The 55,941-nt window shown below is 50.2% G+C and carries 58 protein-coding genes, 1 tRNA gene, 2 pseudogenes and 1 riboswitch; of the genes and pseudogenes, 37 read left to right on the forward strand and 24 right to left on the reverse strand.

Translation table 11 applies throughout. The features are described from left to right. The first annotated feature begins 71 nt into the window (after positions 1 to 71). Positions 72 to 1,192, forward strand: a protein-coding gene (locus OGY71_RS10730) for an IS3-like element ISSen4 family transposase (protein WP_136754148.1) whose coding sequence is annotated in 2 segments (ribosomal slippage) — positions 72 to 330 and positions 330 to 1,192 — 1,122 coding nt in all. Because the reading frame shifts where the segments join, the coding sequence is not laid out codon by codon here. A 177-nt stretch (positions 1,193 to 1,369) separates the two neighbouring features. Beyond that, positions 1,370 to 2,122: a hypothetical protein gene (locus OGY71_RS10735; protein ID WP_286613301.1), complete on the forward strand. Its 753-nt coding sequence runs from the start codon at positions 1,370 to 1,372 to the stop codon at positions 2,120 to 2,122. A gap of 16 nt (positions 2,123 to 2,138) precedes the next feature. Here the strand turns inward: OGY71_RS10735 and OGY71_RS10740 are convergent, their stop codons facing one another. From OGY71_RS10740 to OGY71_RS10780, 9 genes are all read right to left on the reverse strand, one after another. After that, positions 2,139 to 3,335: a tyrosine-type recombinase/integrase gene (locus OGY71_RS10740; protein ID WP_286613303.1), complete on the reverse strand. Its 1,197-nt coding sequence runs from the start codon at positions 3,333 to 3,335 to the stop codon at positions 2,139 to 2,141. A gap of 325 nt (positions 3,336 to 3,660) precedes the next feature. Beyond that, complete coding sequence (locus tag OGY71_RS10745) at positions 3,661 to 4,464, reverse strand: cytochrome c1 (protein WP_003832014.1); 804 nt, start codon at positions 4,462 to 4,464, stop codon at positions 3,661 to 3,663. 2 nt (positions 4,465 to 4,466) lie between these two features. Then, on the reverse strand, positions 4,467 to 5,627 hold the full coding sequence (locus OGY71_RS10750; RefSeq protein ID WP_003832016.1) for a cytochrome b: 1,161 nt from the start codon (positions 5,625 to 5,627) through the stop codon (positions 4,467 to 4,469). A 1-nt stretch (position 5,628) separates the two neighbouring features. Next, positions 5,629 to 6,180, reverse strand: a complete 552-nt coding sequence (gene petA / locus OGY71_RS10755; protein ID WP_003832018.1) for a ubiquinol-cytochrome c reductase iron-sulfur subunit — start codon at positions 6,178 to 6,180, stop codon at positions 5,629 to 5,631. 27 nt (positions 6,181 to 6,207) lie between these two features. Further along, positions 6,208 to 6,648, reverse strand: coding sequence for a pseudoazurin (locus OGY71_RS10760; protein WP_063941857.1), 441 nt, complete (start codon positions 6,646 to 6,648; stop codon positions 6,208 to 6,210). A gap of 10 nt (positions 6,649 to 6,658) precedes the next feature. Further along, positions 6,659 to 7,474 carry an ABC transporter ATP-binding protein gene (locus OGY71_RS10765; RefSeq protein ID WP_003832021.1) on the reverse strand — a complete coding sequence of 272 codons (816 nt, stop codon included), beginning with the start codon at positions 7,472 to 7,474 and terminating at the stop codon, positions 6,659 to 6,661. Further along, a complete protein-coding gene (locus tag OGY71_RS10770; RefSeq protein WP_003832023.1) occupies positions 7,471 to 8,538 on the reverse strand; it encodes a FecCD family ABC transporter permease in 1,068 nt (355 codons plus the stop codon). Before OGY71_RS10770 ends, OGY71_RS10765 begins: the two co-directional genes overlap by 4 nt. A gap of 66 nt (positions 8,539 to 8,604) precedes the next feature. Beyond that, positions 8,605 to 9,660, reverse strand: coding sequence for an ABC transporter substrate-binding protein (locus tag OGY71_RS10775; RefSeq protein WP_003832024.1), 1,056 nt, complete (start codon positions 9,658 to 9,660; stop codon positions 8,605 to 8,607). A 221-nt stretch (positions 9,661 to 9,881) separates the two neighbouring features. After that, positions 9,882 to 10,104, reverse strand: a riboswitch (cobalamin riboswitch). 247 nt (positions 10,105 to 10,351) lie between these two features. Then, positions 10,352 to 10,855, reverse strand: a complete 504-nt coding sequence (locus OGY71_RS10780; RefSeq protein WP_003832026.1) for a GNAT family N-acetyltransferase — start codon at positions 10,853 to 10,855, stop codon at positions 10,352 to 10,354. Positions 10,856 to 11,003: 148 nt separating this feature from the next. Between OGY71_RS10780 and OGY71_RS23310 the strand changes: the two are divergent. The 5 genes and pseudogenes from OGY71_RS23310 to OGY71_RS10800 form a co-directional block, all read left to right on the forward strand. After that, positions 11,004 to 11,065, forward strand: a pseudogene (locus OGY71_RS23310) (hypothetical protein); the annotation flags it as partial. Positions 11,066 to 11,079: 14 nt separating this feature from the next. After that, positions 11,080 to 11,235, forward strand: coding sequence for a hypothetical protein (locus tag OGY71_RS10785; protein ID WP_154816728.1), 156 nt, complete (start codon positions 11,080 to 11,082; stop codon positions 11,233 to 11,235). Positions 11,236 to 11,347: 112 nt separating this feature from the next. Further along, positions 11,348 to 12,055 carry a purine-nucleoside phosphorylase gene (gene deoD / locus OGY71_RS10790; protein WP_032942921.1) on the forward strand — a complete coding sequence of 236 codons (708 nt, stop codon included), beginning with the start codon at positions 11,348 to 11,350 and terminating at the stop codon, positions 12,053 to 12,055. Positions 12,056 to 12,093: 38 nt separating this feature from the next. Further along, the gene (tsgA, locus tag OGY71_RS10795; protein ID WP_063941861.1) at positions 12,094 to 13,248 is read left to right on the forward strand and encodes an MFS transporter TsgA; all 1,155 of its coding nucleotides are present in this window, start codon (positions 12,094 to 12,096) and stop codon (positions 13,246 to 13,248) included. A 95-nt stretch (positions 13,249 to 13,343) separates the two neighbouring features. Continuing rightward, positions 13,344 to 14,180 (forward strand): nucleoside-specific channel-forming Tsx family protein, encoded by an 837-nt coding sequence (locus OGY71_RS10800; protein WP_003832029.1) that lies wholly within the window; start codon positions 13,344 to 13,346, stop codon positions 14,178 to 14,180. 47 nt (positions 14,181 to 14,227) lie between these two features. Here the strand turns inward: OGY71_RS10800 and OGY71_RS10805 are convergent, their stop codons facing one another. From OGY71_RS10805 to dsbA, 4 genes are all read right to left on the reverse strand, one after another. Next, positions 14,228 to 14,914, reverse strand: a complete 687-nt coding sequence (locus OGY71_RS10805; RefSeq protein ID WP_003832031.1) for a Crp/Fnr family transcriptional regulator — start codon at positions 14,912 to 14,914, stop codon at positions 14,228 to 14,230. Between the two features lie 121 nt (positions 14,915 to 15,035). Next, positions 15,036 to 15,329 (reverse strand): chaperone modulator CbpM, encoded by a 294-nt coding sequence (cbpM, locus tag OGY71_RS10810; RefSeq protein ID WP_003832033.1) that lies wholly within the window; start codon positions 15,327 to 15,329, stop codon positions 15,036 to 15,038. Beyond that, positions 15,329 to 16,249: a curved DNA-binding protein gene (cbpA, locus tag OGY71_RS10815; protein ID WP_286587117.1), complete on the reverse strand. Its 921-nt coding sequence runs from the start codon at positions 16,247 to 16,249 to the stop codon at positions 15,329 to 15,331. Before cbpA ends, cbpM begins: the two co-directional genes overlap by 1 nt. Positions 16,250 to 16,454: 205 nt before the next feature. Further along, complete coding sequence (gene dsbA / locus OGY71_RS10820) at positions 16,455 to 17,078, reverse strand: thiol:disulfide interchange protein DsbA (RefSeq protein WP_126318536.1); 624 nt, start codon at positions 17,076 to 17,078, stop codon at positions 16,455 to 16,457. 394 nt (positions 17,079 to 17,472) lie between these two features. Between dsbA and OGY71_RS10825 the strand changes: the two genes are divergently transcribed. From OGY71_RS10825 to agp, 8 genes are all read left to right on the forward strand, one after another. Beyond that, positions 17,473 to 17,877, forward strand: coding sequence for a VOC family protein (locus OGY71_RS10825; protein ID WP_003832040.1), 405 nt, complete (start codon positions 17,473 to 17,475; stop codon positions 17,875 to 17,877). Between the two features lie 70 nt (positions 17,878 to 17,947). Continuing rightward, positions 17,948 to 18,310, forward strand: a complete 363-nt coding sequence (locus tag OGY71_RS10830) for a hypothetical protein (protein WP_003832041.1) — start codon at positions 17,948 to 17,950, stop codon at positions 18,308 to 18,310. A gap of 48 nt (positions 18,311 to 18,358) precedes the next feature. Continuing rightward, the gene (locus OGY71_RS10835; protein ID WP_191221620.1) at positions 18,359 to 20,239 is read left to right on the forward strand and encodes a cytochrome c biogenesis protein CcdA; all 1,881 of its coding nucleotides are present in this window, start codon (positions 18,359 to 18,361) and stop codon (positions 20,237 to 20,239) included. Further along, on the forward strand, positions 20,236 to 20,859 hold the full coding sequence (locus tag OGY71_RS10840; RefSeq protein WP_063941864.1) for a DsbA family protein: 624 nt from the start codon (positions 20,236 to 20,238) through the stop codon (positions 20,857 to 20,859). Before OGY71_RS10835 ends, OGY71_RS10840 begins: the two co-directional genes overlap by 4 nt. Continuing rightward, the gene (locus OGY71_RS10845) at positions 20,849 to 21,355 is read left to right on the forward strand and encodes a protein disulfide oxidoreductase (RefSeq protein ID WP_048214488.1); all 507 of its coding nucleotides are present in this window, start codon (positions 20,849 to 20,851) and stop codon (positions 21,353 to 21,355) included. The genes OGY71_RS10840 and OGY71_RS10845 overlap by 11 nt, the downstream gene beginning before the upstream one ends. A gap of 134 nt (positions 21,356 to 21,489) precedes the next feature. Next, the gene (locus OGY71_RS10850) at positions 21,490 to 22,245 is read left to right on the forward strand and encodes a sulfite exporter TauE/SafE family protein (protein WP_149335614.1); all 756 of its coding nucleotides are present in this window, start codon (positions 21,490 to 21,492) and stop codon (positions 22,243 to 22,245) included. Between the two features lie 69 nt (positions 22,246 to 22,314). Further along, positions 22,315 to 23,022, forward strand: coding sequence for an ArsR/SmtB family transcription factor (locus OGY71_RS10855; RefSeq protein WP_286587116.1), 708 nt, complete (start codon positions 22,315 to 22,317; stop codon positions 23,020 to 23,022). 87 nt (positions 23,023 to 23,109) lie between these two features. Beyond that, positions 23,110 to 24,351: a bifunctional glucose-1-phosphatase/inositol phosphatase gene (gene agp, locus OGY71_RS10860; RefSeq protein ID WP_206159968.1), complete on the forward strand. Its 1,242-nt coding sequence runs from the start codon at positions 23,110 to 23,112 to the stop codon at positions 24,349 to 24,351. 37 nt (positions 24,352 to 24,388) lie between these two features. On the opposite strand, the gene OGY71_RS10865 is transcribed toward agp, so the two are convergent. Continuing rightward, positions 24,389 to 24,616: a YccJ family protein gene (locus OGY71_RS10865; protein ID WP_003036015.1), complete on the reverse strand. Its 228-nt coding sequence runs from the start codon at positions 24,614 to 24,616 to the stop codon at positions 24,389 to 24,391. A gap of 20 nt (positions 24,617 to 24,636) precedes the next feature. Then, on the reverse strand, positions 24,637 to 25,233 hold the full coding sequence (wrbA, locus tag OGY71_RS10870) for an NAD(P)H:quinone oxidoreductase (RefSeq protein WP_003832057.1): 597 nt from the start codon (positions 25,231 to 25,233) through the stop codon (positions 24,637 to 24,639). A gap of 386 nt (positions 25,234 to 25,619) precedes the next feature. On the opposite strand from wrbA, the pseudogene OGY71_RS10875 reads away from it, so the two are divergent. The 3 genes and pseudogenes from OGY71_RS10875 (at position 25,620) to rutR (ending at position 27,567) form a co-directional block, all read left to right on the forward strand. Next, positions 25,620 to 25,794 (forward strand): annotated as a pseudogene (locus OGY71_RS10875) (con-10 family general stress protein). A gap of 161 nt (positions 25,795 to 25,955) precedes the next feature. Beyond that, positions 25,956 to 26,870 carry a DMT family transporter gene (locus tag OGY71_RS10880; protein WP_003832060.1) on the forward strand — a complete coding sequence of 305 codons (915 nt, stop codon included), beginning with the start codon at positions 25,956 to 25,958 and terminating at the stop codon, positions 26,868 to 26,870. Positions 26,871 to 26,928: 58 nt separating this feature from the next. Further along, a complete protein-coding gene (gene rutR, locus OGY71_RS10885; RefSeq protein ID WP_003036026.1) occupies positions 26,929 to 27,567 on the forward strand; it encodes an HTH-type transcriptional regulator RutR in 639 nt (212 codons plus the stop codon). On the opposite strand, the gene OGY71_RS10890 is transcribed toward rutR, so the two are convergent. Together OGY71_RS10890 and putA are read right to left on the reverse strand one after the other, a co-directional pair. Continuing rightward, positions 27,564 to 27,959, reverse strand: a complete 396-nt coding sequence (locus tag OGY71_RS10890; RefSeq protein ID WP_063941867.1) for a lysozyme inhibitor LprI family protein — start codon at positions 27,957 to 27,959, stop codon at positions 27,564 to 27,566. The genes rutR and OGY71_RS10890 overlap by 4 nt on opposite strands. Before the next feature lie 59 nt (positions 27,960 to 28,018). After that, positions 28,019 to 31,981 carry a trifunctional transcriptional regulator/proline dehydrogenase/L-glutamate gamma-semialdehyde dehydrogenase gene (putA, locus tag OGY71_RS10895; protein ID WP_286613306.1) on the reverse strand — a complete coding sequence of 1,321 codons (3,963 nt, stop codon included), beginning with the start codon at positions 31,979 to 31,981 and terminating at the stop codon, positions 28,019 to 28,021. Positions 31,982 to 32,403: 422 nt separating this feature from the next. Between putA and putP the strand changes: the two genes are divergently transcribed. The 6 genes from putP (at position 32,404) to phoH (ending at position 38,745) form a co-directional block, all read left to right on the forward strand. Next, positions 32,404 to 33,912 carry a sodium/proline symporter PutP gene (gene putP, locus OGY71_RS10900; protein ID WP_032936247.1) on the forward strand — a complete coding sequence of 503 codons (1,509 nt, stop codon included), beginning with the start codon at positions 32,404 to 32,406 and terminating at the stop codon, positions 33,910 to 33,912. A 213-nt stretch (positions 33,913 to 34,125) separates the two neighbouring features. Then, complete coding sequence (gene efeU, locus OGY71_RS10905; RefSeq protein WP_003036041.1) at positions 34,126 to 34,959, forward strand: iron uptake transporter permease EfeU; 834 nt, start codon at positions 34,126 to 34,128, stop codon at positions 34,957 to 34,959. Between the two features lie 58 nt (positions 34,960 to 35,017). Further along, positions 35,018 to 36,145, forward strand: coding sequence for an iron uptake system protein EfeO (gene efeO / locus OGY71_RS10910; protein ID WP_003832073.1), 1,128 nt, complete (start codon positions 35,018 to 35,020; stop codon positions 36,143 to 36,145). A gap of 5 nt (positions 36,146 to 36,150) precedes the next feature. Further along, entirely contained in the window at positions 36,151 to 37,434 is a 1,284-nt protein-coding gene (gene efeB, locus OGY71_RS10915; RefSeq protein WP_003832075.1) for an iron uptake transporter deferrochelatase/peroxidase subunit, read from the forward strand. Positions 37,435 to 37,681: 247 nt separating this feature from the next. Next, positions 37,682 to 37,978 (forward strand): hypothetical protein, encoded by a 297-nt coding sequence (locus OGY71_RS10920; RefSeq protein WP_003832077.1) that lies wholly within the window; start codon positions 37,682 to 37,684, stop codon positions 37,976 to 37,978. Further along, complete coding sequence (phoH, locus tag OGY71_RS10925; protein ID WP_003832078.1) at positions 37,957 to 38,745, forward strand: phosphate starvation-inducible protein PhoH; 789 nt, start codon at positions 37,957 to 37,959, stop codon at positions 38,743 to 38,745. Before OGY71_RS10920 ends, phoH begins: the two co-directional genes overlap by 22 nt. 144 nt (positions 38,746 to 38,889) lie before the next feature. Here phoH and OGY71_RS10930 read toward each other — a convergent pair. After that, positions 38,890 to 38,977, reverse strand: a tRNA-Ser gene (locus tag OGY71_RS10930). A 236-nt stretch (positions 38,978 to 39,213) separates the two neighbouring features. On the opposite strand from OGY71_RS10930, the gene ghrA reads away from it, so the two are divergent. From ghrA to OGY71_RS10950, 4 genes are all read left to right on the forward strand, one after another. Beyond that, a complete protein-coding gene (gene ghrA, locus OGY71_RS10935; protein WP_003832080.1) occupies positions 39,214 to 40,152 on the forward strand; it encodes a glyoxylate/hydroxypyruvate reductase GhrA in 939 nt (312 codons plus the stop codon). 162 nt (positions 40,153 to 40,314) lie between these two features. Next, positions 40,315 to 41,052, forward strand: coding sequence for a phosphatase (locus OGY71_RS10940; RefSeq protein WP_003832082.1), 738 nt, complete (start codon positions 40,315 to 40,317; stop codon positions 41,050 to 41,052). A gap of 23 nt (positions 41,053 to 41,075) precedes the next feature. Further along, the gene (locus OGY71_RS10945) at positions 41,076 to 41,630 is read left to right on the forward strand and encodes a TorD/DmsD family molecular chaperone (protein WP_003832084.1); all 555 of its coding nucleotides are present in this window, start codon (positions 41,076 to 41,078) and stop codon (positions 41,628 to 41,630) included. A 101-nt stretch (positions 41,631 to 41,731) separates the two neighbouring features. Continuing rightward, a complete protein-coding gene (locus OGY71_RS10950; RefSeq protein WP_032934412.1) occupies positions 41,732 to 42,214 on the forward strand; it encodes a DUF1097 domain-containing protein in 483 nt (160 codons plus the stop codon). Between the two features lie 46 nt (positions 42,215 to 42,260). Here the strand turns inward: OGY71_RS10950 and csgG are convergent, their stop codons facing one another. From csgG to csgD, 4 genes are read right to left on the reverse strand one after another with little or no spacing between them, the layout of a single operon-like run. Further along, positions 42,261 to 43,094, reverse strand: a complete 834-nt coding sequence (gene csgG / locus OGY71_RS10955; RefSeq protein WP_003036082.1) for a curli production assembly/transport protein CsgG — start codon at positions 43,092 to 43,094, stop codon at positions 42,261 to 42,263. A gap of 25 nt (positions 43,095 to 43,119) precedes the next feature. Continuing rightward, a complete protein-coding gene (gene csgF / locus OGY71_RS10960) occupies positions 43,120 to 43,533 on the reverse strand; it encodes a curli production assembly/transport protein CsgF (protein WP_003832089.1) in 414 nt (137 codons plus the stop codon). A gap of 25 nt (positions 43,534 to 43,558) precedes the next feature. Then, entirely contained in the window at positions 43,559 to 43,957 is a 399-nt protein-coding gene (gene csgE, locus OGY71_RS10965) for a curli production assembly/transport protein CsgE (RefSeq protein WP_003832091.1), read from the reverse strand. Positions 43,958 to 43,961: 4 nt separating this feature from the next. After that, positions 43,962 to 44,612, reverse strand: coding sequence for a biofilm master transcriptional regulator CsgD (csgD, locus tag OGY71_RS10970; protein ID WP_003832092.1), 651 nt, complete (start codon positions 44,610 to 44,612; stop codon positions 43,962 to 43,964). Between the two features lie 760 nt (positions 44,613 to 45,372). On the opposite strand from csgD, the gene csgB reads away from it, so the two are divergent. The 6 genes from csgB to OGY71_RS11000 all read left to right on the forward strand — a co-directional run bounded on the left by csgB (position 45,373) and on the right by OGY71_RS11000 (position 49,248). Next, a complete protein-coding gene (gene csgB, locus OGY71_RS10975) occupies positions 45,373 to 45,828 on the forward strand; it encodes a curli minor subunit CsgB (protein WP_003832095.1) in 456 nt (151 codons plus the stop codon). Positions 45,829 to 45,868: 40 nt separating this feature from the next. Then, entirely contained in the window at positions 45,869 to 46,318 is a 450-nt protein-coding gene (csgA, locus tag OGY71_RS10980) for a curli major subunit CsgA (protein WP_003832097.1), read from the forward strand. Between the two features lie 60 nt (positions 46,319 to 46,378). Then, entirely contained in the window at positions 46,379 to 46,711 is a 333-nt protein-coding gene (csgC, locus tag OGY71_RS10985) for a curli assembly chaperone CsgC (protein ID WP_020996502.1), read from the forward strand. A gap of 150 nt (positions 46,712 to 46,861) precedes the next feature. Then, entirely contained in the window at positions 46,862 to 47,182 is a 321-nt protein-coding gene (locus tag OGY71_RS10990) for a YmdA family protein (protein ID WP_003832101.1), read from the forward strand. A 100-nt stretch (positions 47,183 to 47,282) separates the two neighbouring features. Further along, on the forward strand, positions 47,283 to 47,825 hold the full coding sequence (gene ymdB, locus OGY71_RS10995) for an O-acetyl-ADP-ribose deacetylase (RefSeq protein WP_164562948.1): 543 nt from the start codon (positions 47,283 to 47,285) through the stop codon (positions 47,823 to 47,825). After that, entirely contained in the window at positions 47,758 to 49,248 is a 1,491-nt protein-coding gene (locus tag OGY71_RS11000; protein ID WP_370613217.1) for a phospholipase D family protein, read from the forward strand. Before ymdB ends, OGY71_RS11000 begins: the two co-directional genes overlap by 68 nt. A 19-nt stretch (positions 49,249 to 49,267) precedes the next feature. Here the strand turns inward: OGY71_RS11000 and mdoC are convergent, their stop codons facing one another. Then, positions 49,268 to 50,428, reverse strand: coding sequence for a glucans biosynthesis protein MdoC (gene mdoC, locus OGY71_RS11005; RefSeq protein ID WP_193135214.1), 1,161 nt, complete (start codon positions 50,426 to 50,428; stop codon positions 49,268 to 49,270). A gap of 271 nt (positions 50,429 to 50,699) precedes the next feature. Between mdoC and mdoG the strand changes: the two genes are divergently transcribed. The 3 genes from mdoG to OGY71_RS11020 all read left to right on the forward strand — a co-directional run bounded on the left by mdoG (position 50,700) and on the right by OGY71_RS11020 (position 55,060). Then, positions 50,700 to 52,235, forward strand: a complete 1,536-nt coding sequence (gene mdoG, locus OGY71_RS11010; protein WP_103014639.1) for a glucans biosynthesis protein MdoG — start codon at positions 50,700 to 50,702, stop codon at positions 52,233 to 52,235. Next, the gene (gene mdoH, locus OGY71_RS11015) at positions 52,228 to 54,756 is read left to right on the forward strand and encodes a glucans biosynthesis glucosyltransferase MdoH (protein ID WP_032934414.1); all 2,529 of its coding nucleotides are present in this window, start codon (positions 52,228 to 52,230) and stop codon (positions 54,754 to 54,756) included. Before mdoG ends, mdoH begins: the two co-directional genes overlap by 8 nt. 76 nt (positions 54,757 to 54,832) lie before the next feature. Next, entirely contained in the window at positions 54,833 to 55,060 is a 228-nt protein-coding gene (locus OGY71_RS11020) for a YceK/YidQ family lipoprotein (protein WP_003832117.1), read from the forward strand. On the opposite strand, the gene OGY71_RS11025 is transcribed toward OGY71_RS11020, so the two are convergent. Beyond that, positions 55,061 to 55,438 carry a MysB family protein gene (locus OGY71_RS11025; RefSeq protein ID WP_008784346.1) on the reverse strand — a complete coding sequence of 126 codons (378 nt, stop codon included), beginning with the start codon at positions 55,436 to 55,438 and terminating at the stop codon, positions 55,061 to 55,063. It abuts the gene before it with no gap. Between the last annotated feature and the right edge of the window lie 503 nt (positions 55,439 to 55,941).

Here is a 55,941-nt window from a genome sequence, read left to right on the forward strand (position 1 = left end):
TGACCTGCTCCCCGTTGATTAGTACACCCCGATGTTAGTAATGTCTTCATAAGCCACATGAGGACATCCCCATGAAGAAGCGTTTTTCCGACGAACAGATCATCAGTATTCTCCGCGAAGCCGAAGCTGGGGTACCCGCCCGTGAACTCTGCCGCAAGCATGCCATTTCCGATGCCACGTTTTACACCTGGCGTAAGAAGTATGGCGGTATGGAGGTGCCTGAAGTTAAGCGCCTGAAGTCGCTTGAGGAAGAGAACACCAGACTCAAGAAGCTGCTTGCCGAAGCCATGCTGGATAAAGAGGCGCTTCAGGTGGCTCTTGGGCGAAAGTACTGACGACAGACCAGAAGCGGGAAACCGTGATGTTGATGTGTGATGCGACCGGTCTGTCGCAACGTCGTGCCTGCAGGCTTACAGGTTTATCCCTGTCGACCTGCCGCTATGAGGCTCACCGTCCGGCTGCTGATGCGCATTTATCAGGGCGCATCATTGAGCTGGCACTGGAGCGCAGGCGTTTTGGCTACCGTCGTATTTGGCAGTTGCTGCGCCGTGAAGGGCTTCATGTTAATCATAAGCGCGTGTACCGGCTTTATCACCTCAGTGGCCTGGGCGTAAAACGCAGAAGACGTCGTAAAGGGCTGGCAACAGAACGTCTGCCGCTGCTCCGTCCGGCGGCGCCCAATCTGACCTGGTCGATGGATTTCGTCATGGACGCACTTTCCACCGGTCGCAGGATCAAGTGTCTTACCTGCGTCGATGATTTCACAAAGGAATGCCTGACGGTCACTGTTGCCTTTGGGATTTCAGGCGTTCAGGTCACGCGTATTCTGGACAGCATTGCACTGTTTCGAGGCTATCCGGCGACGATAAGAACTGACCAGGGGCCGGAGTTCACTTGCCGTGCACTGGATCAATGGGCCTTTGAGCATGGTGTTGAGTTGCGCTTAATCCAGCCGGGCAAGCCAACGCAGAACGGATTTATTGAGAGCTTTAACGGACGATTTCGCGATGAATGTTTGAATGAGCACTGGTTCAGCGATATCGTTCATGCCAGGAAAATTATTAATGACTGGCGGCAGGATTATAACGAATGCCGCCCGCACTCCACGCTGAATTATCAGACACCGTCTGAATTTGCAGCGGGCTGGAGAAAGGGTCATTCTGAGAATGAAGATTCCGACGTTACTAACTGAGTGTTGTATCTAATCGTGGGGGCAGGTCACCCGAATGCGAAGGATTTTTACGGTGCTTAAAGACATAAACTGTATTCCTCTTCTTTGCTTTGGTTCGGAAGAGGTTATTCAGAATCGTCAGCCTTAAAAATACGGCTGCAGTGTGTAAAAAATGATTTAAGGTAATCGGTTGATATTATGGGTTATTTTTCTAAAGGTTTTTTGTTTTCTGAGTTGGGACTGGAGTATGACAGGGCTGTTCGGGGGATAAAGCTGTTTCTTCCAGAGAATACGTGGTCAGAACTGCTCTCTTTGCTTGATGAGAACAATATGGATACTACTAATTATTTGAATAGTTTAATCGGAAGAGCTTCTCCTGGAAGAGATGCTTTGGAGGAATGTTTACAGGCATTGTCTAATAAAACATTTCTATATGACCTTGATGATGGTTTAACTGCAGGTGTTGATGAAAGTATTTCAGTTACAATAGAAAAAGCTGCTTTATGGTGGAGGTTAGGGATTTTTTTCTGGAAAGATAATAGAAGCAAAGGATTGTTTTTACTGTTAAAAGCAATAAGTTTGCTAAATTACTGTCATGGCTTCTGCTCTCGTGAATCGCGTCTGCAGGATGAAGCTGAAAGTAAAGCCCAAAAGGTTGCTGGAGGTAATGCTAAGGCTGCACGTTATGCAGGTTTTAAGGCTGAGGTTATCAGATTGCTGTATGAGAAAGTACCTGAAGGAGGGTGGAAAAGTAAAATTGCGGCTCTTAAGGATATTGATGCTGATTTATGTAATTTTGTAGTGACACATGGTCTCCCCTTGGCTCAGGCTAATCAGAATCAGGAGGAACAGATAGCGGGATTGCCTCGGTTGATTCTGGATTGGTCCCGGGATGATGTAATAATTAAGGCCGTATTTCATGCCGTAGTGAAAAAAAGAAAAGCGCCATGAAAGACGCTCTATAGATTTATTTTATTGCTGAATATACATAATCAGCCCAAGCCTGCATCATAGACCTGCGTTGTTCCAGCAGGTCAGTTCTGTGATAGGCTGCTTCGACTTTATTCTGGACGGTATGCGCCAAAGCTCGTTCAGCAAGGTCTCGGGGATATCGGTGTTCACTACACCAGTCACGAAAACTTGAACGAAAACCATGTGCCGTTGCTACACGGTCTGGCACATCGCTTACAGCGTTTATTCTGCGAAGAAAAGCCGTCAATGCCATGTCTGATAAAACAATTTGCTTGCGAGGTGAGGGGAACACCAGCTCCCTATGTAGGCCTTTCATATGTTTGATGACCTCTATTGCTTGTTTTGACAGTGGAACTCGATGCCTCTGTCCGGCTTTCATTTTTTCTGCTGGGATAGTCCAAACTGAATTCTTAAAATCTATTTCACTCCATTTCATGGCTCTGGCTTCCCCTGAACGACAAGCCGTGAGGATGACCAAACACATCAAGGCCTGGCTGACATTGCAGGTCTCATTACTCCATATGTGGGTTGCCAGAAAAAGGGGAATGTTTTTCCATGGCATTGCTGGCTGGTGGGTCCTACGCAGTGTGCCACTTACTTGCTGAGGCAATAAATGCCCAACAACATCCACTGGGTTACCTGAGCAGTATTCATGTGCCCACCCCCAGGCCATGACGGTATGGATACGTTGTTTCGTTCTTCTGGCTGTTTCTGAATGTGATAGCCAGATAGGACGAAGCACTGTTGCAATATTCGCTACTGTTAAATTGTTGAGGTGTATTGAACCAATATGCGGGAATGCATGTTTCTCAAGAGTGGTTAACCACTGCTTGCCATGCTTCGCGTTTTTCCATCCAGATTTTAGCTCTGCATGAACCGTGCGTGCCGCTTCTTCAAAAGTAGGGATCACTACCTTCTCGATTTTTTGGGATTCAAGGGGGTCAATACCGGCAGCAAGTTGTTCTCGCATGGCTGAGGCTAGCTTACCGGCTTCAGCGATACTGATTTCGGGATAAATACCTAAGCCCGAATTACGACGTTTTCGTGTTACGGGGCTCAGGTAGCGAAGTACCCATTTTCCTCTTCCTCGTTTCGAGGATGGATGTAGTGCTAATCCCGTGATGCTTCCATGGGGGATCGGTTTATCATCAGGTTTGATATTGCGGGCTTTGGTATCAGTGATTACAGCCATCGTTTTTCCTTGGGATCCAGTATGCCATTCGGTATGCCATTTGTTGTGGCTTTCAGTGGATTTGATTGAATAGCTTTAAATGAGGGAAGTAAATATCTTATTGATATTTAATGATTAATTGGATTGTGTTGGACTGAATTAGTTTTGAGATAGGCAGCCTACGCTTCCGCCAAACATAAACCCCAAGCTATAAAATAGCTTGGGGTTTTTTCATTTTGCTCGGTTTATATTTTGCCTTCCTTTACTCGTCTTACTCGCGCAAGGGCAACTGCGCCCCTGACCGGTTGAATGCTGGTGAACTGAGTAATCCCCGGCCTCGCAAGACCTACATGAGCGAACGTCTCTTCATTCGTCGTGCTATCCATAGCAAGCCCAGCATAATAGCCAGATAGCCCATAACGTAATTTCCCTGTTGCTTTCGTTCAGAGAGCGCCGGGTCGGCAGCCCATGCCAGAAAGGCGGTAACATCCCTGGCGTATTGCTCTTCAGTTTCAGCTTTTTTCGACGCCGGGCTCCATTGGATCTCCCCACTCGTCAGCGGTTTTGGCATGTTAATCACACCGCCAGGAAAATAGCGATTAGCCTTCAGTTCGGGATCGGCAGGCAGATAGCCGGTTAGCAGCGCGTAAACGTAATCTGCCCCCTGGTCCGTGTAGGGCAGAAAAGCATCTAACAAAAATTGTGGGAATCCGCGATCGTATGAACGGGCACGGACGATATAGCTCAGGTCAACGGGTTCAGCGCCATTGTTAAGGTATCTTGCTTCCCGGTCATTTAGATATGGTGATATAAAGCTGTCATTTAGCGTACCGTCGCGCTCACCTATCTGGCCGTCATCCTGAATCGCAGGAAACTGATAGCCGCTGGCGATACTTCTTGCTTCTTCAACCGTGAGTTCCAGACCACCGGGCCTGGTCAACGTCCGAAAGGTAAGGTGTTTCATGCCGTGACAAGCGCGACACTTCTCTTCATAAACCTGCAGACCACGTCTAAGCTGTTCCTTATCATATTGACCGGTAATACCACTGAAGCTCCATTCCTGGCGTTCAGGCGTGGCTTCCTGCGCATATGAGGAACCCAGCCCCAACAGAGAAAAGAACAGGACGCTGAATTTCAATAGTTGTTTCATCCTCAATCCTGTTTTTCCAAAAAACGACGGCAAGGTAAGACGATTAAAAACCAGCCAAACCAAATCAGTGTCGAAAGCTGGGATGCGGCACGGATCCAGCCCTCTTCATTACGAAAGCCATCAAAAAGATCCGGGCCTACCAGCGCTTTCGACCCTAACCAGCCTAAAAAGCAGGCATTAATAACCCATAGCCAGAATCCGCACTTAACCAGTTTGCTGTAATGGCGAAAACGAGCCCGGGAAGTATCAAGCCAGGGTAGAAAATAGAAAATCAGTATTGAGCCGCACATCGCGACTAGCCCCACGAATTCATTCGGGAAGCAGCGCAAGATAGAGAAGAAGGGAAGGAAATACCATTCTGGCGCAACAATCGCGGGTGTAATCGTTGGGTCCGCAGTAATAAAGTTGTCGGCGCTGCTCAGATAGTGCGGCGCGAAGAATAAAAACCAGGCGAAAACCATCAAAAAAAGAGTAATTTTGATAGCATCGAGATCGGTAATTTTGTAATCGAACAACAGGCTCCTGGACTCTTTCTCGCTAAACTTCTTTTTCATCGCCTGGGCAAACGCCGACTGTACGGTACGTATATGAATAACCGTGGCGACGACAATCACAAAGGGAAGAATAAAGTGGATAACAAAAAAGCGGCCAAGCATCGGCGTACCCGGCGTATGGCTGCCGACTAAATATGCGTAAAGCGTATCCCCTACCCACGGAATAGCCTGGGCAAAGCGGGTAATGACCGTTGCCGCCCAGTAGCTTTTTTGCCCCCAGATAAGGCTATAACCAAGAAACGCGGTCATCATCAGCAGGATATACAGCGTGACGCTAACCATCCACATTGTCGTCCAGGGCTTGCGGTAAACGTTGTAGTACATACCACGAAAAATATGCAGATAGCAGGCAAAGAAAAAGAGCGATGCGCCAATAGCATGCATGTTGCGTAACAGCTCTCCATGGCGAACCGCGCGCATAATATGAATAATGGAGTCAAATGCCAGCTCAGCTGTCGGCACGTAAAACATCGCCAGCACGATACCCGTAAGGATCTGCACCCCGAGCATAATTAGCAGGATAGCGCCGATTGCAAACACCCAGAGTCCAGCAACTGAGCGAGGGAAGGGGATACGTCCGCGGAGCGAACAGACAAGTTCATTCCTCATTTCAGGCTTCCTTCGTGCCGATACGCACGACCTGCCCATCGGAATGAATAACGTAGTCTGGGATTGCCAGGTTGGCAGTTGCGGGCCCGCGCGTCACGCGCCCGGAGGTATCAAACTCTGAACCGTGGCACGGACAGATCCAACCCATCCCCCCCGGTCGGGCGTTGGGTACACACCCGGCATGTGGGCAATAACCTTGAACCACCAGCCATTGAGGATGGGCTGCAGAGACCCTGGCGCTGTCTGGCTGTGGGTCGATAAGCGTATCCAGGTCGGCACTTCTGGCAGTAATAATTTCATCCGGGGTGCGATGGTGTATAAGAATCAACCTTCCTTGCCATACACGTCTGACTGTTTGTCCAGCAGCAACACCTGCAAGAGAGACATCAATCGGTTCATTTTCCCCAAGCGTTTTTTCATCCGGGCCCAAGGCCGAAACCAGCGGCCAGACGGCAGCCGCGACGCCTGCGGCACCGACAAATTTAGTCAGTTTACACAGGCATTCCCTACGCTGTTCCTGGATTTCGCCATCTGGAAGTTTATTATCTGCCACCTCGTATACCTCCCTGAGTATCGCGGATTAACGTTTATCGATACGCGCGTAAATTTCCTGAAAGCGCTTGTCAGCAATACCCGGCGCTTTGAACGCGCGGTAGCTTTCTGGTAACGAGGCATCTCCAACCTTAATCAGCATCACCATGCCCTGAGCGTAATGCGGTGTACATTTGATGCCGTAAAACCCGGCATTGTCATAAGTAACTTCGATCTCTTCATCTATTTTTCCCATAAATCCAGGATAGCCAGCCGGTGACAATTCAGCGATTGAAGCCGCGTTGTGGCTCTTATGTTTACGGATAAACTTCACCGTATCCCCTGGCTGGATCTCCAGATAATCTGGCTCATAGACCATTGGTCCCCCAGCCCCACGATTTTTCATCAACACTTCGTGAGTTTGTGCGAAGGCAGAAGAGGCGAAGGCGAGAAAACACAAAATTTGCAGACTCTGTTTGAGGTATTTCATTGATTCTTCCTTAAAATTCATCAGGCCGTTGATAACGAATAAAACAATTTTCACCACCCGCATCCTTTTCAATGATGGCGTCGATTCCAAACCAGGAGTGGAGGTTTTCGCGGGTAAAAACGGCGCAAGGTTTCCCCTGCATCGCCATATGTCCGGACGTCATGACGATGACGCGATCGCAGAACATCGCGGCATGATTAAGATCGTGCAGAGCGGCAATCACCGTGAGCTTTTCACGTTTAACCAGACTCAACAGGCCAATCTGATGTTGAATGTCGAGGTGGTTGGTGGGTTCATCCATCAGCAACAACTGTGGTTGTTGCGCCAGCGCCCGGGCGATATGCAGGCGCTGTTTTTCTCCCCCTGAAAAGGTATGCCAGCAGCGATGCTGTAATTCACTGAGATCGACCTTTTCCAGCATAGTTTGCACAATATCGTCATCTTTGGCGGACCAGGGGGAGAGCATGCTAAGCCAGGGGGTTCGCCCCAGAGAAACGGCTTGTAAAGCGGTAAGACGCTCGCTGGTTTCAGCCTGTTGTTCGACCAGCGCCACCTGTTGCGCAAGATGACGCCGCGAATAATGCTGGAGCGCCTTTTGCTGCAGAGTGATATGCCCGGAAGTCGGCTTCAATAAACCGGCCAGCAGTGAAATCAGTGACGTTTTGCCCGAGCCGTTGGGACCTATGATGCCGACAAACTCACCAGGCGTTACGCTGAGTGAAATATCATCAACAATCGTCTTGCCTTTTACCTTCCATCGCAGATTACAGGCTTCAATAACGGCTTGTGCAGAGTTCACAAGGGGGGATACGAGATTCACCGTCATTTGTTCTGGTTTCCTCTAATCAGAATGATTGAAAACGCAGGGGCGCCAACCAGAGCGGTGATCACGCCTATTGGTAGAACCTGACCGGGGAGTAACGTGCGGGAAATAACATCTGCGATAATGAGGAAAATCGCGCCGGTAAGCGCACTGACTGGCAGCAGTCGATGATGCTGGTTGCCGACCAGCAGACGAGCGGCATGCGGGATAACCAGACCGACAAAGCCGATCGCACCAACGATGGAGACCATAATTGCCGTCATGCCGGTGACGGCGGCAATCAGTACTGCACGGGTACGTTTTACTGGAATGCCCAACGATGCTGCAGACTCAGCGCCAAAGGAGAAGGCGTCGAGATGGCGGGCATAACAAAAGCACAGCGCAATACCGACCAGAGCGGTAGGAATGGCTAAGACAACATCGGGCCAGCGTACACCGCTCAAATTACCTAACAACCAGAACATAATTCCGCGCGCTTGCTCGGCATTTGCTGAGCGGGTGATGATTAGCGACGTAATTGCATTGAAAAGCTGCGAGCTGGCGATGCCGGCAAGAATGATTTGGGTTGTCACACCGCCGCCTTGTCTACCGCCAGCAGCCATTGCCAATAGTGCAACGAACATAAATGCCGTTAGCGCGCCAATGAAAGCCCCCAATGACATGCTGATAATGCCGGCCCCAAGCCCGGTGAGAGCAATCAGCACCGCTCCGGTGGATGCTCCGGCAGAAATCCCCAGTAGATAAGGTTCGGCGAGTGCATTGCGTAGCAACGACTGTAACACTACGCCGGAAACAGCCAGGCAGGCACCGCAACTGGCAGAGACCAGCGCTCGGGTCAGGCGATAGTTCCAGACGATCCCAGCATCCAGCGCATCGACAGGATAGTGGGTATCAAAAAGATGATTTGCCAGCGTACTGAGCACATGCCGCCAGGGGATCAGCGTTTCGCCGATGGAAATCCCCGCCAGCAGCACGCAGCACATCAGCGCACTGACCCAGACGGCATGCCCACCGACTCTCACCGCAAGCAGACCAACGGCACGACGCATCCTGCGTGGATCACTCATGATTATCTGCGTTCCTGAGTAACAGAGATGCGCTATACCGTGCGAGGATATAGCGCAAAACGTAGATTAATGAGCAGCCTGCGGATGCGCTAAGCCATATTCAACAAGGGCATCAGCCAGTTTTTCCAGCCCATCAATAGTTCTGATCCCAGCATTCATTGTCTGTACGTCAATGACCGGCAGATGGTTTTCCTTAACGGCAGGAACCAGCCTGGTGACAGGATCGGACTTGAGGTATTCCATCTTGACCTTCCAGTCATCTGCCGGGAAGCGGCGACGGCTCATCTCGCCGAGCACAATGACAGAAGGATTAGCTTTAGCGATAGTTTCCCAGCCCACTGTTGGCCATTCTTCGGCAGAATCAATCACATTCTTCACACCCAGTGTTTGGGCTATCCATGCTGCTGGGCCAAACTTCCCGGCAACGTAAGGATCGAGCTGTAAATCGGCGCTTGAAAACCAGAACACGGCAGAAACATTCTTATCAATACCGGTAATTTTATTTTTCGCTGCGGCTTCACGTGCTTTAAGGCTGGCAATCAGCGCTTCGCCTTTATCCTGAACATCGAAGATTTTTGCCAGATCGGCGACTTCCTGATACACCATGGTGATATCAAACATCCCTTTACGGACACCATCACCACCATCTTCGTTATCTTTCGCACAGTCAGCTGGCGCGGTGTAAACAGGAACTTTCAGTTCACTAAACTGTTCATAAGAGGCAACTGTGCCAGCTGGGCCGATTTGCCACTCAAACTGGCTGGCGATCAGATCTGGTTTTTTAGCCAAAATCCCTTCAAAGCTCGGAATATTTTGCGCAATAACGGCAACTTTTTCATTTTCTGTTTTATAGGCGTCCAGTACCGGGCCAAACCACAATGAAGTACCGACGACGCGATCGGCAAGGCCTAATGAATAGAGGATCTCGGTACTGTTCTGACCCACCGTTGCCACGCGCGTTGGTGCCTGATTAAAGGTAATATCGCGGCCACAGTTTTTAATCGTCAGAGGATATTCAGTTTTTGCCGCGTCAGAAAAACCGGAAGCGAGCAGCAGAGCAGTGGTACCAAAAATTGCCAGAAGCGTTTTTTTAGAGGAGTAAAAGGTAGAATTAGCGTGCATTGTCATCGTCCCGTTGATGCCAGAATCTTAAGGTCTGGTCATGGCTCATTTCATTCCATATATCGGGAGGAGACATGAAGATAGATGACATTGAATCGTGAAATTTAAGAATAAAGATATGCGAAAAATGCAAGTAATACTGACTTAGCCAAAATCTTATTCATAAATACACTACTGCTGGTGTCAAATAATTCATCCCATGGACCATCCCGTCCACTCAATGGTATACATCATTGACAGCAGGTCTCCTGACTCACGGTAATCAGAATATCAGCCTTCCCATAAAGATAAACTTTACAGTGACCTGTGGCTTATTAGCCACACAAGGATATTCTGCATCCGCCTACAGTTGCGGGGGCAGTTATGGAATTGAATTAAATAATTCTCACCATATTCCTATTCATACACAAAATGTAATGAAATGCTGTCGAAAGTGACTCTAACGGCAATTGTTAACAAGGTCAACCACGGAATGTAAGAGGTATAAAGATAATGCCGTTCTGAAAATAATCAGTAAAAACAATATGATGTAGATGCATTGCTCTGTGTGTTGCTATAAATGAAAATAACAACAGAAAGCTAAATGAGAATTGATTGATGTTGATCAAATTACGAGCATGATTCAATCTCTGCGTATAAAACATATTGATCACCATCAAAAATGCTGCGGATTGGTGTTTGAATCCTTTTTTTACGAACTCTCCATATGTACCAATTGCCATTCATCCTGCATATCCATAATCACCTTAAAATTATTACGCAACCAGAAGTGATATCCTCCTGGTAAAAAATGGTGGGTGTGAAGATACAACGTTTTATATTGATGTTGCTGGCAGAATACATCTGCTAAAGCAAACAATTGGCTGCCAATCCCCTGTCTACGATAGCGCTCATCCACGTAGCAACGACAAATTTCTGCCGTTTCACGCAAGTTGTAGCGCCCACGCAGTTCAGTAATACGATCATTATATTGACATACCGCCAGTGTGGCGATTAATTCTTGGTTTTCATTCCATGCGCAAAGCAATAAATTTCTTTCCTGTAACAGATACTGTTGTTCGAGATCAAAGAGATCTTCTTCGGCAGAAGGCATGGATCTGCCGGCATTGAAGAATAAATTAAGATGCTCAATAAGGAACGACTGAACAGCAGGAATATCGGCGTGAGTCATCTCACTAAATCTAAATGGGATCATGGCATGCATAACTCAATCTTAGAATGGAAAACGATAATAACAATAAGCCTCCTTTAAAAACAATATTGAGCGGCAAGAGACAGAAATGCAATTATCTATGGTGCTATTCTGCATACGGATTATAAATGGGAATCGTAAGCCCCTGCTGCTGGCGACGGTAGTAGCCACGCCGCTGGTGGGGGGGATCTGGGGGGGACCACAATCGGATGGTGAGGCGCTTTCTTGTGCCTGGTTCTCGTCGCGGTCCTCGCCTTTATCTGGCAGTGCACGTTTGCCATGAGCAACGTACTGCTTCTTTGCGCTGGGGTGCTGACGTTATTCACCGCAAGCCAGAAGACCAACACGCTGTGTTCCGTTTTACCACTTACCTGCACCACTAACTCTCAAAAATGAGAGGCCGATCCTCTGAGCAGGACTTTTGTCCTCAATCACCTCACAAACGTCTGGTTACAATCCCTGCATATCTTCAATACCCATAATTCAGGAATTGTTATGACTGCACATATTAATGCCAAGCCAGGGGATTTCGCGCCAACCGTTATTATGCCGGGCGATCCGCTCCGTGCTAAATTTATTGCCGAAAATTATTTAATGGATTACCGCGAAGTCACCAATGTACGTAATATGCTGGGTTATACCGGTTTATATTTTGGGCAACCTGTTTCGGTGATGGGACATGGAATGGGCATCCCTTCAATGACGCTTTATGCCCATGAACTGGTACATGATTTTGGTGTGCAAAGAATTATTCGCGTCGGCAGTTTAGGAGCAACACAACATCATGTCAAAATGCGCGATATTATCCTGGCCGTCGCCGCCGGAACGGATTCAGTCACAAATTTAAAACGTAGCGCGGGCTATGCGATGGCAACATCTGCCTATTTCCCATTATTACAGCAGGCGTGGACGCTGGCACAGAAGGCGGGTATCGATATTAAAGTCGGCAATGTTTTCAGCGGCGATCTTTATTACGATCCTGACGAAAATTTAATACCGGCACTGGAAAAATTCGGTGTACTGGGTGTAGATATGGAAGTAGCAGGCTTATACGCTTTAGCGCATCAGTTTAATATTGAAGCGCTGGCTATTTTAACTGTCTCCGATCATTGCCTGACAGGTGAAGAAACAACGGCAGAAGAACGACAATTGACCTTTAACAACATGATTGAGCTGGCGCTAAATACTGCTGTTACCGCTTAGTTCCGGCTTTTAATTGAACCAATCAGAGATGGCATTATATGAAGAATAAAATAGCACTTACGCTGATTAGTTTTCTGGCAAATTTTATTATGGCAGGGTTTGCCAGTCAGTTCGGTATGCTAATCGAACCGATTGCAGTACGCTACGGTGCCGATGTGAATACCGTTGCTTCGATATTTTCGTTGCTCAATGGTGGAGCATTAGCCGGCACCATCGCCGCCTTTTTCCTGATTGAGAAAATCGGTGTGAAGCGTATGACGCTCATTATCTATTCGATAGTGTTCCTTTGCGCTCTGGTAATGCACTTAAGCCCTGGCTTATGGCCGGTGATGGTCGCCATGACCCTGGTGGGTTTTTGCGGTGGGATCGGTCTGTGCGTGGCAGGAACGATTGTGGTATCGGTCTGGCAGGATCGTATTCAAAGTACGATGCTGGTGGTGCAGGACGCCACTTTTAACGTCGCGGGTGTAGTTTTCCCGCTGATCACCACCTTCGCCCTGACGCACAATATGTCGTGGAGTTACAGCTATCTGAGCGTGGGTATGGTGGCCTTACTCACGCTGGGCGTTGTGGCGCTCACCCGCTTTACTGCCTGCGAGACGTCGCCCACGGCAGATCGGACAGACAAGGTAAAATCGGAGTGGAATCCAGGGATTATCAGCGGAGGCATTGGCCTGTTCTTAGGTATGCTGGCGCTGTACACCTTCCTGACCTGGGCACCATTATTTGTGAAGAACAAATTTGGCATTCCCTTTGAAGAAGCAGGAAATATTATTACGCAATACTGGGGCGCTGCGCTGGTCGGGGCATTAGTATCAACCGTCATTGTTTCTCGGGTGAAGATACATTATTTCCTGCTAAGTATTATTTTGCTGGCTAGCATTATTACCACAATTATCGTCACGAAGGATAATATCTCCGGGCTTGATTATCTGGCATACAGTTACGGCTTTGTCTGTGCTGCGCTGTATAACTCATTTATTGCCTATGGTGTTTCTTTCGTGAAGCGTGCGAGCAGTCAGAACGTTTCTTATATTTTAATTAGCGGCAGTGCCGGGGCCATGTTTAGTCCGGCGATCAGCGCGCTCATGGAAAAAACAATGGGATTACAGAAAATTATGTACGCAATACCGGTGTTGTATTTAATTATCTTTGTTATGTTAATGGCGACATTAAAACTCAAACGTAATTAAAAGCACTAATAATACTTACCTCTTTAATTAAATAGCCAGTCGCCACACCATTTATATGGTGAGGCGATACTCAACCTTACTCAAAGGAATTGAAAATGCTGAAAAAGAATAAATTAATGATTAAAAAAACAATCCTGGGTGCAGTAGTGGCAATGAGCTGTATGCAAGCATTCGCGGCTGACTATACTGATGGCAACATCCGTAAAAATGATTTTAACTGGATGCAGATGAACTTAATGCAAAGTGTGGACGCGAAAGTGCCATATGGTATTCGCAATGACACCTATCTGGAACTGGAGTTTGGTGCACGCTCTGGCATTATCGATCTGTACGGTTATGTGGATTTCTTTGATATTTTGGATCGCGAGCAGGACGATCGTCACGGTGGTGATAACTTCTTTGCCAAGATATCTCCACGTTTTTCCCTGGACGCCATTTTTAATAAAGATTTATCCGTTGGGCCGTTTAACGAATTCTATATTGCAACGGTAAATAACATTGGCGACCGGGAATTATTTGAACATTACGTTGGTCTGGGTACAGATGTGAAGGTCCCGTGGTTTGGTCTGGTGGGAATGAACATCTATGCGCATTATGTTCGTGAAAACTACGGTGCGGATAACGAAGGAAAGTGGGATGGTTACATGTTCTCGACTAACTGGTCGACGCCATTCTATACCTTTGCCAACGGCAGTTATCTGAACTATCAGGGGTACTTTGACTACCAGTTCGCCGCGAATAAGATTGCTAATCAACCGTTATACAGCAATAACGCGATTGAATGGTATAACGGTATCTACTGGCATTCAGAGCATTATGCAGTCGGTTATGGCCTGAAGTATTTCCGTAACATGGCATTGATGGAAAACCACGGCGGAGCAGGGCGAACCACCGGGCTCGGTCACTATTTCAATCTCACCTATAAGTTCTGATTGCGCCGAAATGACACACCAATGCTCTGTTTACGAGAGTTGGTGTGTCAGTCAATGATGTCATTGCCGAGAAATTTACGCAGCCCATCCAGATCCTTAATTTCCAGTCCTTGCTTCGTTCGCGTTACCAGCCCGGCATCCGTCAGCGCTTTAACCGCCCGCCGATAGACCCGGTCGGTTGTGCCGAATCGCTCAGCTTCCTGGTATTTTTTATGGAAACCATCCATCGGCTGCTTGTTCTGATGCTGGCGATACAGGTCATACGCCACGTTATGTACGATAGGGTAGAGCATCCGGTGCAGGAAGATTTCCAGCATATCCTGATAATCAATCGCCATTGCACTGGCAAAAAATATCGCCAGTCTGGGATGCTGATTCAGCGCTTCTTCCAGACGGTCACAGCTGCACACTGCTACGGTCAGTGGTTCTTCCGCGACGATATCAAGCTGGCAGCGATACCCGGTAAAAAACTCCATTTCACCAAACAGCTGCTCGTCGCATTCCATGGCGCCCAACTGGAATCGGCGACCATTCTCCGCGCTGTAACGCAGCGAAATTCTTCCGGATTGCACCATGATCAGTCGATCGACAACCTGTCCCTGGCGGTATAGATACTCATCTTCCTGGATAATCTGCGTTTCAGAGAGCAGTTCCTGAAATATCTTCTCAATCAAGGCATCATCCTGCTGCCAGATGTTGTGAAAACGACCTTTCGTGAGGGGTTTAAGCTGCATGACTCAACGTCTTATTGTTTAAGATAATTCTTATCTGAGACTGTATGCCATCTGCTGGGCAATGTCATTAAGAGCGCGGGGCGGATAATAAAAGGACCAGCACCATGCTGGTCCTGACACACTAAGGATGGCTGATAAAGCGAGACAGGCGCTGGCGCAGCAGGCGGTTTTCCTGGCGTAACTGAGCGTTCTCCTCCAGCAACGTCAGCGCAACGGCAATCCCTGGCCAGTCAAGTTCCAGCTCCTGACGAAGGCGCACCGCGCGACGCATTACTGTCAGCGCATGATCGTCAAACGTCTCGTCTTCATGGGGTTCTATCACCCCTAAGCCGACAATCTCATGCAGCTCTTCTTCTGACACACCGGTGTACAGACAAAATTCGGTAATGGTAAAAGTGACGGTAACGTTAGCCATTATGCTTTCCCCCACTCTTTGCGCGGATCAAAGGTCTTTTGTGCATCCGCCAGTAGTTGCCACAGGGCGGCACTGGCGTCGTCAGGTTTCGGTGGCATGACTATTTTGATCACCGCATACAAATCGCCGGTATGTTTTTTACTTACCAGACCCTTGCCTTTAATGCGTAGCCGCTGACCGGCCTGGCTGCCTGCAGGAATGGTCAGCAGGATGCTCTCTTTCAGCGTCGGAACGGTTACTTTCGCACCCAGCGCAGCTTCCCACGGCGCGAGGGGAACGACAACTTCCAGATCCTGATTAACGATATCGAACAGCGGATGCGGCGCAATATGAATCACCAGCCACAAATCACCGTTCGGCCCACCGTTTTCGCCGGGGGTGCCCTGGCCTTTCAGACGGATGCGCTGGCCGTTACCGACGCCAGCCGGAATTTTCACATTCAGCGTTTTAGGAATTTCTCGTTCTACCATGCCAAACGCATTGTAGACTGGCAGGTTGTAACTGATAGTGCGGCTATGCTCAGTAAGCGTTTCTTCGAGGAATACGGCAACTTCGATTTCGATGTCGTGCCCGCGGCTGGCAGGGCGCTGGCGCGACTGGTGCGCACGCTGACCAAAAATGGAGGAGAAGATATCGTCGAAATCTTCGGCGCTGTAGCTTTGATTCTCTCCTTGCTGGAATTGACGGCTGAACTGTGGGTCGTTGCGGTGCTGCCACAGCTGGTCGTACTCGGCGCGTCGCTGCTCATCACTCAATACTTCCCAGGCTTCTGCAACCTCTTTAAACCGGGCCTCCGCGTCAGTCTCTTTGCTGACATCAGGATGATATTTACGGGCGAGTCGACGATAGGCGGTCTTGATTGTCTTGAGATCGTCTGTCGGTTTCACGCCCATAATGGCGTAATAATCCTTTAATTCCATAGCGTTCTCTCGTGTAAATCAACACTTGCAGAAGGTGAACCCTGACAACAGGTATCACCGCTAAGTTTAGGGTAATCCTGATAACGGCGAATGCCAACCGGGAAGGGAGGATATTGCGATAAACGATGCAGGCATTGCACCACCAACAGCGCAGTTGAGGTTACGGCATCTGTTGTGTGGTGCGAAAAATGAGATTAGCTAAACATCAGGATTTGCTTATCAGGAAGCGGACCGTATCAGCATAGTTTTGCACGAATGCATTAAGGTCATCAGACTTCAGTCCTTTTGGATTGATCATATATTTTCCGTTGATAAAAATGGCGGGCACACCGGTTAAATCAACTGCCTTCGCCATTTCTTGCTGCTTAGCGGTCAGTGATTTCACGGCAAAGCTATTCCATGCCGCATCATAATCACTGGCGCTGACGCCCGCGCTGATAAATACGTTACGAATATCGTCCGCTGTTTTAACGGTTTGTTTTTTCTGAACGGCATCAAAAAGCAACGGCTTAACTTTATCTTGTACGTTTAACAGCATGGCGACGGACCAGGCGTGGGTCATGTCTTGCCCCAGCGGTCCTAAAAAGTCGACGTGGTATTCGGTGAGTTTGACATCTGCAGGCAATACTTTTTTCACGTTATCAGTGATTTCAAAAACTTCATCGTACTGATAACAGGAAGGGCAGTAGAATGAGAAAAACTTCAGCGCCGGCGGTGCGGAAGCGACAGGTTTTTCCAGGGTGATATACTCTTTGCCGTCGGTAAATGATGCTGCCTGAGCGCTAACTGTAAAAAGTAACCCAATCAGGGGTAATAAATATTTTTTCATTTCCATATACTCTAAATAACATTTAATAAACAAATCATTCTGCTAATGAATACGTTATTCATTGCGCCTGGATATAATAATGGAATCTTCTGAAAATACGCTGACCCTTACTTTCATTTACGCATCAGTACGTAGCGGACATTATTTGTGTGCTGTCATTGAATTATCTACATGCATTCTTCGTAAATAGTGAATGATAACTTGCGTGATATTTTCAGGGGTATTTTAGCAATGTCTAGTGTAATAAACGAAGACGAAAATATGATTAATTATCATTTCGATTTTAAAGCGTGAATAGCAAGGTATTGCGCTAAGTTCTGCAAATACCCCGTAGATTTTCTTTTTCTTGTCGTGCGTGAATGAATAGGTTAAGTGTCAGAGATGAGCAACCCAAATGGATATCGCTATGATTGACCACCTGGATCACCTGGTACTAACCACCAATCATGAAGAGGCTTGCGTTCGTTTCTATGTCGAGCTTTTAGGCATGAGGCTGGAAACCTTCGCGCAAGGTCGGAAAGCCTTTGTCTTTGGCAATCAGAAAATCAATCTCCACATTCGGGGAAAAGAGTTTGAACCCAAAGCCTACGCGCCAACGCCGGGGGCGCTGGATTTGTGTTTTATCACCACGCGTACGCTGGAAGAGGTGATGGAGACGTTTCAAACCCACGGAGTTGAGATTATTGAAGGGCCCGTTGCACGTACCGGTGCGACAGGACCTATTCGCTCGGTGTATGTCAGGGATCCCGATCTCAATCTGATTGAAATCGCGGTATATCCAGCAGATAGCAGGACATAACTTTACAGCGTAAAGGTTGCCAAAACCTGGCGAGTGGTTAAGATAACTCGCATCAATGAGTGAGGGTATAATGGCGAAACGTCAACGGATGGGATGGTGGTTCCTCTGTCTGGCATGTGTTGTGGTGATGGTTTGCACCGCACAACGCATGGCGGGCCTGCACGCGTTGCAGATGGATACCGCCGTTACAAGCGTTGCCGCCAGCGCGCAAGTGCAGACCGACGAGGCCTCACCCGTTACCCCTTGTGAACTGAGCGCGAAGTCATTACTGGCTGCGCCACCCGTACTGTTTGAAGGTGCTATTCTGGTGCTGTGCCTGCTGTTGTCGTTGCTGGCGCCAGTGCGGGCGTTTCGCCTACCTTTTTTCCCACCGCGAGCCATTTCGCCGCCCACTCTCCGGGTGCATCTCCGATTTTGCGTCTTCCGTGAATGACAGAACAGCCGTTGCTGACTGTTAGATAATTATTCACGGAGAAAAACTATGATGACTGTTTTCAGACAGGCGTTGCTCTGTCTGTTATTGCTATGGCTGCCCGTATCCTGGGCGGCTGAACCCGGCTGGCTGCGTTCACCCGATAACGATCACGCCAGCGTGCGGTTACGCGCTGATACGTCCGCAGGCGGAGAAACCCGTCTGCTGCTGGATGTCAAACTGGAGGACGGCTGGAAAACCTACTGGCGTTCTCCGGGCGAGGGGGGCGTTGCGCCTGCTATCGCCTGGAAAGGGGAAATGCCTGCGGTCGACTGGTCCTGGCCAACCCCTGCTCGTTTTGAGGTCGCCAATATCACTACCCAGGGGTATCACGATAAGGTGACGTTTCCGATGGTGGTGCGCGGTAGAGCGCCCGCCACGCTCAGCGGCGTTTTGACGCTATCTACCTGTAGCAACGTTTGCCTGTTGACGGATTTTCCTTTTTCCGTGACGCCCACAGCCCAGGACCCGACTTTTGCACATGATTATGCTCAGGCGATGGGACAGATCCCACTTGCCAGCGGCCTGACCGATACTCTGAGCGCTGGCGCACGGGCGGGAGAGTTAGTCGTCGAGGCTCACCGTGCGGGAGGCTGGACTGCACCGGGGCTGTATCTGGATGCTGTTGATGATACGGATTTTGGCATGCCGCAAATCCATGTTGAGGGGGAGATGTTACGCGCCACGGTACCTGTACATGACGGTTGGGGAGAAGGCGCGCCGGATCTGCGTGGTAAGTCAGTCACGCTGGTGCTGGCAGATAACGGTGTTGCCCAGGAGAGTCGTCTGGCGATTGGCGAAGCCCCGGTTGTTGAGAACGCCTCACTCCCACTGTGGCAAGTGGTGCTCATGGCACTGCTGGGTGGTTTGATCCTCAATCTGATGCCTTGTGTGTTACCGGTTCTCGGCATGAAGCTGGGCTCTATTTTGCTGGTCGAGGAAAAAAGTCGTCGCCAGATCCGTCGTCAGTTCCTCGCATCGGTAGCCGGAATACTGGTCTCGTTTATGGCACTGGCGCTATTGATGACGGTGCTGCGTTTAACCAATCAGGCCCTTGGCTGGGGGATCCAGTTTCAGAATCCATGGTTCATTGGCGTCATGGTACTGGTGATGCTGACGTTCAGCGCCAGCCTGTTCGGGTGGTTTGAATTCCGCCTGCCTTCTGCAATGACCACCACGCTGGCGACTCACGGCGGCAACGGACTGTCGGGACATTTCTGGCAAGGTGCATTTGCGACACTGCTTGCCACGCCGTGCAGTGCCCCGTTTCTGGGAACGGCGGTGGCGGTAGCATTGACCGCTTCGCTGCCGACGTTGTGGGGATTGTTTATCGCACTAGGGCTGGGGATGAGCTTACCGTGGCTGCTGGTGGCCCTGCGTCCCGGTCTGGCGCTGCGTTTGCCGCGACCAGGGCGGTGGATGAATATTTTGCGGCGTCTGCTTGGCGTGATGATGCTGGGTTCGGCTATCTGGCTTGCGACGTTGCTGCTCCCACACTTAGGGTTTAGCGGACAAAGTAGCGCTAAAGAAAGCGTGAACTGGCAACCGCTAAGCGAGCAAGCGATTGAGGATGCGCTGGCACAACATAAGCGCGTGTTCATTGACGTCACAGCCGACTGGTGCATCACCTGTAAGGTAAACAAATACAACGTGTTGCATAAAGAAGACGTACAGGCCGCATTGCAACAGCCGGATGTGGTGGCGCTGCGCGGCGACTGGACACTCCCTTCTGAAGCTATTACCGCATTTCTAAAAAAACGCGGCCAGGTTGCTGTGCCGTATAACCAAATTTATGGCCCCGGTCTGCCAGATGGCCAGGCGTTACCCACGTTGTTAACCCGCGATGCGGTACTGCAAACGTTGAATGATGCCAAAGGAGTAACCCCATGAAAATGATGATTGTTCTGCTGTTAACCTTGTTTTCTGCCGTCAGTATCGCGAAAGAGCCTGCGCCGTTTACCCCGGAACAGGAAAAGCAAATTGAAGCATTAATTCAGGAAGCCTTGTTTAACGATCCCAACAGCCCGCGGCTTGGCGCGAAGCAGGCGAAACTGACCCTGATAAACTTCACCGATTACAACTGCCCATACTGCAAGCAGTTGGATCCAATGCTGGAAAAAATTGTGCAGAAATATCCTGACGTAGCGGTGGTGATTAAACCGCTGCCGTTTAAAGGTGAAAGCTCGGAACTGGCGGCGCGGACCGTGTTGACCACCTGGCATGAGCATCCGCAACAGTCCCTGGCATTACATGAAAAATTGATGCAGAAGAAGGGCTATCATACCGACGTCAGTATCAAGCAGGCGCAGGAAAAAGCGGGGGCCAGTCCGGTGACGCTGGATGCCCAAAGTGCTGAAACGCTGAGTACTAACCTGCAACTGGCGAGACTGGTGGGGGTGCAGGGAACCCCCGCAACGATTATTGGTGATGAACTTATTCCCGGTGCGGTGTCGTGGGAAACCCTTGAGGAAGTGGTAAAAGAAAAACTGGCGGCGGCCAATGCTCAGTAAACTGCGCCGCTGGCTGCGCGAAGGGCTGATCTTACTGGCATTGTTGGCGGGGGCGATGCTGCTGATGGATGCCTGGCGCGCGCCGCAGCTCCCTGCCTCCTTTGACAGCACGCCTTTACAAACGCTGGATGGTGAAACCGTCACGCTGGCGGCGCTCAGCAAAGACGAGCCGGTGTTGCTTTATTTCTGGGCGAGCTGGTGCGGCGTATGCCGCTTCACGACGCCGGAAGTCGCCAGGCTGCGTTCGGAAGGGGAAAATGTGATGACCATTGCGTTACGTTCCGGAAATGAAGCTGAGGTATCTCGCTGGCTGTCGCGAAAAGGCGTGGACTTTCCAGTCATCAATGATGCGAACGGGGCCATTTCCCGCAGTTGGGCGATCAGCGTCACGCCCACGCTGGTGGTGATGTCACAAGGTCGGGTGGTATCAACCACCAGCGGCTGGACCAGCTACTGGGGCATGAAACTTCGGTTGTGGTGGGCGAAAACGTTCTGATAAATGTGCCGGGGAAACCCGGCATTTTTTATGACGTCACCCTCGCCAGGAAGGCATATTTCGTTGCCTGACGAAGCAAACACAGTGATTAACGTCCAGAATCAGGCATCTTCTCTTTTCCAGGAAAGTGCAACATGACGAGTTCTTTAGCGTTTGAACCCGCTCTGGTGGTGATGATTACAGCTACATTTGTCCTCGCGGGGATGGTGAAAGGCGTTACGGGTATGGGATTACCCACCGTGGCAATGGGGATCCTCGGATCGCTTATTTCGCCAGTTGCCGCGGCGGCCATGCTGCTATTGCCTTCGCTGATAAGCAATTTGTTCCAGTTTGGCGGTGGTGGAAATACACGCCAATTACTCAAACGACTGTGGCCAATGCTGCTGACAGTGGTAATGGCGACTCTGCTTGCCAGCACCTGGATTACCGGGGGGGACACCACCCGTACCCAGTTTGCGCTCGGCGTGGCGCTGGTGGCCTACGCTATCTGGACGCTGGCGGGAAAGAAAATCGTGGTGGCCCCGCAGCGTGAAAAACCATACTCCCTCGTTATTGGATTTGTGACCGGCTTATTGACCGGCGGAACCGGGGTGTTTGTGATGCCCGCAGTGCCCTGGATCCAGTCCCTCGGCTTTGAGAAAGATGAACTGGTGCAGGCGCTCGGGATCTCTTTTACCTTTTCGACCCTGGCATTGGCGCTGGGTCTGTGGTGGCACAACGCGCTGCCCATACAATCGCTAAGTTTGTCGGCTTTGGCCATTGTTCCTGCGCTGATTGGCCAATGGATAGGTACCCGTGTGCGAAGGGTTATTTCTCCGCTCGTGTTTAAACGCTGTTTTCTGTTTTGTCTGGTCGGGTTGGGTACAGAGATGATGCTGCGTGCTGTGTGACCGGTGCGGTGACTTTGCGCGACTTTCATGGCATCGTTAATTCAGAGATTCAGGGCCAATGAGGTCGTTATGGCATCCGTGATATTACATGAAGAAGAGGGCGATCTGGAGTCGAAAATGGCACTCACTGCGGCAGTGATGGCCGATAAATCGCGCTCGCGTATGTTGTGCGCCCTAATGGATGGCTGCGCCTGGACTGCAACTGAGCTCAGCGCGGTGGCGGATATATCCGCGTCGACCGCCAGCGCGCATCTGGCGCGTCTGTGCGAACAACGTTTTGTTGTCGCGTTGGCGCAGGGCAGACATCGTTATTTTCGCCTTGCAGGTTCCGATATCGCTGAACTGCTGGAACGCCTGATGGGCGTTGCGTGGGCGACATCAACGCCCCGCAGAATCACTACACCGCCAGGTTTGCGCCATGCCCGCACCTGCTACGACCATCTCGCCGGAGAGGTCGCGGTGAGGTTGTTCGATACGCTGGTTTCCCGTCAGTGGTTAACGCCGGATGGTGAAACGCTGACTCCTCTTGGCCAGGAAAATCTGGCCCGGATGGGGATTGTCCTGGCGGCGGGCTCATCCCGGCGGAAGTTAACCTGCGGTTGTCTGGACTGGAGCGAACGACGTTATCATCCTGGTGGTGTGCTTGGCGCAACGCTGCTGCGCTGGTTCAGTGAACAGCGATGGATAAAAACCGAACAGGGCAGCCGCCATATCATCTTCACACCTCTTGGCATTCGTAAACTCGAAACCGAATTTGGTGTTAAAACGACACGCTAGATGGTCTGTTTTGCGAAAGCGTTCCCGGAAATATGTCATATTTCTGTCACACTCTGTTGTGATTGATAACAACAAGAGGTCGTAGGGATGAATAAATCGTTAATCGCCACAGCCGTGGCTGGGGCTGTCTTATTGTCAACCGCCGCGCAGGCGCAGACCGCGCCGGAAGGCTATCAGCTTCAGCAAGTATTGATGATGAGTCGGCATAACTTACGCGCACCTTTAGCCAATAATGGCAGCGTTCTTGAGCAGTCCACCCCCAAACAATGGCCAGAATGGGATGTCCCCGGCGGACAACTCACTACTAAAGGCGGTGTGCTGGAAATCTATATGGGCCACTACATGCGAGAGTGGCTGGCAGAGCAGGGGATGGTGAAATCGGGCGAATGCCCGGCACCGAATACGGTCTATACCTATGCTAACAGCCTGCAGCGTACGGTCGCCACGGCGCAGTTCTTTGTCACCGGTGCTTTCCCTGGTTGCGATGTTCCGGTCCATCATCAGGAAAAAATGGGCACCATGGATCCTACCTTTAATCCGGTGATCACCGATGATTCCGCCGTCTTCAGCCAGCAGGCCGTTCAGGCCATGGAGAAAGAGCGTAGTAAAATGCAGCTCAACGATAGCTATCAGTTGCTTGAGCAAATGACCGACTACAAAGACTCTCCGTCCTGCAAAGAAAAACAGCAGTGTTCCCTGACCGATGCCAAAGATACGTTTAGTGCGAAATACCAGCAGGAGCCAGGCGTTTCGGGGCCGCTGAAGGTGGGGAATTCGCTGGTTGATGCCTTCACGCTGCAATATTACGAAGGCTTCCCAATGGACAAAGTTGCCTGGGGCGAGATTAAATCCGATCAGCAGTGGAAGGTTCTGTCGAAGCTGAAAAACGGCTATCAGGATAGCCTGTTCACCTCCCCGGAAGTGGCGCAGAACGTCGCCAAACCACTGGTGAAATATATTGATAATGCGCTGGTTACTGAACGCGCGAAAGCACCGAAAATAACCGTGCTGGTGGGGCATGATTCAAATATCGCTTCGCTGCTCACCGCGCTGGATTTTAAACCGTACCAACTTCACGATCAGAACGAGCGTACGCCGATTGGCGGGAAGATTGTCTTCCAGCGCTGGCATGACAGCAATGCAAATCGTGATCTGATGAAAATCGAGTATGTGTATCAGAGCTCGCAGCAGTTGCGTAATGCAGACGTTCTGACGCTGAAATCTCCGGCGCAGCGCGTAACGCTGGAGCTGAAAGGATGTCCGATAGATGCGGATGGTTTTTGCACGATAGATAAGTTCGATAGCGTGCTGAATGAGGCGGCTAAGTAAAAGAAAACTCCCCCGTGTTCGCGGGGGAGTCAGCGCGCTAGACGTTTTTGCGTTCGATAGTCTGTTCACCCCAAAAGAGCGAATCTTTGTCTGTTTTTTCAAAGGCTTTGATGAGTACCTCATCGCTACCTTCTTCCCAAATTTTTTCCGCCAGTTTCTCGTCATAATGCGCGACTTCAAAAATGGCTTCGGCTATTTCCGGCGATGTATTGCGCAGACTTGCCCATTCGCCGACGCGATGGGCTTTCGCTTCTTGAGTTGGCATTCGAATCCTCCTGTTGAAGATTAGCCGTTGAGTTTTACTGCCAGACCTGCGACATATTCACCCTGATAGCGGGCGATAGATAATTCTTCCTGACTTGGCTGGCGGGAGCCGTCGCCTCCGGCAATGGTGGTTGCACCGTAAGGGGTACCGCCGCGAACTTGTGAGACATCAAACAGCTCTTGCGCCGCGTAACCGATAGGTACAATCACCATCCCATGGTGGGCAAGCGTAGTCCAGGTTGATGTAATGGTTTGTTCCTGACCGCCGCCGGTTCCCGTTGAGCTGAATACGCTGGCGAGTTTGCCGTACAGGCCGCCAGAGGCCCACAGCCCGCCAGTCTGGTCGAGGAAGGTACGCATCTGACCGGACATATTACCAAAGCGCGTGGGGGTACCAAAAATGATGGCGTCGTAATCAGCCAGTTCTTGCGGGGTTGCGACTGGTGCGTTTTGTGTTTTGCCGCCAGCCTTAAGGAAAATCTCGGGCTGCATGGTCTCTGGTACACGCTTAATAATCACTTCTGCGCCATCTACCTTATTTGCGCCTTCTGCGACTGCGTGGGCCATAGTTTCAATGTGTCCGTACATAGAATAATAAAGCACCAGAACTTTTGCCATTTTACACTACTCCTCGAGTTAACCGTGTCCGTAGCGATTCGCTACCTACCTTTAAAGATATGACGTACTGTCAGGAGTGCAAATTTCACAATCACTTCTTTGATTTATAACAATTTTTATAACAACCTGCTTTGTAGCAAAATGATACATATTTAACCGGGTAGAATTCGGTAGTCATAAGAAAGACTTATTGATTTCTTATTGTGATTATTTCTTTGTCACTCCTGATCCTGTTGCAGGATATTACAGTTAGCGTCTGCCCTGGCCACGCTTCACTATGCTTATTCCCACGCAGTTATTTTCAGGGCCTCGCCCGTAACGCTGCGTGAGGTATCACTCCTCAGTACCTATGCAATATGATGTCTAATCAATGACGGAGGTCAGTAATGGCAAACCATCGGGGCGGTTCCGGCAACTTTGCGGAAGACCGCGAAAGAGCATCAGAAGCAGGTCGAAAAGGTGGCCAGCACAGCGGGGGGCAACTTCAAGAATGACCCGCAACGCGCTTCAGAGGCAGGCAAAAAAGGGGGCAAAAATAGCCACGGCAACAACAAATCGTAATTGTCGGGCTATCTGTCAGATATGTCGTGACGGCTGAGTGTCAGAGACAGACGTTACGTAGCCACCGCCGCCGGGTCTTTCCGGCGGTTTTTTTTGTCTGCAAGGTTGAACTGTAACAAAACGCAACGCAGACTAATGACATTCAGTTAATCGGGTGTCTCATGTCATTACTTTCTCGTTATTCCTTCTCTGTTAAACCTCAGGAAGCGATCCTCATTGTGATCACCATGTTCTGGGGTGGCACGTTTTTGGCGGTGCAATATGCCGTTACCCTGAGCGGCCCTTTTTTCTTTGTCGGTGTGCGTTTTGCCACTGCCGCGCTGGCGGTCGCGCTTTTATCGTTACACACACTGCATAAGCTGACGTGGCTGGAAGTCAAAGCTGGGGTTGCAATCGGTATCGCAATTGCGCTGGGCTATAGTCTGCAAACCTGGGGGCTACAGTTTATTCCCAGCAGTAAATCGGCGTTTATTACCGCGATGTACGTACCGTTGGTGCCGCTTTTACAATGGCTGTGCCTGGGGCGCATGCCTGGCCTGATGCCGTGCGTCGGCATTGTGCTGGCCTTTATCGGATTGATTTTTCTTGCCGGACCGGGAGGCAATTTACTGGCCCTGGGCGAAGGCGAGTGGATCACGCTTGCCGGTGCGGTGGCGATTGCGGCAGAAATTATCCTGATTAGCGCGTGGGCGGGAAAAGTGGATGTACGTCGGGTAACGGTAGTGCAACTGGCAACCGCTTCGATAGTGGCGTTTATGGCGATGGGACCGGCCGGAGAGACCGTACCACCAATGTCTACCGGATTGCTGGTGGTGGCGCTGGGGCTGGGGATTTTTAGCGCGATTATTCAGGTCACCATGAATTGGGCGCAGCGCAGCGTTTCGCCGACGCGCGCAACGGTTATTTATACCGGTGAGCCGGTGTGGGCGGGGATCTTTGGCCGTCTGGCGGGTGAACGTTTACCGCTACTTGCATTGCTTGGTGCGGCATTCATTATTGTTGGCGTACTGGTCAGCGAGCTGAAGTTCAAAAAGAAAAAAGCGCTTGGACAAGAGGCGCCGCCGGAATCGCTTTAATTTAACCATTCACCGCGTGATTTGGTATGCTGACACCCTCACAAGAAGGAGAGGGCGCATGGTCCAACGCGCAGAGAAAAAAACAGGTAAGCGCTCGCAGGCCGTCAGTGCAAAACGCCAGGCCATCTTAACCGCGGCATTAAATATCTTCTCCCAATATGGGATCCACGGCACTCGCCTGGAGCAGGTGGCAGAGCAGGCGGGCGTGTCAAAAACCAATTTACTTTATTACTACCCGTCAAAAGAGGTGCTTTATATCGCCGTTTTACGGCAGATCCTCGACATCTGGCTAGCTCCATTGAAAGCTTTTCGCGAAGACTTTGCACCGCTGGTGGCCATTAAAGAATACATTCGCCTTAAGCTGGAAGTGTCGCGCGATTACCCTCAGGCCTCACGGCTGTTTTGTATGGAGATGCTGGCCGGAGCGCCTTTATTGATGGCAGAACTGGAGGGGGATCTCAAAACGCTAATTGATGAGAAATCCGCGCTGATTGCCGGTTGGATCAAAAGCGGAAAACTGGCTCCGGTCGATCCGCATCATCTGATTTTTATGATTTGGGCTTCAACTCAGCACTACGCCGATTTTGCCCCACAGGTAGAGGCGGTGACGGGCGCAACGCTGCGTGATGAAGCCTTTTTTAACCAAACGGTGGAGAGCGTACAGCGGATGATTATTGAAGGGATCCGCGTGCGTTAACTGGCCGGCGGTAACGGGCAGCTTAAATCGCCTTCTTCACACTGCAAGAGCGAGGCGAGAAACGCTTCGCGCTCGTTGGTCTTATCCGTCAGGCACTGGCTGGAAATCATCGCCTGAACGCTACCGCCTTCGGTACCGGAACTGATTAATGCACAATCTGCATCGCGCAAAGTTATCCATGATATTTGCGCTTTTTTCAGTAAATCGCGCTGGGTTGGGGCGGCGCGCTTTAGCGCATTCTGGTACGTTTCATTAAGTTTGGCGTCGGCCGCCTTATACTGCTCTGCCGCACAGGTGTTCATCTCAATCTGCGTGTTCGCGTTGGCGCAGTCATCCGCCAGCGCCTGGCCGCTCAGCAGCAGCACTGCACATGTCAGTACGATTCGTTTCATGCTTCCCTCTGGCTTAATAAAAAAAGGCCCCGTTACCGGAGCCTTAATTAACCACAACCTTAGCCGATTGTCATCAGGCTGGCGTTCCCCCCAGCTGCGGCGGTATTGACGCTCAGGGAGCGCTCAATATACAACCTTTCCAGCAGGATATTGCTTTCGCCGCGGGCAAAGCCCTGGACCGACACAATCGCCCCTTCGCGGGCCGCCACTGCTTCACACAGTGCGCGAAGCTGATCGGAATCGCCGTGGAAAATAACCGCATCAAACGGCTGCGTGGCGATGTTGTCCGCTTTGGCAAACTGAATGCGCCCGGAAACCGCGGCTGGCAGGCGTTTTGCCAGGTCGCGATGGAACGTATCATCTGGCCACAGGATTAAGCTACCAACGGAAGTTACAGCGGCAACTTGTACCAGTGCGTCCTGTTCGTCATCGGCGATACACAGCACGCGTTCGCGCGGCAACAGCGTCCAGGTATTGCGCTCGCCGGTGGGGCCTGGCAGCAGGCGTTGCGTTCCGGCCTGCGCCAGTTCACCAAACTGTTGGCAGAGCGCACGCAGTGCTGGACGATCGGTTGCCCATTCGCTAAGCGCTTCCAGCGGCTGAACGAGCGCCGTTTTAAGCTGTGCATCGACCGGGTATTCAGCATCCTGACGGGCAAGCGTAATGCCTAACGCATTTTCCGGACGGTTTGCCAGCAGGCGGTACAGATACAGCGGTCCGCCCGCTTTTGGCCCGGTTCCTGACAAGCCTTCGCCACCGAATGGCTGCACTCCGACGACGGCGCCGACCATATTGCGGTTAACGTACAGGTTCCCCACATGTGCCGAACCCGTGACCTGGGCGATGGTTTCATCGATACGGGTGTGCACGCCCAGCGTCAGGCCGTAGCCGGAGGCATTAATTTGCTCAATCAGGCTGCCCAGATTGTTGCGGGTGTAACGCACCACGTGCAGTACCGGACCGAACACCTCTTTTTGCAATTCGTCGAAGCTTTCCAGCTCGATAAGCGTCGGCGCGATAAAGGTACCGGTTTGCCATTCACGCGCATCGTCGCTGTTTTCGCGCACGGCCTGGAACACCGGACGCCCTTTAGCGCGCATGGCCTGAATATGGCACTCAATATTGGCTTTGGCTTCTTCATCGATAACCGGTCCAATATCGGTGGTCAGACGGCCCGGGTTACCCATGCGACATTCCGCCATCGCGCCACGCAGCATTTTCAGCGTATGGTCGGCGACATCGTCCTGCAGACACAGGACGCGAAGCGCTGAGCAGCGCTGTCCGGCGCTGTCAAAGGCAGAAGCCAGAACGTCGACCACCACCTGTTCCGTTAACGCAGAAGAGTCGACGATCATGGCGTTCATCCCGCCGGTTTCGGCGATAAGCGGGATTGGGCGCCCCTGAGCATCGAGGCGGGTCGCGATATTGCGTTGCAACAGCGTGGCGACTTCCGTTGAGCCGGTAAACATGACGCCGCGTACGCGCTCATCGGAAGTGAGCTGTGCCCCGACCGTTTCGCCTTGACCAGGCAACAGTTGCACCACGCCTGGCGGCACACCTGCTTCGAGTATAATGGCAATACCCTGGGCGGCAATCAGCGGAGTTTGTTCCGCGGGTTTTGCCAACACGCTGTTGCCCGCCGCCAGCGCAGCGGCAATCTGCCCGGTGAAAATGGCCAGCGGGAAGTTCCACGGGCTGATACAGACCACCGGCCCTAACGGACGATGGGTTTCATTATCGAAGTCATCGCGGACCTGACCGGCATAATAGTGCAGGAAGTCAACCGCTTCGCGTACTTCCGCAATGGCGTTGCTGAAGGTTTTGCCTGCTTCGCGCACCAGAATGCCAATTAACTGCTGCATCTGGCCTTCCATCAGAACTGCGGCGCGATGCAAAATAACGGCGCGCTCTTGTGGCGGTGTGGCGAACCAGATCGGCGCGTTATTTACCGCGTTCTGCAATGCCTGTTCCACTTCGCTGTGGGTTGCTTCACGCACGTAACCGACAATGTCTTTCGGTTCGGCCGGGTTGACGACTGGGGTCATTTCACCGTCAGCAACCGGATGTTCGAGCATCGGTTTTGCGTGCCATTTTTGCAGTGCGCTGTTGAGTAGGGCAGAGGACAGCGAGGCCAGACGATGTTCGTTTGCTAAATCCAGACCGCCTGAGTTTTCACGGCCTTTACCGTACAGATCACGCGGCAGGGCAATCTTCGGATGTGGCAGACCAGCCTGGCCTTCCTGCTGCGCCAGTTTTTCAACGGCTTCGACCGGATCGGCTACCAGTTCATCCAGCGGCAGGGTAGTGTCTGCAATGCGATTGACGAATGAAGTGTTGGCGCCGTTTTCCAGCAGACGACGCACCAGATATGCCAGCAGCGTTTCATGCGTGCCTACCGGTGCATAAATGCGGCATGGACGGTTCAGTTTGCCATCGGCAACTTTACCGGTGACCTGCTCATACAGCGGTTCGCCCATACCGTGCAGGCACTGGAACTCGTACTGACCAGGATAGTAGTTTTGACCGGCCAACTGATAAATCGCCGCCAGCGTATGGGCGTTGTGGGTGGCGAACTGCGGGTAGATCAGATTCGGTACCGCAAGCAGTTTTTTCGCACAGGCCAGATAGGAAACGTCGGTGTAGACCTTACGGGTATAGACCGGATAACCTTCCAGACCGTCCATTTGCGCACGTTTGATTTCGCTATCCCAGTAGGCGCCCTTAACCAGACGGATCATCAGGCGACGGCGGCTGCGCGTGGCGAGATCAATCAGGTAGTCGATAACATACGGGCAGCGCTTCTGGTAGGCCTGAATAACAAAGCCGATACCGTTCCAGCCCGCCAGTTCAGGTTCAAAGCACAGTTTTTCCAGCAGATCGAGGGAGATCTCCAGTCGGTCGGCCTCTTCAGCATCGATATTGATACCGATGTCGTACTGGCGGGCCAGCAGAGTAAGCGACTTCAGACGAGGATAGAGTTCATCCATCACGCGGTCATACTGCGCGCGACTATAACGCGGATGCAGCGCTGACAGCTTGATAGAAATGCCTGGCCCTTCATAGATGCCGCGACCATTTGAGGCTTTACCAATGGCGTGGATTGCCTGTTGGTACGAAACCATATAAGCCTGGGCATCGGCGGCAGTCAGAGCCGCTTCGCCCAGCATGTCGTAAGAGTAGCGGAAACCTTTTTCTTCCAGTTTACGGGCGTTAGCTAGCGCTTCAGCGATAGTCTCTCCGGTGACGAACTGCTCGCCCATCAGGCGCATTGCCATGTCGACACCTTTACGTACCAGTGGTTCACCGCTCTTGCCGATAATACGGTTGAGTGAGCGTGAAAGGCTGGCTTCATTATGCGTAGAAACCAGACGACCGGTAAACAACAGCCCCCAGGTCGCCGCGTTGACGAACAGGGACGGGCTGCGTCCAATGTGCGACTGCCAGTTGCCGTTGCTGATTTTGTCGCGGATTAACGCATCGCGGGTTGCCTTATCGGGAATACGCAGCAGGGCTTCCGCCAGACACATCAGCGCGACGCCTTCCTGTGAAGAAAGGGAGAATTCCTGCAATAAACCTTGTACCATCCCGGCGCGGCCGCTGGCGGTCTTCTGGTTACGCAGTTTGTCGGCCAGATCGTACGCCAGTTTATGCGCTTGCTCGGCGATGGGTTGCGGCAGACGAGCCTGCTCCATCAGCATTGGCACGGCATCGGTTTCGGCTCGGCGGTACGCGGCGGTGATTGCTGCACGGGAAACAGACTGCGGCAGGATCTGTTCGGCAAATTCCAGGAAAGGCTGGTGCGCTTCATTCTGCTGCGTGGTTAACTCCTCACCCTCATTCGCGGCACCCGCCAGCAGGGCCGGCAGTTCAGGAAGCGCGTCGTCATTTTCCAGTCTTTCGAGATAATTAAAGATGGCTTGCTTGATCAGCCAATGTGGCGTGCGATCGATTCGTGATGCTGCTGTTTTAATACGCTCGCGAGTGGCGTCATCCAGTTTAACCCCCATCGTGGTGGTTCCCATGCCGTTTACTCCTGTTGTACTGAAATACGGGGCTGATAGTTACCGAGAAATATCCACTATGTTGCAACTTTGTGCAACCGTGTTAAATGTGACTTGGTTTGCAAGCTTGGAAATGAATGAGATGTTAATAAATATGAGTCTTATGATGTGGGCTGTAAAAATTACAGAATCTTTTTCTCTGCGGTAGTTAACACTTTTAAAAGGTGCAACCGAAAAAAATGTGAGAGAGTGCAACCTACAGAAAAATGCTATCTACTCTGGATCAAATTTGATGTAAATGGTGTGTTAAATCGATTGTGAATAACCATCGCTTCCGGCAGGATACGGTCGCCCTGGTCAACATAGATATCTTTGCCACGTTCCGGCAGGGTAATAAAACGGCAAGCCACGGCATTGCTGATACATAATTTTGGAGATTTTTGATGGCTATTAGCACACCGATGTTAGTGACATTCTGTGTCTATATTTTCGGCATGATATTGATAGGGTTTATTGCATGGCGTTCAACCAAAAACTTTGACGATTACATTCTGGGTGGACGCAGTCTGGGTCCATTCGTGACCGCGTTATCTGCCGGGGCATCTGACATGAGCGGCTGGTTGCTGATGGGGTTGCCCGGCGCGATTTTCCTGTCGGGGATTTCAGAAAGCTGGATCGCCATCGGCCTTATTTTGGGCGCATGGATCAACTGGAAGCTGGTGGCCGGACGTTTACGTGTACATACCGAATACAATAACAATGCGCTGACGTTACCGGATTACTTTACCGGTCGCTTTGAAGATAAAAGCCGAATTTTGCGTATTATCTCCGCGCTGGTTATTTTGCTGTTTTTCACCATCTATTGTGCTTCAGGGATTGTGGCAGGGGCGCGTCTGTTTGAAAGCACCTTTGGCATGAGCTATGAAACAGCGCTGTGGGCAGGGGCGGCCGCGACGATCATTTATACCTTTATTGGTGGTTTCCTGGCGGTTAGCTGGACCGATACCGTCCAGGCCAGCCTGATGATCTTTGCTCTGATCCTGACGCCGGTAATGGTCATTATTGGCGTGGGTGGATTTGAAGATTCGCTGGAAGTGATTAAACAAAAGAGCATTGAGAACGTGGACATGTTCAAAGGGCTGAATTTTGTTGCCATCATTTCTTTGATGGGCTGGGGTCTGGGCTACTTTGGCCAGCCGCATATTCTGGCGCGCTTTATGGCAGCAGATTCCCACCATAGCATCGTTCATGCTCGCCGTATCAGTATGACCTGGATGATCCTGTGCCTGGCAGGTGCCGTGGCCGTGGGCTTCTTTGGTATTGCTTACTTTAACAACAACCCACAGCTTGCCGGTGCTGTTAACCAGAACGCCGAGCGCGTATTTATTGAACTGGCGCAAATCCTGTTCAACCCGTGGATTGCTGGTATTCTGCTGTCTGCGATCCTCGCTGCGGTTATGTCGACCTTGAGCTGCCAGCTGCTGGTGTGCTCCAGCGCAATCACCGAAGATTTGTACAAAGCGTTCCTGCGTAAAAATGCCAGCCAGAAAGAGCTGGTATGGATTGGCCGCATCATGGTGCTGGTCGTGGCGCTGGTGTCTATCGCGCTGGCGGCGAACCCGGAGAACCGCGTGCTGGGTCTGGTAAGCTACGCCTGGGCGGGCTTCGGCGCGGCGTTTGGTCCGGTGGTTCTGTTCTCGGTAATGTGGTCGCGTATGACCCGCAACGGCGCGCTGGCAGGGATGATCATCGGTGCGGTGACGGTAATCGTCTGGAAGCAGTTTGCCTGGTTGGGTCTGTATGAAATCATCCCGGGCTTTGTTTTCGGCAGCATCGGTATTGTGGTCTTCAGCCTGTTGGGTAAAGCGCCTTCAACTGCTATGCAGCAACGTTTTGCCGAGGCTGATGCGCATTATCACTCAGCTCCGCCATCGCGTTTACAGGCAGAATAATCTGCCTCTGTCTTCAAGCCCGCCGCGTGCGGGCTTTTTTATTGCTTCCGTTGTAAACCTGCTATAACCGTTACCTGCCTAACCTTTTACATTCAGTCATCATTCTCAAAACATTCTGCTTGAGTTTTTCTTTCCTGTAATGATAATCACTATCACTGTAATTTACTTTTCTTTTCATCAATTGACTGAGAATAACGTTTAAGGGTTCTTCGCATGTTTGTTCCATTTCTAATTATGTTGCGCGAAGGGTTAGAGGCCGCGCTGATTGTCAGCCTGATTGCCAGCTACCTGAAACGGACTCAGCGTGGTCGATGGATTGGTGTGATGTGGATTGGTGTTCTGCTGGCGGCGGCGTTATGCCTGGCGTTAGGGATTTTCATCAACGAAACCACCGGTGAATTTCCGCAAAAAGAACAGGAGCTGTTTGAAGGCATCGTGGCGGTCATTGCCGTGGTGATCCTCACCTGGATGGTGTTCTGGATGCGTAAAGTTTCGCGCAACGTCAAAGTCCAGCTTGAACAGGCTGTCGATAACGCGTTGCAGCGTGGCAACCATCACGGCTGGGCGCTGGTTATGATGGTCTTTTTTGCTGTTGCCCGTGAAGGGCTGGAGTCGGTGTTCTTCCTGCTGGCAGCATTCCAGCAGGATGTAGGTATCTGGCCGCCGTTAGGCGCGATGCTGGGACTGGCTACCGCGGTGGTACTGGGTTACCTGATTTACCTCGGCGGCATTCGCCTCAATCTCGGGGCATTTTTCAAATGGACCAGCCTGTTCATTTTGCTGGTGGCTGCCGGTCTTGCTGCTGGGGCAATCCGTGCTTTCCACGAAGCTGGGTTGTGGAATCATTTTCAGGATGTGGCGTTTGACCTGAGCAGCGTGCTGTCGACGCATTCGCTGTTTGGCACATTGATGGAAGGCATTTTCGGCTATCAGGAAGCGCCAAGCGTTAGTGAAGTCGCTGTCTGGTTTATCTACCTGATTCCGGCGTTGATTATGTTTGCGTTACCGCCGCGTTCAGGCACTACGGCATCGCGTACCGCACCTTGATAAAAACGCGATGCAGAATACTTTTTAGTTACAACATACTTATTTATAGGGATAGGTTATGACGTTTAATTTTCGCCGTAGTGCGCTGCAGCTAGGTATCGCCGCGCTGTTTGCCTCCGCTTTTAATGCACAAGCTGCCGATATTCCGCAGGTGAAAGTCACGGTTAACGACAAACAATGTGAACCGATGACTATCACGGTTAATGCAGGGAAAACGCAGTTCATCATCCAGAACCATAGCCAGAAAGCGCTGGAGTGGGAGATCCTCAAAGGCGTTATGGTGGTTGAAGAGCGCGAAAACATTGCACCGGGCTTTAGCCAGAAAATGACCGCTAACCTCCAGCCTGGCGAATATGATATGACCTGCGGCCTGTTGACTAACCCGAAAGGCAAACTGATCGTAAAAGGTAGCGCAACGGCGGATGCCGCGCAAAGCGATGCTCTGCTGAGTCTGAGCGGCGCGATTACCGAATACAAAGCCTATGTGACAGCCGAAACCGCGCAGTTGGTTGCGGGCACCAAAGCCTTTACCGATGCGATTAAAGCTGGCGATCTGGAAAAAGCGAAATCGCTGTATGCGCCAACCCGTCAGCATTATGAGCGTATTGAACCGATTGCTGAACTGTTCTCCGATCTCGATGGCAGCATCGATGCACGTGAAGATGATTATGAGCAAAAAGCCGCCGATCCTAAATTCACCGGCTTCCACCGCCTGGAGAAAGCGCTGTTTGGCGACAATACCACCAAAGGTATGGATAAGTACGCCGACCAATTAAACAGCGATGTTCTTGACCTGCAAACGCGTATTAGCGAGCTGGCTTTCCCACCGTCTAAAGTTGTTGGCGGGGCAGCAGGACTGATTGAAGAAGTTGCTGCCAGCAAAATCAGTGGGGAAGAAGATCGCTATAGCCATACCGATCTGTGGGATTTCCAGGCCAACGTCGATGGTGCGCAGAAAATTGTCGATCTCCTGCGTCCTCAGTTGCAAAAATCCAATGCTGAACTGCTTGCGAAGGTGGATGCGAACTTCAAAAAGGTCGATACCATTCTGAGCAAGTACCGTACCAAAGACGGCTTTGAAACCTATGACAAACTGACTGATGCCGATCGTAATGCACTGAAAGGGCCAATCACGACGCTGGCGGAAGATTTGTCGCAATTACGCGGTGTTCTGGGTCTGGACTAAGCACTATGCAGCAAGATAATGAAAACGGCGTGAGCGAACCGTCACGCCGACGTTTACTGAAAGGGATGGGCGCCCTGGGTGGGGCGCTGGCGCTGGCGGGTGGGTGTCCGGTTGCCCACGCGCAAAAATCACAAAGCGCGCCGGGCACGTTGTCTCCGGATGCACGTAGTGAAGCGCAGCCGTTTTATGGTCAGCATCAGGCGGGGATCCTGACGCCGCAGCAGGCATCAATGATGCTGGTGGCATTCGATGTTCTCGCCAGCGATAAGGCCGATCTTGAGCGGTTATTCCGGTTGCTGACCAGCCGGTTTGCGTTTCTGACCACCGGTGGACCGGCGCCGGATACGCCGAATCCGCGTCTCCCCCCTATGGATTCAGGTATCCTCGGTGCATACATTGCGCCAGACAACCTGACGATGACGTTGTCAGTCGGCTCCTCGCTGTTTGATGAACGCTATGGCCTGAAATCGCAGATGCCGAAAAAGCTGCAAAAAATGACCCGTTTCCCGAATGATTCGCTGGATGCGGCGCTGTGCCATGGCGATGTGCTGCTGCAGATTTGTGCCAACACCCAGGACACCGTCATCCACGCGTTGCGCGATATCATTAAACATACACCCGATCTCCTTAGCGTGCGCTGGAAACGTGAAGGTTTTATTTCCGACCACGCCGCACGTAGTAAAGGCAAAGAGACCCCGGTCAATTTGCTTGGCTTTAAAGACGGCACCGCGAATCCGGACGCTACGGATGCGAAGTTGATGCAAGACGTGGTGTGGGTTACGGACGGGCAGGGCGAGCCTGACTGGGCACAAGGCGGTAGCTATCAGGCCGTCAGGCTCATTCAGTTTCGCGTTGAGTTCTGGGACCGTACGCCGCTGAAAGAGCAGCAAACGATTTTTGGTCGCGATAAACACACCGGCGCGCCGCTGGGTATGCAGCATGAGCATGATGTGCCTGACTATGCCAGCGATCCTGAAGGCGAGGTGATTGCGCTCGACAGCCATATCCGTCTCGCAAATCCGCGTACGAAAGAGACCGACTCCAGCCTGATGATGCGTCGTGGCTACAGTTATTCGCTCGGTGTGACTAATTCCGGTCAACTGGATATGGGGCTGTTGTTTGTCTGCTATCAACACGATCTGGAAAAAGGTTTTTTGACAGTGCAGAAACGTCTGAACGGTGAAGCGCTGGAAGAATATGTCAAACCGATTGGTGGGGGATATTTCTTTGCTTTGCCGGGTGTTAAAACTGCAGACAATTATCTGGGACAGTCTCTGCTTGAAGCCTGATGATTATGCCCCGCAGTACAGCGGGGTTTTTCCTGACATCTTGATGAAGGAACAAACTATTTTTTATGATCGGTATGCGACTGAAATAATTCTGTCATCTCTCTGCAAGAGACTGTCTCTGGTGATAAGATAGAATTTAAGTTAACAGTAAGTAAAAATATTGTTGCATTAGCGAAAGGTTATGATGTACTTATAAGTAATAGCGGTAGTTCCCGGCGGTGATTGTCATTCACTATGGAGATCGCGAATGGAAAAGTCCTGTATTGGACACGTTTTTCACAGTAACAGCAGTACCTTACGCGGACGTTTCTCTTCCGGTAGCCTCCTCGTCACCGCTAAATCTCTCTCTTATTCACTTCTTATCTTCGCAACTGACGCCCTGTACGGTGCGCGTAGCTGTGCGTGGCGTCTTATCCGAAAGCAAGCAATGGCTTACAAGGAAGCCAACCCTCAGATGTTCGTGCGCATAATCGTGCCGCCAACGGCGCGTGTGATGTATACCTACAACTCAAGGTGCTATCCATGGGAAGACAAAAAGCAGTGATCAAAGCTCGTCGTGAAGCAAAACGTGTGCTGAGGCGGGATTCGCGTAGCCATAAGCAACGTGAAGATGAATCGGTCACCTCGCTTGTGCAGATGGGCGGCGTAGAAGCGATTGGTATGGCGCGTGACAGTCGCGACGCCTCGCCAATCACGGCGCGGAATGAAGCTCAGGCGCACTACCTGAATGCTATCGAGAGTAAACAGCTGATCTTCGCCACCGGTGAAGCCGGGTGTGGTAAAACCTGGATCAGCGCGGCAAAAGCAGCAGAGGCCCTGATCCATAAAGATGTGGACAGGATCATTGTAACCCGTCCAGTTCTGCAAGCTGATGAAGACCTCGGCTTCTTACCTGGAGATGTTTCCGAGAAGTTTGCTCCCTATTTTCGCCCCGTGTATGACGTGCTTGTCAAACGGCTGGGAGCCTCCTTCATGCAATATTGCCTGCGACCTGAGATTGGTAAGGTGGAAATCGCGCCGTTCGCCTATATGCGTGGACGTACATTTGAAAATGCAGTGGTCATTCTTGACGAGGCTCAGAACGTCACTGCTGCGCAAATGAAGATGTTTTTGACCCGCCTCGGGGAGAATGTGACGGTGATTGTGAATGGGGATGTGACCCAGTGCGATCTACCAGCCCACGTTCGCTCAGGGCTTAGCGATGCGCTGGCCCGTTTCGAAGAAGATGAGATGGTTGGGATTGTTCGTTTCAATAAAGACGATTGCGTCCGCTCTGCGCTCTGTCAGCGGACGCTCAACGCTTACAACTGATATGTACTCCGTCTTCAAGGCCCGGGAAACCGGGCTTTGTTGTTTGACGCCAGTACATGACCGGTCGGGGCTTCTCATCCCCCCGCAGATGTGCAACATGCGAAAAAAAAAGCCCGTACTTTCGTACGAGCTCTTCTTAAAATATGGCGGTGAGGGGGGGATTCGAACCCCCGATACGTTGCCGTATACACACTTTCCAGGCGTGCTCCTTCAGCCACTCGGACACCTCACCATATTGTTGTCCCTGTGCTACCGGAACGGGCGCTAATGTAGGGGAAACACCGCCCCGCCGTCAATCAACTTTTTGAAAAAAATGTGCATTTACACAAACTTCAAGCAACATGGAGCATAAATAAGCGGGAATTGTTTTTTTTGCCAGCATCCTAAAATTTGCTACTCTGATGTTCCCTCGAAAAATGATGATAATAAGTGCGAGAAAGTTCCGCACAACAATGTTCAGGAGACAATATGGATATAATTTTCTATCACCCAACATTCGATACGACCTGGTGGATTAATGCGTTGGCAAAGGCAATACCTGGTGCGAACGTACGCGAGTGGAAAGCGGGTGATAATGCACATGCTGACTATGCGCTGGTCTGGCATCCGCCGGTTGAAATGCTCGCAGGACGAAAATTAAAAGCCGTATTTGCGCTGGGAGCGGGTGTCGATTCTATTCTCAGTAAACTCAATGCTCATCCGGAAATGTTGGATGCGTCGATCCCGCTTTTCCGTCTGGAAGATACGGGTATGGGCCTGCAAATGCAGGAATATGCGGTCAGTCAGGTGCTGCACTGGTTTCGTCGCTTTGATGATTATCAGGCATTGAAAAATCAGGCGAAATGGCAACCGTTGTCAGAATATACTCGCGAGGAATTTACCGTCGGGATCATGGGGGCAGGGGTATTGGGTGCAAAAGTTGCCGAAAGCCTGCAAGCATGGGGATTCCCACTGCGCTGCTGGAGTCGTACGCGTAAATCCTGGTCTGGCGTGGAAAGCTTCGCCGGTACTGAGGAACTGGGCGCATTTTTGAGTCAAACTCGCGTGCTGATCAACCTCCTGCCTAATACGGCAGAAACCGTAGGCATTATTAACGCTGATTTACTTAGCCAATTGCAGGATGGCGCCTACGTGCTGAACCTTGCACGCGGTGTTCATCTCAATGAAGACGATCTTCTGGCATCGCTGGACAGCGGCAAGGTGAAGGGGGCCATGCTGGATGTTTATAGCCGTGAACCGCTGCCAGAAAACAGCCCATTATGGAAACATCCGCGTGTGGCGATGACGCCACATATTGCCGCAGTTACCCGTCCGGCAGAAGCGGTGGACTATATCTCCCGCACGATTATGAACCTGGAGAGCGGGCAAGTCGTAACAGGTCAGGTCAATCGCGTTCGGGGATATTGATGGTAACCCGGCAAGTACCGGGTTTCAGCTAAAATACCCGCCATACTTCAAGCTGGATGTGCGTTGGCTACGGTTGTTCACCTGCCTACGACTCGAATTTTTAGGGTATTAATGGCGGCGATACCTGCTATCCTTGACGGAAAATGACTACAGGAGAGAGTTATGTATCCCGTTGACCTGCATATGCATACCGTCGCCAGCACCCACGCCTACAGCACCTTAAGTGATTACATCGCGGAAGCTCGTCGCAAAGGCATCAAGCTATTTGCCATTACCGATCATGGACCGGACATGGCGGATGCGCCACACCACTGGCACTTTATCAATATGCGTATTTGGCCACGTGTCGTGGATGGCGTGGGGATCCTGCGAGGAATAGAAGCCAATATTAAGAATATTGAAGGTGAAATTGACTGTTCAGGTCCGATGTTTACCTCCCTGGACCTCATTATTGCGGGCTTCCATGAGCCGGTTTTTGCCCCTCACGATAAAGACACCAATACCCAGGCAATGATAGCTACGATGGCCAGCGGTAATGTGCACATCATCAGCCATCCGGGAAATCCAAAGTATCCTGTTGATATTAAAGCAATTGCGAAGGCGGCGGCAAAGTACCAGGTTGCACTGGAAATCAATAACTCTTCGTTTTTGCATTCGCGTAAGGGCAGTGAGGATAATTGTCGTGCGGTTGCTGCGGCTGTACGTGATGCTGGCGGCTGGGTGGCGTTAGGGTCGGATTCACATACCGCTTTCACGCTGGGAGAATTTGGCGAATGCCGTAAAATCCTGGATGATGTTAATTTCCCTGAAGACAGAATTTTAAACGTCACACCTAAACGTCTATTGGCGTTTCTGGAATCGCGAGGCATGGAGCCGATCGCGGAATTTGCTGAACTGTAATTGTTACTAACTGGAATATATCAATGAACGAGTTTTCTATCCTGTGTCGTGTACTGGGCTCGCTGTTTTACCGCCAACCGCAGGACCCTTTACTGGTTCCCCTGTTTACCTTAATTAGTGAAGGTAAACTGTCCGCCAACTGGCCGCTGGAACAGGACGAACTGCTCACCCGTTTACAGAAGAGCTGCGATATGCCCCAGCTGGCTGCAGATTACAACGCGCTGTTTGTCGGTGACGAGTGTGCAGTGCCGCCATATCGTAGTGCCTGGGTAGAAGGGGCGAAAGAATCCGATGTTCGTGCATTTCTTTCAGCCCGGGGCATGCCGCTGGCTGATACACCGGCAGATCACATTGGTACGCTGTTGCTGGCGGCTTCATGGCTTGAGGACCAGTCTGCGGAAGATGAAAGTGAGGCGCTTGAAACCTTGTTTGTAGACTACTTGCTGCCCTGGTGCGGTACGTTCCTTGGAAAAGTTGAAGCGCACGCGAACACGCCTTTCTGGCGTACGATAGCACCGCTGACGCGTGATGCCATTGGTGCGATGTGGGACGAATTGCAGGAAGATACAGACGAATAAATGTGATGCGTATCACTTAATAGTGCAACTCAATTTATAAGCTTGCATAAATTGTGTGCGCGATCTCATTCCCATGCCGTTTTTCTGCTAAGATGCGCGGCATGAACATACTTCTCTCAATTGCAATCACAACGGGCATTCTCTCCGGGATCTGGGGATGGGTGGCCGTTTCTCTTGGTTTACTCAGTTGGGCTGGCTTTCTGGGTTGTACGGCTTATTTCGCCTGCCCGCAAGGTGGGTTAAAAGGACTGTGGATCTCGGCGTGTACGCTGCTAAGCGGTGTGGTGTGGGCGTTGGTGATTATTAACGGTAGCGCGCTTGCTCCGCATATGGACATTATTGGTTATGTCATGACAGGAATTGTCGCGTTTCTGATGTGTATCCAGGCAAAGCAATGGTTGCTTTCATTTGTACCGGGCACGTTCATTGGCGCATGTGCAACATTTGCAGGGCAGGGGGACTGGCGACTGGTTGTTCCGTCATTGGCACTGGGTCTGGTATTCGGCTATGCGATGAAAAACAGTGGTCTGTGGCTGGCATCTCGCCGTGAAAATAGAATATCGTCGACGCTGACCAGTAAATAAAAAAGCGTGAGGGATTTCCTCACGCTTTTTATGCTGTATAGACCCATCAGGATTCTGGCGGTACCGACATATGACGGTATTTAACCAGAATGTCATTATCAACTTGTTTCTTATCCTGCAAATCCCACAATCCGCGATCGATGCCGTCATTAATCAGGAAGATAACGCCCGTTTCAATCGCTGACATCAGACAAAGCATAACCGGTTCGTTAGAGGTGTAACCAATTTCACCTTCCAACAGACGCTGGTAGTCAATAAAGCGGAACACCCCAGCCTGTACTTCATAAGACAGAATGGTTTTACTGGTATTCACTGACGACAGGATCTCACCGGTGCTGACGTTAACTACGCGCAGGTTTACCGCTATCTGGTCGAGCTGGTATTGCGTATCAGCGCCAATACCAAAATAACGTGCACCGACACCACCGGATTTAACGTTGCTTTCATAACCGATAATTGACCCTTCCACCATGACGTTTGCCGCGGTCAGGGACTGTAGCGGGATCCGGTTATTAATCGCAACCGTACCGTTTTCCTGAGCTGCACGAATGATTTTGCGTTCGTTAAGCAAGTTCTGTAACCCCTGACGTTCCAGTGGGACGAACCAACGAGAATCTTTCAATGCGGTGACAAGCATAGCCGTGGCGCTTTGCGGGACGGCGGTTGAGAAGTTACTTGCCGGGTAAGGTTTAAATTGGCCAGTCTCATCCTGAATGTTGTATACCGACACAAAGATCTTACCTGTAGGCATAGGCAGATGCGTCAAGTCTTTATAGCTTTGGGCTCGGGGCATTAATGTCGGCTTAGCGGCTTCTTGAGGCGGGGCTGTTAAACATCCGCTGAGTAAAATTACTGCCACCATGATAAGTAAACGCTGCATGATTATTTCCTTTCGTGGCTATAACTTAGAAGTCGGTCGACTGTGTTTGTAAACCCGACACTTCAATAGTCGAAGTTTTCCCCGATTTCCTGTCGGTGACATTCAATTGCAGTTGTCCGTCCCGGTTGGCGATATCAATGATAAAATCATTGGTCACCATTCTTCCTGGTTTACCGGTATTAATGTTGGTGAGTAGGCCACCGAGAATTTGTGACTGAATCGCCTGAGTAAAGTTATCCAGAGCTGACGGGGTTTCAATACCGTAATCGTCATAGCTTGGATCTTTATATGAGTTCTGGGCCTGGGCGCTGTTCAACAGAAAAGCACCATTATTCGGGTTGCCACCAAAGTTTGGGTTGCGAAACTGGAACGTCATGTTTCCGGCCCAACTTAATGGTGAAATTAGCATGAGCAAAACCACTGCATGTTTAACACGCATGAAAGCCTCCGGACAAAATCATGTTTTAGAATTCATCACGCGCTAAATCGCTAGTGCTTAATAGTGTTTGATCTATTTGCCGGCGATTTAATGCTTCTTCAGTTTCTGCCAATGCGAAGACAACTATTTTGTCGAAGTCTCTTTTCGTTGGGAATAAAAAAGTCTGGAAGATAACGTCTTGATTGACCGTTATGGTGATCCAACTTCCCCAACGCGCACTGGGTCTTTCATTAATGGTTAAGTTTCCTGTGTACTCGCTTTCCCACTTATCACTAAAGGCCCGATAAAAATCATGACCGATTGAAGAGACAGTGTGGTCAGTTAACAGTCCGGGAACCTCCACCTCTACGGTTGTCGCTGCGTGCAGACTCCCGGCAGCAAAGAATAAATTTGCTGCCACAATCCAGGTCAAATAGCGTTTCATGGCTTTATCGCCTGAGGTTATCATTGGCCCATGAGACCGCCTGCGTACGATTTTTGACAGCTATCTTTTTGAAAAGATTATAAAGATGTGTTTTTACCGTATTTTCACTGATAAACAGTGAGCGAGCGATTTCAATATTTGAGGCGCCGATACGCAATTTATTAAGGATCTCTTTTTCACGGTGCGTCAGCAGTGCCGACTCCGTGCTGTTATAACGATAATTTCCAGAATGCGTGATCAGATAACTGGCAAGTTTTTGCGTGAAGTAACATTCACCGCGCAAGATACCCTGCAAGCCGCTTACAACACGCTGCTCGTCTTCAGTTGCGTAAAAAACACCATTGATATGCGGCCAGTTTTCGATATCCCGATAAGGGTAATCATCAGGAGTATTCAACAATAACGTCTTTATATTGTTGTTTTTTCTACTCAAATTATCTTGCCAGTAATGGATCAGTTTTTTATCTGCCTCCATCATATCCAGTAAAACAATGCAGCTGGAGGATATATCATCCAGAGAACGTTGAATATTATGTAGTTTTCCGGTGAGTGCCAGTGATTGTTTTAAATGCTGTAATAATGCAGTTGCCTGCAAAGAAGGTTTTGTGATCAACAATAATGTATGACCATGAATACTATGGACTTCATTAAACATGATGAAACTCCACTTTTTAGTCGCACACCTGACAGCTGTCTCTACTAAAATAGAGGCACCAGAAGTACTGACAGATGTTGCACTGCTGTGTAGATATAAAATATCGACCCAAAGGGGTGAAAATATTAAAACAAATGGACTTCAACTGATTTCAATCTAGCTATTACAAATCTTAAAGCAAGTGTTAAACATGTAACAACTTGTAAAATTATATATTAAAATGTGATTTTATGGTTTTATTAGAGTTTAGATTTGATAGGAAAGTTGTACATTTTACCTTTGCTGCATAGATTTAAAAAATCATACAAATTATAGTAACACATTGATTTTAAGTCATTTAATTAATGATTGTTGAGTTTTAAATTTCTAATGAATTCTAAAATCCTTATCTCAATTTACGTTGGTCAATTTTAGATGGAAAAAAATGACCTTTGTCACGACTTGTACCGATGTCTATCTCGACGTTGTACTGAGAGGCCCTGATATCGTGCAAAATGCACTTTCTCAGTGACTGCATAGAAATTCATTACTGATAGCAAAATAAAAATAAAATCCAGACCTGAAGCGATGTTATTCACTGTTAATTAGTACTTTGGTGTGAATCCGGATATAAAAATACCACTCGCGGGTGAGTTATTTAAAATGTTTCCACGGACATACTCTTCATCGTAACGTGGCGTTAACAAATGTAAGTCATGTTAACAACAATTTGAGTGGTAATTAATTTAACTTCATGTACGACCAGGTCCAGGGTGACAACATGAAAAACAAATTGTTATTTATGATGTTTACAATACTGGGTGTGCCTGGGATTGCATCCGCAACCAGTTATGATTTAGCTAATTCAGAATATAACTTTGCGGTAAATGAATTAAGTAAGTCTTCATTTAATCAGGCAGCCATTATTGGTCAGGTTGGTACTGCTAATAGTGCAAATACTCGCCAGGAGGGCACTAAGTTATTGTCGGTCATTTCGCAAGAAGGTTCAGGTAACCGGGCGAAAACAGAACAGACGGGATCAAATAACTTTGCATATATTGATCAAACGGGTAGCTCTAATGATGCGAGTATTAAACAAAGCTCTTACGGTAATACGGCGATGATTATCCAGAAAGGCTCTGGTAATAAAGCCAATATTACCCAGTACGGTACACAAAAAACAGCAGTTGTGGTGCAGAGACAGTCGCAAATGGCAATTCGCGTTACTCAACGCTAATCCATAAACGACGTTTAAATCAATCCGATGGGGGTTTACCATGAAACTTTTAAAAGTGGCAGCATTCGCAGCAATCGTAGTTTCTGGCAGTGCTCTGGCAGGTGTTGTTCCGCAATGGGGCGGTAATCATCATGGTGGCGGTAGCAACTATGGCCCAGACTCTTCAATGAGTATTTACCAATTTGGCTCTAGTAACGTTGCGAATGCGCTGCAAAGTGATGCACGTAAATCAGACGTGACTATCACACAACACGGACATGGTAACGGTGCGACCGTCGGCCAAGGTGCTGATGATAGTACCATTAGCCTGAAACAGACCGGCTTCCAGAACAGTGCTACTATCGATCAGTGGAATGCAAAAAATGCTGATATCAGCGTAACTCAGTTCGGTGGTCGTAACGGTGCTGTGGTTAATCAGACAGCGTCTGACTCCAATGTGCTGATTCAGCAGGTTGGTTATGGCAACAATGCTACAGCTAACCAGCACTAATTCAGTTTTCTGACTGATAATAAACAGGGCGAAAGCCCTGTTTTTTTTCGGGAGAATATTATGCACACGCTATTACTCATTGCCGCGTTGGCAAATCAAATAACATTCAATACAACTCAGCAAGGTGACATGTACACCATTATTCCTCAGGTGACATTAGCTCAACCGTGCGTATGTGAAGTGCAAGTTCTTGCCGTACGTAAAGGAAAGGGCGGACAAAGTCAGTCACAGCAGAAAACAAGCCTTTCGGTCCCTGCTAATCGGCCAATTGAATTAACAAAAATGAGCTTTAATATTTCACCGGAGGATTCGGTTAAAATTATCGTTACCGTTTCTGACGGGCAGTCTCTGCATCTGTCGCAACAATGGCCTGACTCAAACAGTCACCCATAATTTTTTGCCGGATTTGCATTAAGGGTGTGGCTGGGAGTGCGGTGCTGTTCTATGAATATAGAAACGAACAAACGTTTTATTTGATCGTAACTCGCAGCGGTGAAGGATCATTGTGATCCCTCAAGGATGATTAATCATTGAGGAACCCTTATGTGTACATTCTTAAAGCGTATTTTAAATACCGGTTTGTGGGCTTTTTCTCTTTTAACCCTCCCCGCAATGGCGACGCAAATCTTACCCGGCGGGGTTATTCATTTTCGTGGTGCAATAGTTGAAGCACCTTGCGACGTTAACACTCGACAACAACAGATTGAATTGTCATGTATGCGTGATGGCACGATGAGTAATAGTCTCTACGACCTGCAACAGGTCACGACAGCGCCTCAGAGTGTGCAACAAATTGCCACGGTGAAAATGCATTACCTCAATGAACAGAAAAGCATGGCTATTCTGAATATTGAATATAAATGAATCATTCTGGCGTAGGTATGCACGCTTATGGCTAAAAAATGAGATTTCAAGGAAAACCCTGCTGTACACTTAACGGAGAGTGTTTTGTCAGGGGGAACTTATGCAATCGCGTGTTCATGTGTTACAGGGCGACATTACGACGATCGCGGTAGATGTGATCGTCAATGCGGCCAACTCCTCGTTACTGGGAGGAGGTGGAGTCGATGGCGCGATTCATCGTGCTGCCGGGCCTGCGTTGTTGGAGGCCTGCAAACAGGTTATACAACAACAGGGAGAATGCCCGACCGGGCATGCTGTTATCACGCTGGCTGGCGCGCTTCCGGCAAAAGCAGTTATTCACACCGTAGGGCCCGTCTGGCAAGGCGGTGATCACCACGAGGCTGAACGACTTGAAGAGGCCTATCTAAATACATTGCAACTGGCCTTAGCCAATGGTTATCAATCCATTGCTTTTCCAGCGATAAGCACCGGTGCTTATGGTTACCCACGCGCTGCAGCAGCAGAGATCGCGGTGAAAACGGTGTTGAAATTTATCACCCGGCGTACGCTTCCCGAACAAATATACTTCGTGTGCTTTGATGAAGAAAACGCTCGACTATACAAGAGATTACTTACCCAACAAGGCGATGAACGCACGGACTGATATGACGCGACTTGAGCGTGCCATCACGCCGCTATGCGTAAACCACCCGGGAGAATGCGGCATTCTGACGTTGGATGACAGCCTGGATGCGTTTGCTGCTCGCTATCGGTTGACGGAAATGGCGGAACGAACCCTGGATGTTCAGTATTACATCTGGGAAAGCGACATGTCCGGGCTATTGTTATTTTCCGTTTTGCTGACCGCAGCGAAGCGGGGCGTCCGGGTGCGTTTGTTGCTGGATGATAACAACACGCCAGGTCTGGATGACACGCTGCGTTTGCTGGACAATCACCCTAATATTGAAGTTCGCCTGTTTAATCCCTTTTCCTTTCGCATCCTGCGTGCCCTGGGCTATTTAACCGATTTTGCCCGGTTGAATCGGCGTATGCACAACAAAAGTTATACCGCTGACGGCGTCGTAACTCTTGTGGGGGGGCGAAATATAGGCGATGCCTATTTTGGCGCAGGCGAACAACCACTGTTTTCCGATCTGGACGTTATGGCTATTGGGCCGGTTGTCCAGGATGTTGCAGACGACTTTGAGCGTTACTGGCACTGCCGCTCGGTTTCAACATTGCAAAACGTACTTGAGGTGGCAGAACCTGCTTCTACGCAAAAAATCGAACTTCCTGAATCCTGGTATAATGATGACATCACGCGTCGCTATCTACATAAGCTGGAAACCAGCCAGTTTGTGACCCATCTCGATCAGAGGTCGCTGCCGCTAATTTGGGCGAAAACGCGCTTACTGAGTGATGATCCTGCAAAAGGAGAGGGGAAAGCGCCGCGCCACTCACTATTACCGCAGCGTTTGTTTGACGTGATGGGATCTCCCACCGAGCGTATTGATATTATTTCCGCCTACTTTGTACCCACTCGCGCCGGTGTGGCGCAGCTCCTGAGACTGGTGAGAAAAGGCGTTAAGATCGCAATTTTAACTAATTCTCTGGCGGCGAATGATGTTGCAGTCGTTCACGCGGGCTATGCGCGTTGGCGAAAAAAACTCCTGCGCTACGGCGTGGAGTTATACGAGCTCAAACCGACCCGCGATCGCGTTTCAGCAGTACACGACCGGGGATTAACCGGTAATTCAGGCTCCAGCCTGCATGCGAAAACCTTCAGTATTGACGGTCGTAAAGTGTTTATCGGCTCGCTTAATTTTGATCCCCGTTCAACGCTGCTCAATACGGAAATGGGGTTTGTGATTGAGAGTGAAGTACTGGCTGAGTTGATTCATAAACGTTTTATGCAAAGTCAGCGTGATATGGCCTGGCAACTACGTCTTGACCGTTGGGGCAGAATTAACTGGGTTGATCGGCTTTCTGGCAGCGAACAGGTACTGAAAAAAGAACCCGCTACAGGATTCTGGAAGCGGGTTCTGGTGAGGCTTGCATCCGTGTTGCCCATTGAATGGCTGCTCTGAACCATTCAATGCAAGAAAACTAACCGGCAACCGCCTTGTTTTTATCCTGCTTAATCGGCGGTTTACCCGAAAAGAGAAACTTCAGCACCGGGATCCGTAAATGGATTTCGTACAGTATGACCGCAATTCCAACCACAAAAAGAAGGCCGCAGAGAAAACCCAGCAGATTCGACTTGATGTGCGGTGTGATATACGCGCCAAAAAACAGCGTTAACGGGTGGTGCACCAAATAGATGAACAGCGACGCGTTGACAAAATAGGTCACGCGAGCCGACTGGAAATTCAGTAAACGGTGGCCAAGCGAAAAGACGACGTTTACCATCCAGAGCCCCATGACCATGGTAATGACATATTCGGTTTCATACATCCAGGCATCGCCGTTGCCGTAACGTTGATTGAGCAGGTATGCGACAAATGCGAATGCGGCGCCTAGCGTGCAGCCGCGCGATGGCGTGGTAAACAGTGCTTTCAGATTAGGATTGATAAACGCCAGCGCGCCGAGCATAAAGAAAGGCACATAGAACAGCGTTTGCATAACGATAAAATTAAACATGCCGTCGCTGAGAATCGAAGGGTAGAGGATGAAAATCGTTCTTCTGACGACGGCATAGCCGACACCCAACAATATAAAAATCAACGTTAATTTGGTCATCGACACCCCCGATGCAGGGGTACCGTTTCCACGCGATAGTCTGTTTTTCATTTGGGTAAACACCCACATACTCAGGGTCGTTAACACCACCAGAACCAGTAAAAACCACAGATGGGAAATCAGCTCCCAGGCCAGCGCATTGTATTTGTCGTAGCCGCTGAGGGTATGCCAGCTGTCTGCTTTCCCTTTCACGTATTGCAGCATGATAAATTGCGGCAGCGTAAGCAGCGGAATCGCGGTCAGCATAGGGATCCCCACGCGTTCTACACGCACTTTCCACCAGCGCTTTAACGGATAGCGCAAAAAAAGCATGTAGGAAAAATAACCTGAAATGACAAAGAAGACCTGCATGCGAAATGCATGGATAAAGTCGTTAAAAAGGGTTAACCACCACGAAGGTTCTGCGCTGTTCACGTGCCAGGTGTGGGTGGAGTAGATCAATGAAATATGGAATGGGATCCCTAACAACATTAGCCAGGCACGGATGGAGTCAAGAAAATATTCACGTGGTGGTGATACAGAGCTCATAGACAGTTACGTATTCTCAGACTTTTCGTCTTATCCCTAAGACGAATAATGGTTACATTCGAGGGCAACCCTACACGAAGTCCAACAACCTGTCTCCAGGATAAGCACGCAAAGTGAAAACAGGCAGATGAACCTGCTTAAACCATGAGCCAGCGCGCGAACAATACAGGGATTCAGTTGTCGGAGTACCCGATTATCCATTAAAATGGATCGGATCAATATAAGCACACAAAGGGGGAAGTGCTTACTAATTATGAAACATAAACTACAAATGATGAAAATGCGTTGGTTGGGTGCAGCAGTCATGTTAACGCTGTACACATCATCGAGCTGGGCGTTCAGTATTGATGATGTTGCAAAACAAGCTCAATCCTTAGCCGGGAAAGGCTATGAGGCGCCAAAAAGTAACTTGCCCTCCGTTTTCCGCGACATGAAATATGCGGATTATCAACAGATCCAGTTCAATCGCGATAAAGCGTACTGGAGCAATCTCAAGACCCCATTTAAGCTCGAGTTCTACCACCAGGGTATGTACTTCGACACGCCGGTCAAAATCAACGAAGTTACCGCCACGGCGGTGAAAAGAATCAAATACAGCCCGGATTATTTTAATTTTGGCGATGTTCAGCATGATAAAGACACGGTAAAAGATCTCGGCTTCGCCGGGTTCAAAGTGCTGTATCCGATCAACAGCAAAGATAAAAACGATGAAATCGTCAGCATGCTCGGTGCCAGCTATTTTCGCGTTCTGGGCGCAGGTCAGGTCTACGGCCTGTCAGCGCGTGGCCTCGCGATTGATACCGCTCTGCCTTCTGGTGAAGAATTTCCCCGCTTCCGTGAGTTTTGGATCGAGCGTCCGAAACCGACTGATAAACGTTTAACCATTTATGCTTTGTTGGATTCTCCGCGTGCAACCGGAGCGTATCGTTTTGTCATTATTCCAGGTCGTGACACTGTCGTTGATGTTCAGTCCAAAGTTTACCTACGCGACAAAGTGGGCAAACTGGGCGTGGCACCGTTAACCAGTATGTTCCTGTTTGGACCGAACCAGCCGTCTCCGGCGACAAACTATCGTCCGGAACTGCATGATTCTAACGGTTTGTCTATCCATGCCGGCAACGGGGAGTGGATTTGGCGTCCGCTGAATAACCCGAAACATCTCGCGGTGAGCAGCTTCGCTATGGAAAACCCGCAAGGATTCGGACTGTTGCAGCGTGGCCGTCAGTTCTCACGTTTTGAAGATATCGACGATCGTTACGATCTGCGCCCAAGCGCCTGGATCACGCCAAAAGGTGACTGGGGTAAAGGTAAGATTGAGTTAGTTGAAATCCCAACTAACGATGAAACGAACGATAACATCGTTGCGTACTGGACGCCGGATCAACTGCCTGAAGCGGGCAAAGAGATGAACTTCAAGTACACTCTGACGTTCACGCGTGATGAAGACAAACTTCATGCGCCGGAAAGCGCCTGGGTACAGCAGACTCGTCGTTCTACCGGTGATGTAAAACAGTCCAACCTGATTCGTCAGCCTGACGGTACCATCGCGTTTGTGGTGGACTTTACCGGCACAGATATGAAAAAGCTGCCGCAGGATACCCCGGTTACCGCACAAACCAGTATTGGCGACAACGGCGAAATCGTTGAAAGCACTGTGCGCTATAACCCGGTATCTAAAGGTTGGCGTTTGATGCTGCGCGTGAAAGTGAAAGACGTGAAGAAAACCACTGAAATGCGTGCTGCCTTGGTCAATGCCGATCAGACGCTGAGTGAAACCTGGAGCTACCAGTTACCTGCCAATGAATAAGACAACTGAGTATATTGACGCAATGCCGCTTTCGGATATCGAGAAAGCGGCACTGCCGAAAACTGACATCCGCGCCGTTCATCAGGCGCTGGATGCCGAGCATCGTACTTACTCGCGCGAAGATGATTCACCGCAGGGGTCTGTGAAAGCTCGCCTTGAGCAAGCATGGCCGGATTCTTTGGCTAAAGAGCAGTTGGTTAAGGACGATGAGGGCCGCGATCAGCTGCAGGCGATGCCAAAAGCAACGCGTACCTCTATGTTCCCCGATCCCTGGCGTACCAACCCGGTTGGCCGTTTTTGGGATCGCTTGCGTGGGCGCGATGTGACGCCTCGTTATCTTTCGCGTTTGACGAAAGAAGAACAAGAAAGCGAGCAAAAATGGCGTACTGTAGGCACCATCCGCCGCTATACGCTGTTGATTCTAACGCTGGCGCAAACGGTCGTAGCAACCTGGTATATGAAGACGATCCTCCCGTATCAGGGTTGGGCATTCATTAATCCGATAGACATGATGGGGCAGGATTTATGGGTCTCCTTTATGCAATTGCTGCCCTACATGCTCCAGACCGGCATTCTTATTTTGTTTGCTGTGCTTTTCTGTTGGGTGTCTGCGGGATTCTGGACCGCGCTGATGGGCTTCCTGCAACTGCTGATTGGGCGAGATAAGTACAGTATCTCGGCCTCAACGGTTGGGGATGAACCGCTGAATCCTGAACACCGTACTGCGCTGATTATGCCTATCTGTAACGAAGACGTTGACCGCGTATTTGCGGGACTGCGCGCTACGTGGGAATCGGTCAAAGCAACGGGCAACGCCGAACATTTCGATGTTTATATCCTGAGTGACAGCTACAACCCTGATATCTGCGTAGCAGAACAAAAAGCGTGGATGGAGCTGATTGCTGAGGTGCAGGGCGAAGGGCAGATTTTCTACCGCCGTCGTCGTCGTCGCGTGAAGCGTAAAAGCGGCAACATTGATGACTTCTGTCGTCGCTGGGGAAATCAGTACAGCTACATGGTGGTGCTGGACGCTGACTCAGTGATGAGCGGTGACTGTCTGAGCGGCCTGGTGCGTCTGATGGAAGCGAATCCGAATGCCGGGATTATCCAGTCTTCACCGAAGGCTTCCGGTATGGATACGCTGTATGCGCGCTGCCAGCAGTTTGCGACCCGTGTTTATGGACCGCTGTTTACCGCCGGGCTTCACTTCTGGCAGTTAGGGGAGTCACACTACTGGGGTCACAACGCCATTATCCGTGTGAAGCCGTTTATCGAGCACTGTGCGCTCGCGCCGTTACCGGGCGAAGGCTCGTTTGCGGGATCAATCCTCTCCCATGACTTCGTGGAAGCGGCATTGATGCGTCGTGCTGGCTGGGGTGTGTGGATTGCTTACGATCTGCCGGGCTCTTATGAAGAACTGCCGCCGAACCTGCTGGATGAACTCAAGCGTGACCGCCGCTGGTGCCACGGCAACCTGATGAACTTCCGTTTGTTCCTTGTGAAAGGGATGCACCCGGTTCACCGTGCGGTATTCCTGACCGGTGTAATGTCCTATCTGTCTGCGCCGCTTTGGTTTATGTTCCTCGCGCTCTCTACCGCATTGCAGGTGGTGCATGCGTTGACGGAGCCGCAGTACTTCCTGCAACCGCGCCAGCTGTTCCCGGTTTGGCCGCAGTGGCGTCCTGAACTGGCGATCGCGCTGTTTGCTTCAACGATGGTGCTGCTGTTCCTGCCGAAGCTGCTGAGTATTTTGCTCATCTGGTGTAAAGGGACGAAAGAGTACGGCGGGTTTATCCGCGTCACGCTGTCGCTACTGTTGGAAGTTCTGTTCTCCGTGCTGCTGGCGCCGGTGCGTATGCTGTTCCACACCGTCTTCGTCGTGAGTGCCTTCCTCGGTTGGGAAGTTGTCTGGAATTCGCCGCAGCGTGATGACGATTCGACCCCGTGGGGTGAAGCGTTTATGCGTCACGGTTCCCAGTTACTGTTGGGGCTGGTGTGGGCTGTGGGTATGGCCTGGCTCGATCTGCGTTTCCTGTTCTGGCTGGCACCGATAGTCTTCTCGCTGATCCTGTCGCCGTTTGTTTCTGTGATTTCCAGCCGTTCCACGGTGGGGTTACGTACCAAGCGCTGGAAGCTGTTCCTGATCCCGGAAGAGTATTCTCCGCCGCAGGTGCTGGTGGATACCGATACCTATCTGGTGATGAACCGTAAACGCACGCTGGACGATGGCTTTATGCATGCGGTGTTTAATCCGTCGTTTAACGCACTGGCCACGGCCATGGCGACTGCACGCCACCGCGCCAGCAACGTGCTGGAGATTGCACGCGATCGTCATGTGGAACAGGCACTGAACGAAACGCCGGAGAAACTGAATCGCGATCGCCGCCTGGTGTTGTTGAGCGATCCGGTGACCATGGCGCGTTTACATTACCGTGTCTGGAATTCACCTGATAAGTATTCTTCGTGGGTGAACTACTATCAGGGACTGACACTGAACCCGCTGGCGCTCAGGAAAAAATAAGCGTTCTGTAACGTGAAAATACCGGCCTGGTGCCGGTATTTTTTTATATTGAATAGAATGAGTCGTGAGGTAGCCGGTGCGAATTTTGGCTGTAGGAATAATGATCTTCTTCCTGAGCGGATGCGGCAGCATTATTAGTCGTACCATCCCAGGGCAAGGACACGGAAACCAATACTATCCTGGCGTGCAATGGGATGTTAGGGACTCCGCATGGCGCTACGTCACTATCCTCGATCTGCCATTTTCGCTGGTGTTTGATACGTTGCTGCTGCCGCTCGACATACATCATGGACCTTACGAGTAATTATCGCTCATCCCATTCATCGGCTGCGGTCTGCCCCTCTTCAGTATCAAGGGGAGGTTCCAGCTGGAATTCACCTTCATCCCATTCGTGAAGCGTATTTTCTTCCTGCCACTCCTGGCGGATTTCAATTTCATCATAGTCGCCATCAAAAACGCTCTGGGCCGCTTCTCCGCTCAGGATTGGAAGACATTCACCATCTACATCATCCTCGTCAGCAAAGAATTCCGCCTGCCACATAATGTCGCCATCCTGTAGCACGTATTTTTGGACGCTTAGCTGTTGAACGCTGGCGTCGTCTGACTCAAGGTCAGGGTTATCAGCCAGAAACACTTCACGAGCTGCATCAATAGCCTCTTCCAACGTGGCATAAAAATTCATGTCATTCTTTGCCATATTTCTTCTCCTAAAGCGAACAATAAAGGGGATGATTCAATCTATAGACGGCGATCCGCAGAGCGTCAAACCCGTTAGCTGCATGGCTCTCTCAATCAGATGATTACTGCCTGCAATGCCTACGAGACCAAGTGAAAGTAACTCCGGTTGTTTATGAAAAAATTTACATTGGCAGATACTGAAGCCGACGTAATATCAGGAAAAAAATTCAAGAAAAAAGAGTAATGTATGTGGTTTGCAATGTAGTAATGAAAATCGAAAAATTAAAAAATGACGTTATATAAGGAAATCTTCAGGGTTAAACGTTCTTTTTTATGTGTTTTAGCGGGGGGATCCGATCGCTTATGACGCAATATTTCATAACTTAATAAAAATAAAGAAGAAAATTAATGCCCAATACGGAAGTGTCGCAGGGGCAATCAATGAAAGTGGCTAAACTTAGTGGTGTCTCTGGTAGTGACAAAGTATCTTTTGTGTATGGGGGGTGT

This window comes from Citrobacter sp. Cpo109, assembly GCF_030332565.1.
GTDB classification, from domain to species: domain Bacteria; phylum Pseudomonadota; class Gammaproteobacteria; order Enterobacterales; family Enterobacteriaceae; genus Citrobacter; species Citrobacter portucalensis.

Excerpts from the sequence above, each read along its gene's own strand:
- OGY71_RS10735 (WP_286613301.1), top strand. The coding sequence starts at position 1,370 with ATGGGTTATTTTTCTAAAGGTTTTTTGTTTTCTGAGTTGGGACTGGAG.
- OGY71_RS10740 (WP_286613303.1), bottom strand. The coding sequence starts at position 3,335 with ATGGCTGTAATCACTGATACCAAAGCCCGCAATATCAAACCTGATGAT.
- OGY71_RS10745 (WP_003832014.1), bottom strand. The coding sequence starts at position 4,464 with ATGAAACAACTATTGAAATTCAGCGTCCTGTTCTTTTCTCTGTTGGGG.
- OGY71_RS10750 (WP_003832016.1), bottom strand. The coding sequence starts at position 5,627 with ATGAGGAATGAACTTGTCTGTTCGCTCCGCGGACGTATCCCCTTCCCT.
- OGY71_RS10760 (WP_063941857.1), bottom strand. The coding sequence starts at position 6,648 with ATGAAATACCTCAAACAGAGTCTGCAAATTTTGTGTTTTCTCGCCTTC.
- OGY71_RS10765 (WP_003832021.1), bottom strand. The coding sequence starts at position 7,474 with ATGACGGTGAATCTCGTATCCCCCCTTGTGAACTCTGCACAAGCCGTT.
- OGY71_RS10770 (WP_003832023.1), bottom strand. The coding sequence starts at position 8,538 with ATGAGTGATCCACGCAGGATGCGTCGTGCCGTTGGTCTGCTTGCGGTG.
- OGY71_RS10775 (WP_003832024.1), bottom strand. The coding sequence starts at position 9,660 with ATGCACGCTAATTCTACCTTTTACTCCTCTAAAAAAACGCTTCTGGCA.
- OGY71_RS10780 (WP_003832026.1), bottom strand. The coding sequence starts at position 10,855 with ATGATCCCATTTAGATTTAGTGAGATGACTCACGCCGATATTCCTGCT.
- deoD (WP_032942921.1), top strand. The coding sequence starts at position 11,348 with ATGACTGCACATATTAATGCCAAGCCAGGGGATTTCGCGCCAACCGTT.
- tsgA (WP_063941861.1), top strand. The coding sequence starts at position 12,094 with ATGAAGAATAAAATAGCACTTACGCTGATTAGTTTTCTGGCAAATTTT.
- OGY71_RS10800 (WP_003832029.1), top strand. The coding sequence starts at position 13,344 with ATGCTGAAAAAGAATAAATTAATGATTAAAAAAACAATCCTGGGTGCA.
- OGY71_RS10805 (WP_003832031.1), bottom strand. The coding sequence starts at position 14,914 with ATGCAGCTTAAACCCCTCACGAAAGGTCGTTTTCACAACATCTGGCAG.
- cbpM (WP_003832033.1), bottom strand. The coding sequence starts at position 15,329 with ATGGCTAACGTTACCGTCACTTTTACCATTACCGAATTTTGTCTGTAC.
- cbpA (WP_286587117.1), bottom strand. The coding sequence starts at position 16,249 with ATGGAATTAAAGGATTATTACGCCATTATGGGCGTGAAACCGACAGAC.
- dsbA (WP_126318536.1), bottom strand. The coding sequence starts at position 17,078 with ATGAAAAAATATTTATTACCCCTGATTGGGTTACTTTTTACAGTTAGC.
- OGY71_RS10825 (WP_003832040.1), top strand. The coding sequence starts at position 17,473 with ATGGATATCGCTATGATTGACCACCTGGATCACCTGGTACTAACCACC.
- OGY71_RS10830 (WP_003832041.1), top strand. The coding sequence starts at position 17,948 with ATGGCGAAACGTCAACGGATGGGATGGTGGTTCCTCTGTCTGGCATGT.
- OGY71_RS10835 (WP_191221620.1), top strand. The coding sequence starts at position 18,359 with ATGATGACTGTTTTCAGACAGGCGTTGCTCTGTCTGTTATTGCTATGG.
- OGY71_RS10840 (WP_063941864.1), top strand. The coding sequence starts at position 20,236 with ATGAAAATGATGATTGTTCTGCTGTTAACCTTGTTTTCTGCCGTCAGT.
- OGY71_RS10845 (WP_048214488.1), top strand. The coding sequence starts at position 20,849 with ATGCTCAGTAAACTGCGCCGCTGGCTGCGCGAAGGGCTGATCTTACTG.
- OGY71_RS10850 (WP_149335614.1), top strand. The coding sequence starts at position 21,490 with ATGACGAGTTCTTTAGCGTTTGAACCCGCTCTGGTGGTGATGATTACA.
- OGY71_RS10855 (WP_286587116.1), top strand. The coding sequence starts at position 22,315 with ATGGCATCCGTGATATTACATGAAGAAGAGGGCGATCTGGAGTCGAAA.
- agp (WP_206159968.1), top strand. The coding sequence starts at position 23,110 with ATGAATAAATCGTTAATCGCCACAGCCGTGGCTGGGGCTGTCTTATTG.
- OGY71_RS10865 (WP_003036015.1), bottom strand. The coding sequence starts at position 24,616 with ATGCCAACTCAAGAAGCGAAAGCCCATCGCGTCGGCGAATGGGCAAGT.
- wrbA (WP_003832057.1), bottom strand. The coding sequence starts at position 25,233 with ATGGCAAAAGTTCTGGTGCTTTATTATTCTATGTACGGACACATTGAA.
- OGY71_RS10880 (WP_003832060.1), top strand. The coding sequence starts at position 25,956 with ATGTCATTACTTTCTCGTTATTCCTTCTCTGTTAAACCTCAGGAAGCG.
- rutR (WP_003036026.1), top strand. The coding sequence starts at position 26,929 with ATGGTCCAACGCGCAGAGAAAAAAACAGGTAAGCGCTCGCAGGCCGTC.
- OGY71_RS10890 (WP_063941867.1), bottom strand. The coding sequence starts at position 27,959 with ATGAAACGAATCGTACTGACATGTGCAGTGCTGCTGCTGAGCGGCCAG.
- putA (WP_286613306.1), bottom strand. The coding sequence starts at position 31,981 with ATGGGAACCACCACGATGGGGGTTAAACTGGATGACGCCACTCGCGAG.
- putP (WP_032936247.1), top strand. The coding sequence starts at position 32,404 with ATGGCTATTAGCACACCGATGTTAGTGACATTCTGTGTCTATATTTTC.
- efeU (WP_003036041.1), top strand. The coding sequence starts at position 34,126 with ATGTTTGTTCCATTTCTAATTATGTTGCGCGAAGGGTTAGAGGCCGCG.
- efeO (WP_003832073.1), top strand. The coding sequence starts at position 35,018 with ATGACGTTTAATTTTCGCCGTAGTGCGCTGCAGCTAGGTATCGCCGCG.
- efeB (WP_003832075.1), top strand. The coding sequence starts at position 36,151 with ATGCAGCAAGATAATGAAAACGGCGTGAGCGAACCGTCACGCCGACGT.
- OGY71_RS10920 (WP_003832077.1), top strand. The coding sequence starts at position 37,682 with ATGGAAAAGTCCTGTATTGGACACGTTTTTCACAGTAACAGCAGTACC.
- phoH (WP_003832078.1), top strand. The coding sequence starts at position 37,957 with ATGGGAAGACAAAAAGCAGTGATCAAAGCTCGTCGTGAAGCAAAACGT.
- ghrA (WP_003832080.1), top strand. The coding sequence starts at position 39,214 with ATGGATATAATTTTCTATCACCCAACATTCGATACGACCTGGTGGATT.
- OGY71_RS10940 (WP_003832082.1), top strand. The coding sequence starts at position 40,315 with ATGTATCCCGTTGACCTGCATATGCATACCGTCGCCAGCACCCACGCC.
- OGY71_RS10945 (WP_003832084.1), top strand. The coding sequence starts at position 41,076 with ATGAACGAGTTTTCTATCCTGTGTCGTGTACTGGGCTCGCTGTTTTAC.
- OGY71_RS10950 (WP_032934412.1), top strand. The coding sequence starts at position 41,732 with ATGAACATACTTCTCTCAATTGCAATCACAACGGGCATTCTCTCCGGG.
- csgG (WP_003036082.1), bottom strand. The coding sequence starts at position 43,094 with ATGCAGCGTTTACTTATCATGGTGGCAGTAATTTTACTCAGCGGATGT.
- csgF (WP_003832089.1), bottom strand. The coding sequence starts at position 43,533 with ATGCGTGTTAAACATGCAGTGGTTTTGCTCATGCTAATTTCACCATTA.
- csgE (WP_003832091.1), bottom strand. The coding sequence starts at position 43,957 with ATGAAACGCTATTTGACCTGGATTGTGGCAGCAAATTTATTCTTTGCT.
- csgD (WP_003832092.1), bottom strand. The coding sequence starts at position 44,612 with ATGTTTAATGAAGTCCATAGTATTCATGGTCATACATTATTGTTGATC.
- csgB (WP_003832095.1), top strand. The coding sequence starts at position 45,373 with ATGAAAAACAAATTGTTATTTATGATGTTTACAATACTGGGTGTGCCT.
- csgA (WP_003832097.1), top strand. The coding sequence starts at position 45,869 with ATGAAACTTTTAAAAGTGGCAGCATTCGCAGCAATCGTAGTTTCTGGC.
- csgC (WP_020996502.1), top strand. The coding sequence starts at position 46,379 with ATGCACACGCTATTACTCATTGCCGCGTTGGCAAATCAAATAACATTC.
- OGY71_RS10990 (WP_003832101.1), top strand. The coding sequence starts at position 46,862 with ATGTGTACATTCTTAAAGCGTATTTTAAATACCGGTTTGTGGGCTTTT.
- ymdB (WP_164562948.1), top strand. The coding sequence starts at position 47,283 with ATGCAATCGCGTGTTCATGTGTTACAGGGCGACATTACGACGATCGCG.
- mdoC (WP_193135214.1), bottom strand. The coding sequence starts at position 50,428 with ATGAGCTCTGTATCACCACCACGTGAATATTTTCTTGACTCCATCCGT.
- mdoG (WP_103014639.1), top strand. The coding sequence starts at position 50,700 with ATGATGAAAATGCGTTGGTTGGGTGCAGCAGTCATGTTAACGCTGTAC.
- mdoH (WP_032934414.1), top strand. The coding sequence starts at position 52,228 with ATGAATAAGACAACTGAGTATATTGACGCAATGCCGCTTTCGGATATC.
- OGY71_RS11025 (WP_008784346.1), bottom strand. The coding sequence starts at position 55,438 with ATGAATTTTTATGCCACGTTGGAAGAGGCTATTGATGCAGCTCGTGAA.